Source organism: Sulfitobacter sediminivivens (genome assembly GCF_042611115.2).
In the GTDB taxonomy this organism is placed as follows: domain Bacteria; phylum Pseudomonadota; class Alphaproteobacteria; order Rhodobacterales; family Rhodobacteraceae; genus Sulfitobacter; species Sulfitobacter sediminivivens.
In genome coordinates this window covers 1-57671 of sequence record NZ_JBHGAR020000020.1, presented here as the reverse complement: position 1 = coordinate 57671, position 57671 = coordinate 1, and the positions used below count along the sequence as shown (strand labels likewise).

47 protein-coding genes and 2 pseudogenes (1 of these 49 running past the window's edge) are annotated in these 57671 nt (G+C 56.9%); 26 read left to right on the top strand and 23 right to left on the bottom strand.

Features of this window, described 5'->3' with window-relative positions:
- On the top strand, positions 1–597 hold the 3' portion of the coding sequence (locus tag ACEWL3_RS16950; RefSeq protein WP_386184631.1) for a FadR/GntR family transcriptional regulator. 93 nt of this gene lie to the left of the window's left edge; only the last 597 of its 690 coding nucleotides appear in the window; its start codon lies beyond the left edge, outside the window; it ends in the stop codon at positions 595–597.
- On the opposite strand, the gene hydA is transcribed toward ACEWL3_RS16950, so the two are convergent.
- Positions 594–1988, bottom strand: coding sequence for a dihydropyrimidinase (hydA, locus tag ACEWL3_RS16945; RefSeq protein ID WP_386184633.1), 1395 nt, complete (start codon positions 1986–1988; stop codon positions 594–596). The genes ACEWL3_RS16950 and hydA overlap by 4 nt on opposite strands.
- A 115-nt stretch (positions 1989–2103) precedes the next feature.
- On the opposite strand from hydA, the gene ACEWL3_RS16940 reads away from it, so the two are divergent.
- The 14 genes and pseudogenes from ACEWL3_RS16940 (at position 2104) to ACEWL3_RS16875 (ending at position 16031) form a co-directional block, all read left to right on the top strand.
- Positions 2104–2751: a GntR family transcriptional regulator gene (locus ACEWL3_RS16940; protein WP_386184635.1), complete on the top strand. Its 648-nt coding sequence runs from the start codon at positions 2104–2106 to the stop codon at positions 2749–2751.
- A gap of 104 nt (positions 2752–2855) precedes the next feature.
- Positions 2856–3257 carry a VOC family protein gene (locus tag ACEWL3_RS16935; RefSeq protein WP_386184638.1) on the top strand — a complete coding sequence of 134 codons (402 nt, stop codon included), beginning with the start codon at positions 2856–2858 and terminating at the stop codon, positions 3255–3257.
- 88 nt (positions 3258–3345) lie between these two features.
- Entirely contained in the window at positions 3346–4905 is a 1560-nt protein-coding gene (locus tag ACEWL3_RS16930) for an ABC transporter substrate-binding protein (protein WP_386184640.1), read from the top strand.
- A 79-nt stretch (positions 4906–4984) separates the two neighbouring features.
- Complete coding sequence (locus ACEWL3_RS16925) at positions 4985–5950, top strand: ABC transporter permease (protein ID WP_386184643.1); 966 nt, start codon at positions 4985–4987, stop codon at positions 5948–5950.
- A gap of 7 nt (positions 5951–5957) precedes the next feature.
- Entirely contained in the window at positions 5958–6830 is an 873-nt protein-coding gene (locus ACEWL3_RS16920) for an ABC transporter permease (protein WP_386184646.1), read from the top strand.
- Positions 6830–7822 carry an ABC transporter ATP-binding protein gene (locus ACEWL3_RS16915; RefSeq protein ID WP_386184648.1) on the top strand — a complete coding sequence of 331 codons (993 nt, stop codon included), beginning with the start codon at positions 6830–6832 and terminating at the stop codon, positions 7820–7822. Before ACEWL3_RS16920 ends, ACEWL3_RS16915 begins: the two co-directional genes overlap by 1 nt.
- Complete coding sequence (locus ACEWL3_RS16910) at positions 7819–8853, top strand: ABC transporter ATP-binding protein (RefSeq protein ID WP_386184650.1); 1035 nt, start codon at positions 7819–7821, stop codon at positions 8851–8853. Before ACEWL3_RS16915 ends, ACEWL3_RS16910 begins: the two co-directional genes overlap by 4 nt.
- Positions 8850–10283: an ABC transporter substrate-binding protein gene (locus ACEWL3_RS16905; protein WP_386184653.1), complete on the top strand. Its 1434-nt coding sequence runs from the start codon at positions 8850–8852 to the stop codon at positions 10281–10283. The genes ACEWL3_RS16910 and ACEWL3_RS16905 overlap by 4 nt, the downstream gene beginning before the upstream one ends.
- On the top strand, positions 10280–11725 hold the full coding sequence (locus tag ACEWL3_RS16900; RefSeq protein ID WP_386184655.1) for an amidohydrolase family protein: 1446 nt from the start codon (positions 10280–10282) through the stop codon (positions 11723–11725). The genes ACEWL3_RS16905 and ACEWL3_RS16900 overlap by 4 nt, the downstream gene beginning before the upstream one ends.
- Positions 11722–12393 (top strand): aspartate/glutamate racemase family protein, encoded by a 672-nt coding sequence (locus tag ACEWL3_RS16895; RefSeq protein WP_386184657.1) that lies wholly within the window; start codon positions 11722–11724, stop codon positions 12391–12393. The genes ACEWL3_RS16900 and ACEWL3_RS16895 overlap by 4 nt, the downstream gene beginning before the upstream one ends.
- A complete protein-coding gene (locus ACEWL3_RS16890; protein WP_386184659.1) occupies positions 12390–13313 on the top strand; it encodes a dihydrodipicolinate synthase family protein in 924 nt (307 codons plus the stop codon). Before ACEWL3_RS16895 ends, ACEWL3_RS16890 begins: the two co-directional genes overlap by 4 nt.
- On the top strand, positions 13313–14083 hold the full coding sequence (locus tag ACEWL3_RS16885; RefSeq protein ID WP_386184661.1) for an SDR family oxidoreductase: 771 nt from the start codon (positions 13313–13315) through the stop codon (positions 14081–14083). Before ACEWL3_RS16890 ends, ACEWL3_RS16885 begins: the two co-directional genes overlap by 1 nt.
- Before the next feature lie 11 nt (positions 14084–14094).
- Positions 14095–14937, top strand: coding sequence for a PhzF family phenazine biosynthesis protein (locus tag ACEWL3_RS16880; protein ID WP_386184663.1), 843 nt, complete (start codon positions 14095–14097; stop codon positions 14935–14937).
- Between the two features lie 498 nt (positions 14938–15435).
- Positions 15436–16031: pseudogene (locus ACEWL3_RS16875) on the top strand (IS30 family transposase).
- 54 nt (positions 16032–16085) lie between these two features.
- On the opposite strand, the gene xylB reads toward ACEWL3_RS16875, so the two are convergent.
- From xylB to ACEWL3_RS16860, 3 genes are read right to left on the bottom strand one after another with little or no spacing between them, the layout of a single operon-like run.
- Positions 16086–17537, bottom strand: coding sequence for a xylulokinase (gene xylB, locus ACEWL3_RS16870; RefSeq protein WP_386184665.1), 1452 nt, complete (start codon positions 17535–17537; stop codon positions 16086–16088).
- A 43-nt stretch (positions 17538–17580) separates the two neighbouring features.
- Complete coding sequence (locus tag ACEWL3_RS16865) at positions 17581–18507, bottom strand: amidohydrolase family protein (protein ID WP_386184667.1); 927 nt, start codon at positions 18505–18507, stop codon at positions 17581–17583.
- Positions 18504–19634, bottom strand: coding sequence for an aminotransferase class I/II-fold pyridoxal phosphate-dependent enzyme (locus tag ACEWL3_RS16860; protein WP_386184669.1), 1131 nt, complete (start codon positions 19632–19634; stop codon positions 18504–18506). The genes ACEWL3_RS16865 and ACEWL3_RS16860 overlap by 4 nt, the downstream gene beginning before the upstream one ends.
- A gap of 41 nt (positions 19635–19675) precedes the next feature.
- On the opposite strand from ACEWL3_RS16860, the gene ACEWL3_RS16855 reads away from it, so the two are divergent.
- Positions 19676–20434 carry an MBL fold metallo-hydrolase gene (locus ACEWL3_RS16855; protein WP_386184672.1) on the top strand — a complete coding sequence of 253 codons (759 nt, stop codon included), beginning with the start codon at positions 19676–19678 and terminating at the stop codon, positions 20432–20434.
- 6 nt (positions 20435–20440) lie between these two features.
- On the opposite strand, the gene ACEWL3_RS16850 is transcribed toward ACEWL3_RS16855, so the two are convergent.
- Genes ACEWL3_RS16850 through ACEWL3_RS16840 form a run of 3 tightly spaced genes read right to left on the bottom strand, consistent with a single transcriptional unit; the run spans position 20441 to position 21747 of the window.
- Entirely contained in the window at positions 20441–20740 is a 300-nt protein-coding gene (locus ACEWL3_RS16850) for a CcdB family protein (protein ID WP_386184675.1), read from the bottom strand.
- Positions 20733–20975: a type II toxin-antitoxin system CcdA family antitoxin gene (locus ACEWL3_RS16845; RefSeq protein WP_114880751.1), complete on the bottom strand. Its 243-nt coding sequence runs from the start codon at positions 20973–20975 to the stop codon at positions 20733–20735. The genes ACEWL3_RS16850 and ACEWL3_RS16845 overlap by 8 nt, the downstream gene beginning before the upstream one ends.
- A 49-nt stretch (positions 20976–21024) precedes the next feature.
- Entirely contained in the window at positions 21025–21747 is a 723-nt protein-coding gene (locus ACEWL3_RS16840; RefSeq protein WP_386184678.1) for an SDR family NAD(P)-dependent oxidoreductase, read from the bottom strand.
- A gap of 92 nt (positions 21748–21839) precedes the next feature.
- On the opposite strand from ACEWL3_RS16840, the gene ACEWL3_RS16835 reads away from it, so the two are divergent.
- A complete protein-coding gene (locus ACEWL3_RS16835) occupies positions 21840–23003 on the top strand; it encodes a pyridoxal phosphate-dependent aminotransferase (RefSeq protein WP_386184680.1) in 1164 nt (387 codons plus the stop codon).
- Here ACEWL3_RS16835 and ACEWL3_RS16830 read toward each other — a convergent pair.
- Together ACEWL3_RS16830 and ACEWL3_RS16825 are read right to left on the bottom strand one after the other, a co-directional pair.
- Complete coding sequence (locus ACEWL3_RS16830; protein WP_386184682.1) at positions 23000–24121, bottom strand: aminotransferase class V-fold PLP-dependent enzyme; 1122 nt, start codon at positions 24119–24121, stop codon at positions 23000–23002. The two genes, ACEWL3_RS16835 and ACEWL3_RS16830, sit on opposite strands and share 4 nt — an antisense overlap.
- 9 nt (positions 24122–24130) lie before the next feature.
- A complete protein-coding gene (locus ACEWL3_RS16825) occupies positions 24131–25111 on the bottom strand; it encodes a replication initiation protein (RefSeq protein ID WP_435001234.1) in 981 nt (326 codons plus the stop codon).
- Between the two features lie 640 nt (positions 25112–25751).
- Between ACEWL3_RS16825 and ACEWL3_RS16820 the strand changes: the two genes are divergently transcribed.
- Positions 25752–26954 (top strand): AAA family ATPase, encoded by a 1203-nt coding sequence (locus ACEWL3_RS16820; RefSeq protein WP_386184687.1) that lies wholly within the window; start codon positions 25752–25754, stop codon positions 26952–26954.
- Entirely contained in the window at positions 26951–27940 is a 990-nt protein-coding gene (locus ACEWL3_RS16815; RefSeq protein WP_386184690.1) for a ParB/RepB/Spo0J family partition protein, read from the top strand. Before ACEWL3_RS16820 ends, ACEWL3_RS16815 begins: the two co-directional genes overlap by 4 nt.
- A 183-nt stretch (positions 27941–28123) precedes the next feature.
- Here the strand turns inward: ACEWL3_RS16815 and ACEWL3_RS16810 are convergent, their stop codons facing one another.
- Genes ACEWL3_RS16810 through ACEWL3_RS16785 form a run of 6 tightly spaced genes read right to left on the bottom strand, consistent with a single transcriptional unit; the run spans position 28124 to position 34811 of the window.
- Positions 28124–28918 carry an ATP-binding cassette domain-containing protein gene (locus tag ACEWL3_RS16810; RefSeq protein ID WP_386184692.1) on the bottom strand — a complete coding sequence of 265 codons (795 nt, stop codon included), beginning with the start codon at positions 28916–28918 and terminating at the stop codon, positions 28124–28126.
- Positions 28915–29784: an ABC transporter ATP-binding protein gene (locus ACEWL3_RS16805; RefSeq protein WP_386184694.1), complete on the bottom strand. Its 870-nt coding sequence runs from the start codon at positions 29782–29784 to the stop codon at positions 28915–28917. Before ACEWL3_RS16805 ends, ACEWL3_RS16810 begins: the two co-directional genes overlap by 4 nt.
- A complete protein-coding gene (locus ACEWL3_RS16800; protein ID WP_114880154.1) occupies positions 29781–30632 on the bottom strand; it encodes an ABC transporter permease in 852 nt (283 codons plus the stop codon). The genes ACEWL3_RS16805 and ACEWL3_RS16800 overlap by 4 nt, the downstream gene beginning before the upstream one ends.
- Entirely contained in the window at positions 30625–31635 is a 1011-nt protein-coding gene (locus tag ACEWL3_RS16795) for an ABC transporter permease (RefSeq protein WP_386184697.1), read from the bottom strand. The genes ACEWL3_RS16800 and ACEWL3_RS16795 overlap by 8 nt, the downstream gene beginning before the upstream one ends.
- A gap of 60 nt (positions 31636–31695) precedes the next feature.
- Positions 31696–33222 carry an ABC transporter substrate-binding protein gene (locus tag ACEWL3_RS16790; RefSeq protein ID WP_386184699.1) on the bottom strand — a complete coding sequence of 509 codons (1527 nt, stop codon included), beginning with the start codon at positions 33220–33222 and terminating at the stop codon, positions 31696–31698.
- A gap of 20 nt (positions 33223–33242) precedes the next feature.
- Complete coding sequence (locus ACEWL3_RS16785; protein ID WP_386184701.1) at positions 33243–34811, bottom strand: phytoene desaturase family protein; 1569 nt, start codon at positions 34809–34811, stop codon at positions 33243–33245.
- Between the two features lie 111 nt (positions 34812–34922).
- On the opposite strand from ACEWL3_RS16785, the gene ACEWL3_RS16780 reads away from it, so the two are divergent.
- The 5 genes from ACEWL3_RS16780 to ACEWL3_RS16760 are packed head-to-tail and all read left to right on the top strand — an operon-like array spanning position 34923 to position 41483.
- A complete protein-coding gene (locus ACEWL3_RS16780) occupies positions 34923–35714 on the top strand; it encodes a cyclase family protein (protein WP_386184703.1) in 792 nt (263 codons plus the stop codon).
- A 6-nt stretch (positions 35715–35720) separates the two neighbouring features.
- Positions 35721–37310, top strand: coding sequence for a phytoene desaturase family protein (locus tag ACEWL3_RS16775; protein WP_386184705.1), 1590 nt, complete (start codon positions 35721–35723; stop codon positions 37308–37310).
- The gene (locus ACEWL3_RS16770; protein ID WP_386184708.1) at positions 37307–37789 is read left to right on the top strand and encodes a MarR family winged helix-turn-helix transcriptional regulator; all 483 of its coding nucleotides are present in this window, start codon (positions 37307–37309) and stop codon (positions 37787–37789) included. The genes ACEWL3_RS16775 and ACEWL3_RS16770 overlap by 4 nt, the downstream gene beginning before the upstream one ends.
- Before the next feature lie 11 nt (positions 37790–37800).
- Entirely contained in the window at positions 37801–39951 is a 2151-nt protein-coding gene (locus ACEWL3_RS16765) for a thiamine pyrophosphate-dependent enzyme (protein ID WP_386184710.1), read from the top strand.
- Complete coding sequence (locus ACEWL3_RS16760) at positions 39948–41483, top strand: indolepyruvate oxidoreductase subunit beta family protein (protein ID WP_386184712.1); 1536 nt, start codon at positions 39948–39950, stop codon at positions 41481–41483. The genes ACEWL3_RS16765 and ACEWL3_RS16760 overlap by 4 nt, the downstream gene beginning before the upstream one ends.
- 7 nt (positions 41484–41490) lie before the next feature.
- On the opposite strand, the gene ACEWL3_RS16755 is transcribed toward ACEWL3_RS16760, so the two are convergent.
- Genes ACEWL3_RS16755 through ACEWL3_RS16740 form a run of 4 tightly spaced genes read right to left on the bottom strand, consistent with a single transcriptional unit; the run spans position 41491 to position 45685 of the window.
- On the bottom strand, positions 41491–42336 hold the full coding sequence (locus ACEWL3_RS16755) for a fumarylacetoacetate hydrolase family protein (RefSeq protein WP_386184714.1): 846 nt from the start codon (positions 42334–42336) through the stop codon (positions 41491–41493).
- A gap of 21 nt (positions 42337–42357) precedes the next feature.
- Entirely contained in the window at positions 42358–44175 is a 1818-nt protein-coding gene (locus ACEWL3_RS16750; RefSeq protein WP_386184716.1) for an IlvD/Edd family dehydratase, read from the bottom strand.
- Entirely contained in the window at positions 44172–44918 is a 747-nt protein-coding gene (locus ACEWL3_RS16745) for an SDR family oxidoreductase (RefSeq protein ID WP_386184718.1), read from the bottom strand. The genes ACEWL3_RS16750 and ACEWL3_RS16745 overlap by 4 nt, the downstream gene beginning before the upstream one ends.
- The gene (locus ACEWL3_RS16740; protein ID WP_386184720.1) at positions 44915–45685 is read right to left on the bottom strand and encodes a GntR family transcriptional regulator; all 771 of its coding nucleotides are present in this window, start codon (positions 45683–45685) and stop codon (positions 44915–44917) included. The genes ACEWL3_RS16745 and ACEWL3_RS16740 overlap by 4 nt, the downstream gene beginning before the upstream one ends.
- A 170-nt stretch (positions 45686–45855) precedes the next feature.
- Here ACEWL3_RS16740 and ACEWL3_RS16735 point away from each other — a divergent pair, with 170 nt between their 5' ends.
- Complete coding sequence (locus ACEWL3_RS16735; RefSeq protein WP_435001226.1) at positions 45856–49092, top strand: Hint domain-containing protein; 3237 nt, start codon at positions 45856–45858, stop codon at positions 49090–49092.
- Positions 49093–49148: 56 nt separating this feature from the next.
- Here the strand turns inward: ACEWL3_RS16735 and ACEWL3_RS16730 are convergent.
- Positions 49149–49812: pseudogene (locus tag ACEWL3_RS16730) on the bottom strand (IS6 family transposase).
- Positions 49813–49992: 180 nt separating this feature from the next.
- Here ACEWL3_RS16730 and ACEWL3_RS16725 point away from each other — a divergent pair.
- A complete protein-coding gene (locus ACEWL3_RS16725; protein WP_435001242.1) occupies positions 49993–52752 on the top strand; it encodes a cation-translocating P-type ATPase in 2760 nt (919 codons plus the stop codon).
- A 6-nt stretch (positions 52753–52758) separates the two neighbouring features.
- Here the strand turns inward: ACEWL3_RS16725 and ACEWL3_RS16720 are convergent, their stop codons facing one another.
- From ACEWL3_RS16720 to ACEWL3_RS16710, 3 genes are all read right to left on the bottom strand, one after another.
- On the bottom strand, positions 52759–54459 hold the full coding sequence (locus tag ACEWL3_RS16720; RefSeq protein ID WP_386184619.1) for a PHA/PHB synthase family protein: 1701 nt from the start codon (positions 54457–54459) through the stop codon (positions 52759–52761).
- A 221-nt stretch (positions 54460–54680) separates the two neighbouring features.
- Positions 54681–55871 carry a serine hydrolase domain-containing protein gene (locus ACEWL3_RS16715; protein WP_386184621.1) on the bottom strand — a complete coding sequence of 397 codons (1191 nt, stop codon included), beginning with the start codon at positions 55869–55871 and terminating at the stop codon, positions 54681–54683.
- 600 nt (positions 55872–56471) lie between these two features.
- On the bottom strand, positions 56472–57671 hold a 1200-nt coding region (locus ACEWL3_RS16710; RefSeq protein ID WP_435001223.1), incomplete at its 5' end, for a cysteine desulfurase-like protein.

The window sequence follows — 57671 nt, the reverse complement described above, 5'->3', positions numbered from 1 at the left end:
TCACAACGGGTCCTGTCAGAGCAATTGGGCGTCTCGCGGCCCTCGCTGCGCGAGGCATTGATGACACTGGAAACGCTGGGTCTGGTCCGCACCTATCCAGGGCGAGGCACCGTTGTTGCCGATCCATCGGACCAACCCACTGCGAATGGAAGCCATTGGCGGTATTCGGACGACTACGGCATGACCGACGTTTTTGAAGTGCGCCTGTTGTTGGAAGGCCAACTGGCCCGCCATGCAGCGGAAAACTCGACGCTTGAAGATATTTCGCTGCTCAATGCAGTAACGGACAAGATGGAAGCGGCATGGGAACGCGGTGATCTTATAGCAAATGTCGATGAGGATCTTGTATTCCATCAACATATCGCAGGCAAAAGCCGGAATTCGCTTTTGTTGCGGACCTATACTTCGCTCAGCGCGATGGTGACGGAAACGCAGAGGCAGCCAATACCCTTCACGGCGCTAGACCGCATGGCCTGCTCAATCGCCGAACACCGTGCCATCATCGCCGCGGTGCATGGCCGCGATGCAGAGGCTGCGCAGGCTGCGATGATTGCGCATATCCGGAACACGGCGGCCTGTGCGGGCATTTCCATTTAGGTCGGGGCATCCATCTTAAGCCATTTGCCAGTTCCTGGCTGGGCGCGGAGTGAACTGTTCTGAATGATCGTTCGGCCTCGCGACAGAACCGTGACAGGTGCGCCCTTGATTGTCGTGCCTTCAAACGGGTTGTATCCAACGTTATCCTTTAGGTCATCGGGGCCATATGTGCGGGTTAGTTCAGGGTCCCAGATGGCGATGTCCGCATCAAAGCCTTCCGAAATTTGGCCTTTGGTAGGCAATCCGAATGCTTTAGCCGGGGAAGTTGCGGTCAAGGTCACAAATGCCTCAAGATCCATGCGTCCTTCGCTGACCATCGTATTGAACATCAGGGGCAGCCGTGTCTCCAACCCCGGCATGCCATTTGCGATCCGGTTGAAAGGAACGTCCGTGCCATGGGCAAACTTTCCGCTGGCATCCATGCGATACGGTGCGTGATCGGAGGTCACCAGCCCGATCGTGCCATCGGCAATCGCGTCCCACAGCGCCTGTTGATCGTCGGTTGTACGCTGCGGCGGCGAACACATAAAGCGCGCGGGGTTATCCCGCTCGAGGATATCCACAGTCATGAACAGATAATGCGGGCAGGTTTCGGCCTGTACCATTGTGCCGCGCGCCTGCGCCTTTCTTACGATGTCGGCCCCTTCGCGGGTCGAGACGTGAAAGATCATGATACGAGCCCCGGTGAATTCGGCAAATCGGCACATTCGGTCGATAGCTTCGATCTCTGCTTCACGGGGATGAGATGCGGCATGGTACTTAGGCGCGGTTTTGCCTGCCGCCAACAACTTTTCCGTCATGTTGCGGATCAGCCCGTCGTTTTCGGCATGGAAGCACACCAGCGCCCCATCGCGTTTTGCCACGTCGAGTATGTCCAGGATGGATTTGTCGTCCTGACGCACCTTGTCGTAAGTTGTGAAAATCTTGATCGAACGGTGGCCTTGGGCAATCAGTTCGGGAATGTCGTCGCTAAGGTTTCCATCACTGGTATCTGCGACGATCATGTGAAAGGCGTGGTCGATTAGAGCCCCCTTTGTCGCAAGTGCCGTGTAGTCGGCCACGACCTTTCGCATCTTGTGTCCGGGATGTTGCGCCGCAAAGGAAACGACGGTGGTTGTGCCTCCGAAGGCGGCGGACCGTGTTGCAGATTCAAAGGTGTCTGCATTCATTAGGCCCGCACCGGATATCTGCTCAATATGACAATGCGTGTCTACCCCACCAGGTAGGACAAGCAGGCCACTCGCGTCAATTTCGGTTGAAGTATCGCCAGACAGGTTCTGGCCTAATGCGGTTATCTTGCCTTCAGTGATCCCGATGTCCGTTTTTTCGGTGCCACGCGCTGTCACGGCAGTGCCGCCGCGAATGATGGTATCAAACTCTGAGATTCTCATGGCAATTCCGACCTTATGAAGATAGTATTTAAATACCGAGTGTATACCATTTCGGGAAAATTGAAAGATTGCGTGTAGCAAAGACATCATGGGCCTACCGCCACAGGGAGACGACATGACCGAGATGACGCAAACGTTGGGCAGTTCAACCTTTCAGCGTATGAAAGCCATGATTCTGGATGGCACACTTGAACCCGGCACCTTGTTACGAGAGAAGAGTTTCGCAGACCGCCTTGGGGTGTCGCGCACGCCTGTCCGCGAGGCCATCGGTCAATTAATCAGCGAAGGGCTTGCCACGCGATCAACTGGTGGGACACCTATGGTCAGTAGCATATCCCTGAGCGAGATTATGGAAATACTGCACGTTCGTAGCCTGTTGGAGTGTGAAGCAGCACGAAAAGCGGCTATTTCAAATGCCTCGACTGACGATCTGGCAAAGCTCAGAACCCAATTTGCGGGCTTTTTGACGGGCGCGCGGCCCAGTGCTGCGGTTCATTCCGCGCTTGATACGCAACTACACATGGCCATTGCACGGATGGCAGGATCCAAACTGCTGGCGGAATTGATCGAGGGATTGAAGATCAAGACATTGATGTATGATCAGGGATCCATTCCTGATCGTTTCGAGCCTGGCTGCCAAGAGCACCTGGCAATCATCGATGCGGTGATGGACAAATCGCCTGATCGTGCGCTGGCTGCGATGAAGCTGCATCTGGGCAAAGTGCGCGAATCCATTATCTCGCATATTCATCACCCTTTCTAAGCGCGAAAACGTCGGGCCGGACTGTAAAATTTTCTGGGGGCTGTTGACTTGGCAGTCACTGTGTATACCATCTGCATACCAAATCAGAGCTGGATGGAAACCCTATGACAATCCAAAGCGCGCAGCGGCCAACTGACGGGATCGTTCTCGTTATAACCTTTCAGTATTACCGCGACCTACCCAGGGCGATGCGGTTCTATGAAGATATTCTCGGTTTCGCCCTCGCCATTGATCAGGGCTGGTCGAAAATCTATCGAATCGATGGTCAGGCCCATGTCGGTCTCGTTGATGAGACGCGCGGCATGCAGAACTGGTCCGAAAATAAGACCTGCCAAGTCTGTCTCCGCGTGCCGGATGTAGATGCATGGCATGCTTGGGCAGCCTCAAAAGACGTTGGTGGGCTAACCAAGCCGCGCGAGAGCGAAGAACTGGGCATCCGCGCCTTCGTGATGAACGACCCTGAAGGCTACCAGATCGAAGTGCAGACGGCGAAGCCCGGTCACTGAAGTAACTTCTGCACGACCACACATAACCAAAAGAGCAGACACACATCCAGAACACCAATCGCAAAGCAACCAACAAAGAGGATTAACCATGAAATACCTGTCCCACTCTGCGCTCCGCGCGGGTACCCTTGGCGTGGCTCTTATTGCCACGACGGCGGCAACTGCCTTTGCCCAAGACAAATCCGTGATGATCGGTCTGACTTCGGACCCAAGCCACTTGTACCCGCTCGCGGGAGAGGAGCTTTCGTCGAACATCATGTATTATCACCTATACGATCCATTAGTGAAGCGGACTGCCGAACTGAATTTCGTTCCGGGTCTGGCGGCAAGCTGGGAAAACGTCGATGACACGACTTGGCGTTTCAAGCTGCGTGAGGGCGTGACGTTCCACAACGGCAACCCATTCACGGCATCCGATGTTGTCTATACCGTCAAAAAAGCCAAGGAATCGATCCGGCCTGATCTGGCAGCCAACATCGCAACAGTCACTGCTGTTGATGACTTGACGGTCGAAATCACCACGCCCAAGCCTTATGCGGTGCTGCCCAATGATTTGGCTGAGCTGCTGATCCTCGATGAGGAATACACGACCGAGACTGGCGATGAGCAGATGGACCTCAAGCCGATGGGAACTGGCCCTTTCATGCTTGAGGAGTGGATCAAGGAAGAGAAGCTGGTTCTGAAAGCGTTTGACGCCTATTGGGCGGGCGCGCCAAAGATCAAGACAGTAACTTTCCGGCCGATCACCAACCCCGCAACGCGGACCGCGGCCCTACTGACTGGTGAGGTCGACGTCATCCAAGACCTTGCCGTGCGCGATGTCGAGCGGGTGAAATCCGAGGATGGCTTTCAAGTGATCACACGGCCAAGTCTGCTGAACGTGGTCCTTGCAATGGATACCCGCGCCGTCTCGCCGACGATCGAAGGTGATAACCCGATGACTGACCAGCGTGTGCGGGAGGCAATTGCCCGTGCCATCGACACAGATGCGATCAACAAGATTGTGATGAATGGCCTAGCGACACCCAGTGATCAATTCGTGCCCGCATCACACATTGGTTATGTCGATGGCATGAGCTTCCGTGAGATGTATCCGGTAGACATCGGAAAGGCCAAAGCACTGATGGCAGATGCGGGGCATGCCGACGGGTTCACCATGACGCTGGATGCCACTAACAATCGTTATGTCAACGACGCGCAGATTGCGCAGGCATTGGCGTCGATGCTGGCCAAGATCAACATTGATCTCAAGCTGAACATCATGCCCAAGTCGAATTTCTGGGGTTATATCCGTGTCCCGACTGAAAACTCCAGTTTCATCCTGAGTGGCTGGGATGTTCCTGCGGGAGATGCCGGGTCAATGTACGGTGCGCTGTTTTATACACGTGACAAGAAAGAAGGCTACGGTCAGGTCAACCGAGGTTCCTATTCTAACCCGGAAGTGGATGCACTGGTCGACAAGGCCGATGCCACGCCCAGCATTGAAGAGCGTGACCAGTATCTGCAAGAGGCGACCAAGGTGCTGATGGCGGATATCCCGATGATCCCGGTGCATTACGAGCAAGATATCTATGCCGTGCGTAAGGGCGTGACCCTTGAGCCGCGCGTGGACAAGTTTCTTTCTGCCTATGACATGGACGTTGAGTAACACATCAATTCCAAGACCCCGGCACGTTTTCTGCCGGGGTCGTCGTTTCTAACATTTCTTGAAAGATTGATCCTCACCCATGCTCGGATATCTGCTCAAACGCCTGATCCAAATGACGCTGGTGCTTTGGGTCGTTTCGGTCATCGTCTTCATGATGATGAGCTTTACCGGCGATCCGGTGTTCATGGTCGTGCCGATCGACGCAACCGATGCCGAAATCGCGCAGGCCCGCCGTCTGCTGGGCCTAGATCAGTCAATTCTGGTGCAGTACTGGAAATTCCTGACCAGCCTGCTGCAGGGGGATTTTGGCCGTTCCTACGTCTTTCGCCAACCCGCGATGACACTGATCCTCGAACGGATGCCCGCCACCGTCGAGATGGTTCTGGTGGCCATGGCGATGGCGATTGTCGTTGCCATTCCCCTGGGTGTCTATGCTGGGGCGAACCCCGACGGGCGCATCAGTCGCACGATCATGGCTGGGTCGCTGTTGGGCATTTCGCTGCCGGGTTTCTGGGTCGGCATGGTGCTGATCTATGTCTTCGCCGTGAGTTGGGGCGTCTTTCCGTCCTCGGGGCGTGGCGACACCGCCGAGCTGTTTGGCCTCCGCATAAGCCTGCTCACTTGGGACGGCTGGCATCACATCATCTTGCCCGCCGTGACCCTGTCGCTTGGGACAATGGCCATCCTTTTGCGCATGACCCGCGCGGGGATGATGGAGGTGGGACGGCAGGACTACATGAAGTTTGCCCGCGCCAAAGGTGCCACGCGCCGGGATGTACTCTATAAGCACGGATTGAAGAATGCGCTGATCCCCGTAGTGACGATCTTTGGATTGCAACTGGGTGACCTGATCGCTTTTGCCACCATCACCGAAACGATTTTCAGCTGGCCCGGCATGGGCAAGCTCTTGATCGATTCAATCTATCGCGCCGACCGGCCCGTCATCGTTGTCTATTTGATGTTGGTGGCGCTGATCTTTGTGGTGATCAATTTCCTTGTCGACATCGTCTATACGTTGATCGACCCGCGCATTACGTTGAAGTGAGGGGCATATGACCACTTTCCTAAGCTCTGAGTTCTTCCACAACTACAAACGTAGCGCATCAGCGATAATCGGCAGCACGTTGATGTTGGTCTTTGCCTTTGGCGTCATCGCAGGGCCGTTTTTGGTGGCGCAGAACCCCTATGACATTGCCGCCCTCGATCTGATGGACAGCTACAAACCACCGATGTGGCTGGAGGGCGGTGATTCGCACTTTCCGCTGGGCACGGACGGACAGGGCAGGGACGTCTGGGCCTCGATCCTGTATGGTGCACGAATTTCGGTTTTTATCGGGCTGGTGGCTATGATCGCATCCTGCACCATCGGCTCGCTGCTGGGGCTGATTGCGGGGTTCTATGGCGGCATCGTTGACAGCGTGATCATGCGGATTGCTGATATCCAACTGTCGTTTCCATCTATCCTGATTGCGTTGTTCTTGATGTCGGCGGTGGGCACAGGCGTGGACAAAGTACTTATCGCGCTGACGGCAGTTGGCTGGGTGGTCTATGCCCGGACAGTGCGCGGATCGACATTGTCTGAAATCGAAAAGGAATATGTGCAAGCGGCGCGCGTGGCGGGTTTGCCCAACAGCAAGATCATTCGCAAACATGTACTGCCCAATGTGCTAACACCGCTGATCGTGATTGCAACCATACAGGTGGGGACATTCGTCCTGATCGAGGCGTCGCTGTCGTTTCTGGGGGTTGGCGTGCCGATCACGCAACCGTCACTGGGTTTGCTGATCAAGAACGGGTTTGACGTGCTGTTTTCCGGTCTGTGGTGGACCTCCGTTTTTCCCGGCTTTGCAATCATGATGCTGGTGTTCGGCATCAACCTCTTTGGCGATTTCCTGCGTGACGAACTCAATCCGAGGCTGAAATAATGGCAGATGCAGCAAAACCGCTCTTGGCCGTTCGTGACCTGCGGACATATTTCCATACTTTTTCGGGGATCGTCAAAGCGGTAAACGGTGTAAGTTTCGAGATCGGCAAAGGCGAGGTGATGGGGCTGGTTGGCGAAAGCGGTGGTGGAAAATCCGTGGTTGGCTTTTCCATCCTTGGCCTGATCGACAGCCCTGGCAAGATAGAAAGCGGGGAGATCCTGCTGGATGGTGAAGACCTTGTGAAAGTAGGCGAAGCGCGCCTGCGCAACATTCGCGGGCGTGACATCTCAATGGTGTTTCAGGATCCGATGACGTCGCTCAACCCGCTGCACACGGTCGGGCGGCAAATGGATGAAGTACTGCGCCTGCATACCGATCTGGACATGAAAGCCCGAAAACTGGCTTGCATCGAAATGCTCGAAAGTGTCGGGATCAGCCGTGCGTCTGAGCGGTTGCGCGCTTATCCGCATCAGTTTTCCGGAGGTATGCGCCAGCGCGTCGTAATTGCCATCGCATTGCTGGCGCGCCCGCGGTTGATCATTGCAGACGAACCGACAACTGCGCTGGATGTCACGATCCAAAGCCAGATCCTGAAGCTGATGCGTGCCCAAATTACCCAAAAAGGTGCGTCGATGATCCTAATTACTCATGACCTCGCGGTGGTGTCGGAAATGGCGGACCACATCACCGTGCTCTATTGCGGCAACGTGGTGGAGCGGGGCAAGACACGTGATTTGATTGAGGCACCATCGCATCCTTATACACGCGGATTGATTGACAGTATTCCCGATACCTCCAACCGGCACGACCGGCTGAACCAGATACCCGGCTCTGTTCCGGACATTCGCAACCTGCCCAAGGGCTGCAATTTCCGCGACCGATGCCCTCGCGCTCAGGCGCTTTGCGCCGAACAGGAGCCGGCATTGTCCCCCCAGCATGCAACGCTTTGGTCAGCCTGCCATTTTCCTTTGAAGCCGGGAGAAAGCGCATGACGGATACGACATCACCCATGCTGGAAGTTCGCGATTTGTCGATGCATTTTTCCATTGGCGGCGGTGTTCTTGACCGGCTCAAACTCGACCGGAACGGCCTGCGGCTGGAGCGGCCTATCGTGCATGCAGTCAATGGCGTCAGTTTCAAGATCAACAGGGGCGAGATCATGGCGCTGGTTGGGGAAAGCGGTTGTGGAAAATCCACCGTCGCCAAGACGATTGCACGGATCTACGAGCCTACGACTGGCGAGGTTCTGGTAGAAGGTGAGAACATCGCCAATCTCGGATTCTCGGACCTTTTGCCTGTGCGGGCAAAGATGCAGATGATCTTTCAGGACCCTTATGCGTCGCTGAACCCTCGGCAAAAGGTCCGCGATATCGTAGCGGAACCGCTGCTCGAGCAGACCAAAAGCGCGCAAGAACGGCGCGATGTGCCCGCACGCATTGAAGCGCTGCTGGCCCGCGTCGGGCTGAATGCGGAACACGCCGGGCGTTATCCGCATCAGTTTTCCGGTGGCCAGCGTCAGCGCATCGGAATCGCCCGCGCATTGTCGGTAACACCGGGATTGATCATCGCGGATGAACCGGTCTCGGCGCTGGATGTGTCGATTCAGGCGCAGATTCTTAACCTGATGAAGGATCTGCGCGACGAATTTGGTCTGGCCTATCTTTTCATCAGCCATGATCTGTCCGTGGTTCACCATATTGCTGATTGGGTTGGTGTGATGTACCTCGGATTCATGGTTGAAAATGCGCCGCGCGACGTATTGTTTGCAAAACCGCGCCATCCCTACACCCGCGCATTGCTATCCGCCGCCCCCAGCATCAAGGCCAACCGCGATATCCAAGAAATCGTTCTGACGGGCGAGGTCCCCTCAGCGTTGGATTTGCCTTCAGGATGCCCGTTCCGAACCAGATGTCCCTTCGCATGGGATCGCTGCGCTGCGGAACGGCCTGCGTTGCAAGATGTGGGGGATCGTCAAACTGTGGCGTGTCACCTGATTGACGAACCTGGAAGGGACAGGCCATGACGATTATTGCTCAGGCGCGTGTCGGGTTGCATGACCCGCATGATTGCACGGATTCTAGTGACGAACTGCCGATCCTGCATGCAGTTTACGATACTTTGGTACGACGCGTCGGTCAGGATTTCGTGCCGCATCTGGCCCAGAGTTGGACAGTGACCAGTGATGCACGGAGTTGGACCTTTCATCTTCACGATGGTGTGCAGTTTCATGACGGCACTCCCTGTGATGCGCAGGCGGTAGCGGATTGCCTTGAAAGGATGGCGCGGCAGGACAGGGGGTATACGCTGGGAGCGCCCGCTGTCTGGCGACAGTTTCTGGGCGGTGCAGATATTCAGGTCGCGGACTCGGTCACGTTGGTTGTCACGCTATCTGAACCCATGGCCGATTTACTAGACGTGCTGGAGCAGGGTTTCATCGTGGCACCCTCGGCCCTTGCCGCGTTTGACGCCAAGAAATACAGCACACAGATTGGGTCAGGGCCTTACCGGATCGAGACCATTGCCGAGGATAGGATCACAGCAACACGAGTCGATAGGCATTTTGCGGGCGTACCGGCGAACCGCACGATCACTTGGCAACGCGTTCCAGACCCGGAAGAGCGGCTGGCGTTATTGAAGAGCAGTGCCGTGCAGATCGCAAATGGGCTGGATTTCGAGGCATCCCATGTACTGGGCGACCAGCGCCACGAATACCTGTCGCCGGTTGCTATTATCTATCTGCTGAATGCGGCCAAGGGCCCGCTTGCCGATGCCCGCGTGCGCCGGGCACTGAGTGTTGCGGTGGACCGCGATGCTATTGTGCGCGACTTGATGGCAGGGGCCGCGCGACCTTTGCGCGGTTTCGTCAGCCCTAACCATTTTGGAGCAGGGCAGGGAGAAGGGGCTCAGATGGACCGCGATCTGGCCGGAGCGCTGTTACAAGAGGCGGGATTTGGTGGAGGTCTTACGCTTGATGTCGACTGTCCGACACGTCTGCCGGATGAAGCCGAGCGGTTGACCGCGGCATTGGCCGCGCAATTGGCCGAAGTCGGCATTGCCCTGAAGGTACACATCCACCCCGAACGCGAAGAATATGCCCATATGATTCGGCGCAAGGAAATCCGCGACCTTTGTGTTTTTGATTCCAGCCCGATGAGTACCTATCGCATTCTGTATGAAAAGATCGATTCCCGTGTCGCTGGGTCGTGGTGGCAAGGCTACTCCAACTCCGAAATTGAATCATTGATCGACAAGGGGCGCGCGACAACAGACAGGCATGCGCGGGCAGAGATCTGGCGCAACACCTATCGTTTGTTGCAAGACGATCCGGCATGGCTCACGCTTTATAACCCGGTGCGCGTTATCGGCTTGCAGGGGGAACATCCGGCGTTCGAGATGCCCGTTGATGGGGTCATTGATGTGGCGCGGTTGCCAGCATTGGAGACCGTGGCATGAAAGCTGATACGCTTCTGACCGGCGCGTGCGTCGTCACCATGGACCCGGACCGTCGGGTAATCGAAAACGGTGCTATCGCCGTTGCCGACGGCAAGATCGTCGCAATAGGCAGTGCGGAGGCGTTGCGCGCAAAAGTTACAGCTGGCACTAAACTGGACTGTGACGGCCACATCATTCTGCCTGGCCTGATCGACGTACACGCCCATGCCGGACATGGGTTGATCAAATCCATGGGTATGCATGGCGGCAATCGTTGGGAGGAAATCTGCGGCGAGGTTTATACGCAGGCGTCACCCCCAGAATTCTGGTATGCCGAGGCGCGATTGGCCGCGTTAGAGCGGTTGCGGTTCGGTGTCACCACAGGCGTTTCCCTGTTGGGGGGGGGCGATACGATCATGCGCACCGACGACCCGTCCTATGCTGCCGCTCATTGTCGTGGGGTGAGCCAGGTTGGTACCCGCAGCATGGTCGCGGTCGGCCCAACTCGCGCTCCGCATCCGCGCACCTATGCGGACTGGCAGGAAGGAGGCAAGCGCCTCTATCCAATTTCGTTCGAGGAGCAATTCGAAACTTGTCAAAGGGTGGTCGATGACTGGCACGACACCCAGAATGGCCGTATCCAGATTGCGATGCTTTACCCGGTCTTGCGTGATGAACACGAGCGCGATATGTCATCGGATGATTATGCTACAGCCTGTGATCAGGTCCGCAGTGTTCGCAAATATGCTCGGGAAAAGGGGCTGGTCTTTACGCAAGATGGTCATTGGCGCGGCTCGATCCGCCGGGCGGAGAAGCTCGGGCTGCTGGGGCCGGATGCACTGTTGTCCCATTGCATTGACCTGCACGACGATGAAATCGCATTGGTTGCCCAAACCAACACCAGGATCGCACACAACCCGTCGGCCAATGCCTCCATCGTCGGCCGTTGCCCGGCGACCGAGATGATGGCGGCGGGGGCCTGTGTGGCACTTGGGTCGGACGCGACGGCACCAGACCGTTCTGCCGACATGTTCCGGCACATGCAGCAGGCGATGCACTATCATCGGACCCACTTCAGGGATGCAGACGTGCTGCCCATCGGCAGGGTGCTTGAGATGTGTACCATCGGTGGGGCGCAGGCTCTTGGCATGGCGGACGTTATCGGGTCCATCGAGGTTGGCAAACAAGCGGACCTAATCACCGTCGATCTGCGTCGTCCGCATCTTTATCCACCCAATATGGCATTGCACCGATTGGTGTGTTTTGCCAACGGCAACGATGTGAGCAACGTGATGGTCGGCGGTGAGGTTGTGCTGCGCGCAAAGGAAGCGACGCGAGTTGACGAGGACGACATCCTGCGGGACGCAGCGGATCAGACGCAAATCATGATCGAGCGCATCGGTGCGTCTGGCGATCTGGAATTACCCGAAAATTTCTGGGGCAAACAAGGACGCCAAAAATGACCATTTATGTGGTTAACCCAAACAGCAGCCAGCATGTGACAGACGGCATCAACCGCGCTGTCGATCCCATGCGTGCCGCCAGCCTGGTGCCAATCGAGGCACGTACATTGGCCGAAGGCCCACCCGGCATCGAAACCCAAGCCAATGTCGATGGTGTCGTGGTCCCCTTGCTCGCCCATTGTGCCGCATTGGAAGAGAGCGCAAGTGCCTTTGTCATCGCGTGCTACTCCGATCCGGGCCTAGCCGCGCTGCGCGAACAATCTACGCGTCCGGTGTTGGGTATCGCCGAGGCGTCAATCCTGACGGCGATGACATTGGGGCAGCGTTTCGGCATCATTTCCATCCTGTCCAAAAGCATCCCGCGTCACATGCGTTATGTCGGCGCGATGGGTGTGTTGGACCGCCTTGCAGCCGATCAGCCATTGGAACTTGGCGTGCTTGAACTGGCCGATGAGGCCCGTACGTTTGATCGGCTCAAGACTGTCGGTACCAACTTGCGCGATGGTGCTATGGCTGACGTCGTTATTTTGGGCTGCGCGGGCATGACGGCGTTTCGAAGCGATCTTGAAAACCACCTTGGCATTCCTGTGGTCGAACCCTGTCAGGCCGCCACGGCGATGGCCATTGGCCGGGTGGCCCTGCAAACGACACGTAAGGACAAAAAATGAACAGACTGACAACAAAAGCCGCCGGCGTATTTGTCATTGCGGTGACGCCGTTTCACCCTGACGGGGGTATCGACTACGAGAGCTGCGACCGGATGGTCGATTTTTATCTTGATGCCGGGGCAACAGGCTTAACGGTGCTTGGGATGATGGGTGAAGCGCCCAAACTGACAGTCGAAGAATCGCGCGATGTCGTTGCACGCATCATGACCCGCGTGGATGGGCGGGTGCCTGTAGTGGTTGGCGTATCCGCACCCGGTTTTGCGCAGATCGGCGGGTTGACGGAAATGGTTATGGATTTGGGGGCAGCGGGCGTGATGATCGCACCGCCGGGTAGCCTGCGCACTGACGAGCAGATCGTGACGTACTATAAACAGGTGGCGGAGCTGATTGGCGATGTGCCGTTTGTGTTGCAGGATTTCCCGTTGGTAACAGGTGTGCAGATGGCCCCGGGCGTTATTGCGCGTATCGTCAACGACCTGCCGACCTGTGTCTGTCTCAAACACGAAGATTGGCCGGGGTTGGAAAAAATAACTACGCTGCGCCGCGACGGTGTTCTGAACCGTCCACTTTCGATCCTATGCGGTAATGGCGGGCTGTTCCTGCCCGAAGAAATGGCCCGCGGCGCGGATGGGGCGATGACCGGTTTTGCTTATCCTGAAATGATGGTGGTCGTGGTGGAACATTACGCCAACGGTGAAATGGACCGGGCACGGGAACTCTTCGATGCCTATCTGCCGCTGGCACGCTTTGAACAGCAGCCGGGCATGGGGCTGGCGATCCGAAAATACACATTGGCCAAACGCGGAGTGATCGCGCATGAAGCGCTGCGCAGCCCCGGGGCGGCCCTCTCTGACAAAAGCCGCGCCGAGGTCGATCTATTGATCGCGCGACAGGAAAAACGATTACAGGAGTTGAACTGATGGATCTTGAAATCACCGGAAAACGCGCGCTTGTGCTAGGCGCCAGTCGTGGCCTTGGCATGGCCATCGCCAAGTCACTGGCGGCCGAAGGAGTAACCGTCTTCGCCGCCGCGCGCAGCCGCGACAAGATTGCCGACTGGTCGAAGGGCATCGAGAATGTTCATCCCGTCGAACTGGATCTGGGCGACATTGTTTCCGTCGATGGAACTGTCGACATGTTGCTGAAAGACGGCGGCGTCGATATTGTCGTCAACAACGGGGGCGGCCCGCCTCCCGGCACTGCAGAGGCAGCGCAGCGCAGCGCATGGATCACACATTTTGAATCCATGGCCGCAAACTTGTTTCACCTCAACACACGCCTGTTGCCGATGATGAAAAAGTGCGGCTGGGGGCGGATCATTTCGATTACGTCTTCGGGGGTCGAACAGCCCATTCCGAACCTCGCGATGTCCAACGGTATCCGCGCGGCGGTGGTCGGGTGGTCAAAGTCACTGGCCAACGAAGTTGCGAGTGATGGCATTACCGTGAACGTCGTAATGCCAGGCCGTATTCATACAACCCGCGTGGACGAACTGGATGCGGCAGCAGCCAAACGCACGCAAACGGATGTCAAAGACGTTGCGGCTAAATCCCTTGCGGCGATCCCTGTTGGACGCTATGGCAAACCCGAAGAATTCGCTGACGTAGTCACTTTTCTTGCATCAGAGCGGGCGGCTTATGTCACCGGATCACGTATCCGAATTGACGGTGGCTCGATTAAATCCATTTGAGTGCCCGATCCATGTCAAAACCGCGCCAATTTATCCAATGTGATGTTTTCACTTCGCAACCGACCAAAGGCAACGCGCTTGCGGTTGTTTTGGACGGTGAGGGCCTGACCGAGGATCAGATGCAGGCGTTCGCCGCCTGGACAAATCTGGCTGAAACCACGTTCCTGTTTCCGCCAACCATGTCGGACGCAGATTATAAGGTTCGAATATTCACCCCGTCGCAGGAAATGCCTTTTGCCGGGCATCCCACGTTGGGCAGTTGCATGTCATGGTTGCGATCGGGTGGCGTGCCCAAATCAGCAGGCATCGTTCGGCAGGAATGTGCAGTTGGGATCATTGAAATCGACGTAATCACTGACGTTCCAGCTTTTGTCGCGCCTCCGACGAAGATCCTGCAGATGGCAGATGATGAACGCAGCCGCATCACCAATCAGCTACAAATTCCCGAAGAGCTTATCTGTGCCGCGGTGCAACTCGACAACGGGCCCGTGTGGCAGGTTCTTGAACTTAGTAGCGCTCAGGACGTACTGAACGTGGATTCTGCTAAGGTAAGGTGGCCCGAATTTCAGGCCATCGGCTTGATTGGCAGGCAGCCTGATGGCGCAGAGACGGATTTTGAAGTTCGGATGCTGGCACCATCAAGTGGGATGAGTGAAGACCCCATAACAGGGTCGCTGAATGCGGCTCTTGCGTGTTGGTTGCAAACGGAAGGGCGTTTGCAACCCAAAACCGTCATTTCACAGGGGACCAATGTTAATCGTTCAGGGCGCGTCTTTGTGAGGTCAGACGACACCGGGAAAATACTGATCGGCGGAGAAGTGCAGTTCCTGATTGAAGGCACAGTCGAACTTTAGGTCGCGTACTCAATCGTCAGAATAGAACATGCCGCCCCGCGCGATATTGTGGCGGCATGTCACTCATGCTGTAGACCCAGAATGTCTACGCGCCTTTTGCCAGTCTGCAACGGGGGGGTTCGTACTTTTCACACAATCCTACGGCACTTTTGAGCATTGCCGCGTTGGGCTAGGCAAGCGTATAGCGATCAAGGCGCACGTTGTCTTCGGGTCCTGTGCTCGTATGTCCGCCCTTTGCCATCGTCCATTCACTGACAACGCAACGGTTGCACCAACCAAGATCAAAAAGCGCCCGAAAGACGAAGTGCGCGCCGATGCGGAGCGCCTTTTGGCAATGGTTGGGCTTGCCGACAAATTCTATTCGTTTCCAAATGCAACCCGGTGAAGCACACATTTTAACATAAGATTGATTATGGGCGCTATGGCCATCAGAAGGGTGTATTCACAAACGAAGTACAAATTCTGTGTTAAGACAGAACCTTGCATGGAGGATGTTGAATGGGAAGCCACTACTCTCACCTGAGGCTGGAAGAACGCCGCAAGCTGGTCAACTGGCTTGAGGCCAAAATGCCAATTGCTGAGATTGCAGATCGCCTCAAGGCTGGATGGTCTCTCGAACAGATTGCAGGCCGCATGCGGTTAGAGCGCCATCCGATCATTATGAGCCACGAGACGATCTATCGTATTGCCTATTCCAAAGATGGCCGCGCCGAACAGTTCTATCGCCACCTTCCCGAACATCGCAAACGCCGTGGGCCACGTGGATACCGAAGTCGTCAGAGTGGTCACATCTTTGATACACAAAGCCTATCATACAAGCCTGACCGCATCACAGAGCGAACCGAGTTTGGTCATTGGGAGTGCGATCTGATGATGGTCCGCAAGCGCCCTACCAGAAGGGCACCGTAAAGAATACGAACAACAGGCTGCGGAAATACCTGCCTCGTTCAACGGAACCGACTGCGCTGACAAATCGATATTTGAGGTCGATTTGCCACCGCCTCAATGCAACGCCGCGCAAATGCCTGAGCTACCGGACATCGGCTGAGATATTCCAAAGCGAACTGATGGAGTTGCGGAAGCGATTGGAATAAAACGACATGTCAGGAACTGAACTTCAGCGCGAGTTCACGGACGAACCGGCCGGTTTATTGTAACTGCCTGAGCACCGGATAACTGGCGTGAAACCGTTGGTACGCCGCCTCATATTGCGCCGATACATCCTGCCGCGGCTGGATTGTTTTTTGAACCAGTGGCGGCGTCATGATCTTTTTCGGATCGGCCCCTGTGACCCCACAGATCGCCAACCTTGCAGCCCCTAATGCGGCACCGAATTCGCCCTGTGCCGGCAGATCAACAGGCAGATCCAGAATCGTCGCCAGCAACTCGACCCAATAGGCCGACCGCGCACCACCGCCGATGGCCAGCACGCGGTCCAGCCTGGCACCCGTCGATTTCAACGCCTCCAGGCTGTCGCGCAAGGCAAAGCTGACCCCTTCCATCACACTGCGCACAAGCGCTGCACGGTCCGTGCCAATGTCGAGGCCCAGAAACGCGCCACGAATGGAGCTGTCGTTATGCGGGGTCCGTTCGCCGGACAAATAGGGCAGAAACCGCACCTGCTGTGGTTCGCCAATGTGATCATCCAGCGTACCTGCCAGATCCCCTGCCGGTGTTTCCAGAATGCCCGACAACCAGTTCAGGCTGTCCGTGGCCGCCAGGATGACCCCCATCTGATACCAGGTACCGGGAATAGCATGGCAAAACGTATGGACAGCAGAGGCGGGCATCGGCGAAAAACTTTCGCGGGCGGCCAACAGCACACCCGAGGTCCCGAGCGAGACGAACCCCTGCCCTTCGTGCAGCGCGCCGACACCACAGGCCGCCGCCGCGTTGTCGCCCCCACCGCCGACAACCAGCACGCCTTTCGGCAACCCCAGCTGAGCGGCGCGGCTGTCATCAACCGTACCTGCGACCTGACTGCCCTCGACCAAGTCTGGCATCTGGTCGCGGCGCATGCCGGATGCGGTCAACAACACGTCGGACCAGGCACGTGCGCCCACATCCAGCCATGAGGTGCCAGCAGCATCGGACATTTCTGAGACCGCCCGCCCGGTTAACCAGAACGACAGGTAATCCTTGGGCAACAGTACCTTTGCGATCGAAGCGAACACCTGTGGTTCATGTGTCGCCACCCACATGCATTTGGGGGCCGTAAAGCCGGGAAATACAATATTGCCAGACAATGCGCGCACCTGCGGGGTGGCATCAAGATGCGCGGCTTCTGCATGACTGCGGGTGTCATTCCACAAGATACACGGTCGCAGCACCGCGCCTTTTTCATCAATCAGCGTCGCACCGTGCATATGCCCTGAAATGCCGATGCCCCGCAGCTTCGACACTGCACCTGCATGATCTGCGCGCAACGCGGCAAGGGTTGCGGCAAGCGCATCCAACCAGTGTTGCGGATCCTGTTCGCTCCATCCCGGATGCGGGTGGCTCACGCTATAATGTGCCTCTGCCGCGCCGATGGTGGTGCCGGTTTCGTCGACCAGCAGCGCCCGCAGGCCAGATGTACCAAGGTCCAATCCTAGAAACACATGCGTCCCCTCTTTCAAATTACGGTTGATGTTAGCGCTAATATCAGGTGCCGCCAAACCGATAAAAACGATGCGCGTTGCGGTACATCACTTTTTCCAGAACACTCGGATCATCATCCACCTGCCCGATTACAAAATCGAGCAGATCAGGATAGGTCAGATGCAGGCTGTCGACTGGAAAGTTGCTGCCAAACATCACCCGATCCGGGCCAAACATCCTCAGTGTGTCTTGGGTCAACCGCACCGCTCTTCCTGCCAGTTCGCTGCGAAAATACATCGCATAGCCGGACAGTTTCACACAGACATGGGGCAAGTGCGCCAGCGCGCGCATCCCGCTCGACCATCTGGTCAGCCCCGCATCGCTCAGGTCATGGGGCGACCCTATATGGTCGATTACAACGGGAACATCAGGATGCTGGGCCAGAAAATCTGCGGCCTCAGGCATCTGTTCTGGATAGAGCTGCAGATCAAAGCTGAGCCCGTGATCAGCCAGCAGTGCATATTGCCCCCGCCAGGTCAGATCCGCCAGCAGGTTGGTCGCTGCAAAGCTGATGTCAGGCCTGTCCAGCAGGTGGGCAATAATCTGGCGAATGCCACGCAGATTGGCATGGGCCAGATGCCCGGAAAGCTGACCAGCAAAATCTCCCGAGGCCAAATCTGCAAAACCGACGATCATGATGGGATGCCCAGACGCGTCGCTGATGCCTTGGATAAACGCGGTCTCTTTAACCGGGTTGGGCAGTTTCGGATCGCATTGCACATGCACCGACCCGGCGAGGGTGCGTGGGTCCGGCTCCGCCAGAAATTCATTGATCAGGTAATCACGCTGAATCGGTGTCGGGTCACCAAATGGCTTCGGCGCGCCAAGATCACGCAACCAGACATAGCCAACTTGCCCCGGATCGCTTTGCGGTGCCCAAAGATGGTGATGGGCGTCTATGATCGGAAAAGCATCCGCTGCGGTGTTCATGATTGCCCCCAGTCCGCCAACGCCTGCGACACCCTGTCCAACCCTTTGGCAAGGTTCACTGATGCGCCTCCACCCACGCCCAGGCGAATGTGCCCCGGCTGATCATAGGCACTGCCGGGCAGCAAGAACGTGCGGTAGGGGTCGGCCAGCAGAACCCTTGCAAAATCATCACTGTCAATGCCATCTGGCAACCGCGCCAACCCGATTAGCCCGGCACGCGGACTGACCCAACTCAACCGCTCTTGGTCCGCAACCCACCTGTCCATCTGAACCAAGTTCGCCGCCCCCTCGCGCCGCGCCTGTTCCATCGCGGGGCCATATCGTTCGGGCCGCAAGGCAACCTCGGCGATCACCTCGCCCAAGATGTTCATGATCTCTGAGGCGTTTTCGCGCAGAACCACTGCATCCATCACCATCTGCGCATCAGGACAGATCAACCAACCGGTGCGCAGTCCTTGCAGGCCGAGGGCCTTGCTGACTGACCCGGTCGTGATGCCGCGCGCGTACATGCCCGCCACCGAGGCGCTGCGCGGCCCGTCCCATTCAAGGCCCGCATAGACCTCATCTATTAAAAGCCACGCACCGACACTGTCGGCAATCCGCACCAGTTCGGCAATGTCATCAGCACTTAACAAATCACCGGTTGGATTGTTGGGGTTTGAGATAAAGATCATTCTGGTCTGCGCCGATACGCTGGCCACCACCCGGTCCAGCGGCAAACGCCATGCGTCCGCTTCCTGCCGCTCAACCTTGACCACATGCGCGCCGATGGCCTTGGCCAAGACCTCGGCTTGCGGCCAGCCGGGCGTTTCGATCACAATCTCATCGCCGGGCTGCACCAATTGCATGATTGCCAGATAATTCGCCTCTGCCGCACCCGCAGTGATCAAGACATCAGCAGGGGTACACATGCCGGTTAAACCGGCCTGTACCAACACATGATCGCGCAGTTCCGGCAGCCCGCGAAAATCCCGGTTGTTCCAGTCAAGCGACAGATTGGGGTCCAGATCATTCAGGTAATCGCCCAACACAGGCGAGCCAGAGAGCGAAAAACCGACAATGGCCTCGGGTGCGGCATTGATGGTTTCAAGCAGATACTCAAACAGCCTGTGTATCTTGACTTTCATCGCGGTCCCCCGGCTAACTTCCCCTGAAAGGGGCTGCGCCCATGAGAAACCAAGTGACGCTAAAGGGCAAACCGAAACGCCTTGCCGTGCTGGATTACGGGCTTTTTGAGGTCCACGCGGGGCCGCGCACGATTGGCATTTGCGGAACGTTGATCGAAACGGGCGCAGGCGAAGTTGTGCTGATCGACACCGGGTTTCCGCAAAAATATGCATTGGATGCCGATGCCGCGACACGCGAGGACGAGCTGGGCAGTTTTGGGCGCGTCCTGTCTGTTACGCCCGACAACATGCCGGGGCCGCAGCTGGCCAAGCTTGGGCTGCGCAAGTCTGATGTGACGTTGATGATCCAAAGCCATACGCACATCGACCACGTCGGGGATATGGCAGGCTACCCCCAAGCACCAATTTTGATGTCAGCCCATGAACGCGCCCTGCCCCGCCCGCTTTACTGGTCGGGCAAGCAGGCACTGGAATGGCCCGACCGCGACTATCATCTGATCGACAAAGACACCCCGCTTGGCCCTGATTTCGAGGTCCTGCATTGCCCCGGTCATGCGCCGGGCCAATTGGCGTTTATGGTGCGTCTGCCACATACCGGTTGGGTTCTGCTGACCTCAGACGCGATCAGCCGTGCATCCGAAATCGACGAGAAATTTGCCGGCTCTTGGGATGTGGATCAGGCAATCTATCACGCAGATCGGTTGATGGCATTGGCCAGAGAACGGGATGCTCTGGTGATCTATGGGCACAGCCCCGAACAATGGCCCGACCTGAAAAAGGCACCTGACTGGTTTACGTGAACGGGCCTAATACCCCTGAAACAGGAAATCCAGAGCGCGGGTGATCTGATCGCCGTGCTCTGCGAAATTTCTGATCGGCGGGCGCAACGCGGCCCTAGGCACCGCACCCATGAGATGCGTTGCCATCACGAACATTTTGCCATCCATATCGAACGCGGGATGAAGTGACCGTACCGCGTTTGGCACAGCGGTTTCCGGCAGCACGGGCACCATCATTCGGGTGGATTGCACATCCAGCAGATCGGTTTGCACGTCCAGCAGATATTCGCCTTCGACCTGCGTCGGATGCAGATCGTATTTAGACATTGAACATGCGGTATTTTTCCAACGGCAGACCGTTCACCTCGGCCCATTCATTCCAGGCCTCCAGCGACGCCGCATTTTCACGCTTCCACGCTTCGCCCTTGGCCTTGCGCACCGCGTCATTCACACCTTCTTCGGCGGCACGGCTGATGTTCACGCCAAGTGCCTTGGCATCTTTCAACAGCTCGGAATCGAGCGATACATTTGTTGCCTTACGCAATGACGTCTGCTTATTCATGTCATCCTCAATCCATGCGCATTCAGTATGCGCATTAAATACAACATCGTCAACGCACATCGCGCCCTTGGTTCAGGATGATCACATTCCCGCTGGATATATCACCGGCAGGGGATACCAGAAACCCAACCCAATCGGCAATTTCGCTGGGTTGCATCGCCCGACCATGCGGCATCTGCGCCACCGCTTTGGCAAGGGTTTCTGCGCTCAGCACATCAAACAAAGGTGTTTCGGTCATGGCCGGCGCAATGGAATTCACCGCAATCTTGTCTTTGGCATAGCGCCGCGCGAGGTCTTTTGTGAGCGTGTCCAGCGCCGCCTTGGATGCCCGGTAATGCGGCGGGTCAAAGACATCAAAATTATAGGCCCCATTGGACGAAATGTTGACGATCTTGCGCACGCCTTCACGCCCCATCATCAACTTGACCCCCGCCTGACAACAATGAAACGCCCCTGAAAAATTCAGCTGCATTTGTTGTTCAAACTCTTCGGCGGGGATGTTGGGAAATTCAGACATGAAACAGATGCCGGCATTGTTCACCAAGACATCAACGCCACCATGCGCCGCGCCAATGTCTTCAAATGCCCTGGTGATGGCGGCGACATCCATCAGGTCTGTCACGATCCCTTCGAACCCATCTGCTGCCATGTCGGACAATCCGGCAGCATCGACATCCAGCCCAACAACATGCAGACCATCGGCCATCAACCGCGCCACAATCGCGCGTCCCATGCCCCCGGCGGCCCCTGTCACCACTGCAACCTTATCCATATTATCCCCCGATGCCTGTGGCCATTTGTCTGCGCCCGCGCTATTTCGATTTATATGTAAACGCACATATCTCGCCAAGCAAGGAGTGCTTCATGCCGATCCGCCCTGCCCGCCGCATCACTGAAACATCACCGAAAGATTTTGGGATGTTTGCCAAAGCGTCCCGGATGCCAGGCGATCTCATTCACCTCGAACTTGGTATGCCCGCCGAAGATACGCCGCAACACATCAAAGATGCGACCATCGCGGCCCTTCAGGACGGGGCGGTGCATTACTCTGATCTGCAGGGCCTGCCCGATTTGCGACGCGCCATTGCCGACAAATTGCGCCGCAAGAATAACATCGACATCACGCCAGACGAAATCATCGTGACCAACGGGCTGACCCAGGCGTCGTTTGCCGCTTTCATGGCCTTTCTTGATGAGGGCGACGAATGTCTGCTCTTGGCACCCTATTACCCCCAGCACGTTGGCAAGGCCGAGCTTGCCGGTGCCCGCGTCACCATCGCGCCATTGGATGCGGCCAACGGGTTTTCGATCAACTCCGCCTTGATAGAGCCACATATCACCCCCGCGACCCGTGCCATTGCCCTGATCAACCCGTGCAACCCCACCGGCCGCGTCTATTCCCGCGACGAACTGCAACAGCTTGCCGATCTTGCGCAAAAACACGACCTGCTGGTGTTGGCCGACGAGGTTTACGAAGAGATCACCTATGACGGGGCCCAACACATCTCAATCGCTTCACTGCCGGGCATGAAAGAACGCACCATCACGATGTGCGCCTTTACCAAATCCCACGCGATGGACGGCTGGCGGCTGGGCTATATCGCCGCTGACGCCGCCCTGATTGGCCCTTGCATGAAGATCACCACAAACGAAGTCACCCATGTGAACACCTTTATCCAACACGGGGCGCTTGCGGCATTGACCGGTGATCCGGCCGTCCTGAGCGGCATGGTTGCTCGGGATCAAACGCGGCGTGATATGGTGGTGACGCGTCTGAACCAGATGCCCGGCGTAAGCTGCGCCCCGGTTGAGGGGACAATCTATGCCTTTCCCAACATTACCGCCACCGGGCTCAGCGCGCAGGACTGTGCAGATCAACTGCTTGCCGAAACCGGCGTGGTGGTCGAGGCCGGCAGTTTCTATGGCCCAGCCGGAGAAGGCCATCTGCGGGTGTGTTTCGGCTGTGCCGAGCTTGACGTATTGACCGAGGCGATGGACCGCATGCAGCGGTTTTTCAACGCCCGCTAAGTCACTGCATGCAGCGCCGCACACAAATGTTCCACATGGCGCATTTCGGTCTCGGCACCGGGCGACAGACGCAGGATCTGACCCCGGCAATCTGCCAGCACGCCGTGTTTTGCCAGCTGGGCAATGACCGCACTTGTGTCTGTGGCGTCCGGCATTTTCAACATCACGGACCCGCCCCGCTCTGCTTCGGCGCGTGGGGTGGCAAGGGTTAGGCCCGCCCTGCCCGCCTCTTCGATGATCATCGCCGTCATTTCGCGATTGCGGGCCAGCAAATCGGTTTGTGCCGCATGCCACCGCAACGCCGGAACAGACCCCAGACAGGCCAGCACGGACGGGGTGCCGTGTTCAAGTCGACGGGCATCGGGCGCATAGTCAAATGCATCCAAATCCCACGAAAACGGATTGTCCTGACTGAACCATCCCCTCAATTCCGGCTTTACCTCTTTGAGCAAATCGGCACGCATCTGAATGATGCCTGCCCCGGGTGTCCCGCAAAGCCATTTGAGCGAGGATGCCACCACGAAATCAACCGGATATTGCGCCAGTGAAAAAGGAATGATGCCAATTCCCTGGGTCAGGTCCACACCGACCAGTGACCCCATTTTCGTCCCATGGGCCGTTAGTGCCGCCAGATCGCAGCGGTGCGATGATGTGGACGTCACCCACGTCAGCAATGCCAGCCCAACATCCGGACCCCATGCCGCGATCATGTCTTCATCCCGCACCCAAAATTCGCCTTCGCGGATTGGGACGGTGTGCAGCGTGAACCCCATCCGCGCCGCCAACCCATTCAGCAAGAAATGCAGCGACGGAAAACAATCCGCCGCGATCAGGACCCGACGGTCCCGCAACCGATTTTCTGGCAGGCCGCCGAGGATCGAAAACAATCCGGTTGTCACGTTTTCGGCGCTGGTGACCGTGCCGCCCGGCGCGTCCAGCAAGGCGCGCCACAGGTCGATAAAATCCATACGTTTGGCCAGAACTTTTGGCCATTGGACGTCATCCATCGCCCCCCAAATTTGAGAAAATTCGCCCAGAGCGGCAGACATATCTTCCGCCTTTCCGGGATACTGGCCAATCGAATGATACAGAAAATAGCCGGGGTCAGCCTGGGTCATATTAAGTCTCTAAATTGGGTTATTCTGCACATAGGTCTTAAAGAACGCGAGGTAGGCCTTGTCCGGGTCACGGGCGGGCGGCTTGCCACCGGCCCAGGCTCGCCATTCGCCTTCAACAAAATAAATGTCATAGCCCGGAAACCGAAGCTTCGCCGTCTCATAAGTTTCTGACCGCAACGCGGCACCCTTGGCATCCAACCAACCGGGGCGTGGCCGTATCGCATCCGCTTTGGCTGTCACCCGCTCCTTGCGTCCGACTCTTGAGAATTGCAATTCCCGCTCCACCTCAGCCTCGCCGCCCGCATCCTTTCGCCACCAGCGCAGCTCAACATGGGTAACGCGGCGCCCGGTCTTGATCGGCTCGACCTCGACAATGTAATCGCTCAGCGCGCTGACTTCTTCAACAGCGGGATCAATCGCGCGCAATTTCAGGTTAGACCACGAGGTCAGCTTGCCCTTTGGCACACCCAACACCCCGCGCATGTCATCAAGCGAGAATTTCTCGGCAGATCGCCAGCGCAGATTGCCGCGTTTCTGCACCATCTCATAAAGCGTCAGCGCATATTTGGACGACAGCGCGAACATCACCTCACGTTGCAGCCGTGCAAAAACAGTGCTGTCTTTGATGATCCGCCGCAACCGTTGGGGAATTTCATATTCAAGCAAACCATCCCGGCGCGTCGTCTCAACGTTGCCACCCAGAAGCTGAACCCGTTCAATGGCCGGTTCCCCGTCCCGCATCACCTGTACTTTGACAATCGACGCCATCAGCCGTTCAATCGACGACCCGACCCGGTCATTTGAATTATGTGACCCGCGCAGATCGGATTTTGAGATGACATGTGTCACGGGTTTTTCGATGGCATCCCATGCGTTTTCCAAAAGCTGATTGTAAATCCGCCGATCCGCAAGCGTCAGTGGCGTGACCTCAACCAAATCCACCAACTCCCCCGGCTTGACCAACGTCTGTGCGTTTGGCTTCGCGTCCACTGTCCTGTAGGCTTTGCCCATCTTGCCCCTGCCTTACGCCCACAACTTACTTTTGTTTTTTTTGAATGTAAGTTATCTAATTGAAGCTGCCCCGTCTACCACCCAATTTGTAAGGGTAAAACTCCCTGCCCTCGCCCGCGTGATTCGCAACCTGCTGGTAAACACCACTTATTTAGCACACAATCCGGTCTTTGGTGCAGCCACCCCAAAAGTAAGGATATGGCCCTCGCCCCATCTGTAAGGATCAGCGCCCCAAAAGGTAAGGCCTACCGCCCCCGGAAGTAAGTCAAACAACCCCATTACGTAAGCGTTAGGGTCATATACGGTATAAAAATAGGGGGCTTGTGAGCTACGAACATTGAACAATAAGAATCAAGAACCAAACAGAGGTGTTTTTTGGATTGGATTTGGATTTAGATACCCTCAGGTCCGGCGTAGATCCGCCTATCCCGCCTATCGCTTACATTTGGGGTGTTATTGGCGTTTCGACACCAATTAGATAATTGGATTCCCGCAATTCTGGCTAATCAACAACTAACATCCAATTTCCGACTTTTTTGGCTATTCTTTGGAAACTTCATACTTGAGCGTCATCGCGCATTCCTGCATGATTCGCGAAACATATAAAAAGAGGCACCCGATGCAGCAGCCTGTCTTACCCCCCGTAACCCTGACCGAACTGGGCAATCTCAGTGACCGTGCTGCCACGGTGATCGAACGGTTGCGCGAACGCATCTATGCGCCCGGCGTGTCGAAAACCCTCGATCTGCGCTTCAACGTGCGCCGTGCGGCTGAAATGGTTGGGCGCAGCGATAAATTGATCCGTGATGCCGAAGCGGATGGCCGCCTGCCTCAACCCGAAAAGGACGCCAGCACCGGTCGGCGCACAGGCTATTCGCTGGCCCAGGTCAATACGATGCGGGGCGTGTTTGGCACCCTGCCCCACCGTACGGCTGACGACCCGGCAATGGTTCTCGCCATTCAGAACTTCAAAGGCGGTGTTGGTAAGTCGACCATGGTCTGCCACCTTGCCCAGTATCTGGCGCTTAAAGGCTACAGGGTATGCGTGATCGACTGCGACAGTCAGGCCAGCACAACCTCAATGTTTGGGCTGAACCCGGATGTGGACGTGGATGAAGACGACGATACGCTCTACCCATTCTTTCGTCACGGTGGACCCGCCAGCCTGCATTATGCGCTACGCGCGACCTATTGGCCCGGCATTGCCCTCATACCCGCCAACCTTGGCCTTTATGACGCCGAATACGAATTTGCGGCGCGCATGGCCCGTGACAGCAGCTTTGTTTTGGACAAGCTGCGCAGTGGCATAGAGTCTATCAAGGACAATTTCGACGTTATTCTGCTTGATCCCCCCCCTGCCCTTGGCATGTTGTCGCTGTCGGTTTTGCGCGCGGCAAATGCGCTGGTGATCCCCGCCCCGCCCAATAACATCGACTTTGGCTCCACCGCGCATTTCCTCAAGATGATGGGTGCAACACTTGAGGAGCTGGCGCGTGCCGGGGGTGCGCGGGATTATTCATTTGTTAAAATCTTGGCCACCAAGATGAACGACGCCAAATCGGCGCACCAGGCGATCAAACGGATGATGGATGCGGTTTTCCCAATGGATATGATGCGGGCCGTATTGAAAGATTCTGCTGAAATCGACAATGCAGCGGCCAATCTCTCAACCGTTTATGAAATCACCGGGCCGGGCACCCGCACTGAAACCCACAAACGCTGTCGGGCCTATCTTGATGCCGTCAACAACGAGATCGAGGTTTTGATCCGCAAGACCTGGCCCAGCCAACACAGCGCATTGCGCAAGGAAGGTTTGTTATGACCACGAAACATGATGCAATTTTTGACGATGTGCTAAGCGGGCTTGATGCCCCTGCCAAACCCCATGATCGGGGCAGTGCACGGTTCCTCAAACGTTCAACGACCATCGGCGAACGGATGTCTGGTGAAGTGCAGGAAAAGACCTTGCATCTGGTGGACCCGGCCCGGTGCCGGATGTGGGAACGCCACAACCGGGACTACGCGCTGCTGACCGAGGAAAACTGTCGCGATCTGATTGACGGCATCAAGGCGCAGGGCCAACAGGAATTTCCAGCGATTGTGCGCCGGCTGGCAGGCGAAGACCATGAATTCGAGGTGATCTGCGGGGCGCGGCGGCATTTTGCGGTGTCATGGTTGCGGGCCAACAATTACCCGCAATTTCGATATCTGGTTGAGGTGCGTGACCTGACGGATGAGGAAGCTTTTCGTCTGGCCGACATCGAAAACCGCGACCGCGAAGACATCTCGGATTATGAACGCGCGGTCGATTACGCTGAGGCGATCCGCCTTTATTATGGGGGCGCGCAAAAGGCGATGGCCGAACGGTTGGAGGTCAGCCCGCCGTGGTTGTCGCGGTATCTGGTTCTGGCCAAAATGCCAGAGGCCGTGCTCAACGCTTTTGCCAGCAAGCGCGACATACGCGAACGCCATGCGCGGGATCTAAAACCCTTGCTGAGCAATCCAAAACAAGCCGAAGCTTTGCTGGCAGAGGCCGCATATCTGGCCAAAACCCAGGCCCGCGCGGCACAGGGGCAGGGCGGTTATGTGGATGCGACCGAGGTGTTCAAACGGCTCAAGGCGGCGGCGAACCCCAAGGTGGCCAAACCAAAGGTCAGCGGTGCGCAGCTTTTTGCCCGCTCAACAGGTGAGCGCGGGATATCGATCCGCAAGCGGGGCAAAACCTATCTGGCCGAGTTTGATGCGGACTTGAGCGAAGCATCCCTGCGCGCCGCCTTCGAGCGCTTTCTGAAACAGCGCAAGGCCTGAATTGCCCGTGGGCAATTCTTTAATTTAACTATGTATATCAATGGCTAAGCTGGTTTCCGTATTGGCGTATTGGCGGTGGGGCTGATTGATTGGGTAAAGCGCTGGCTATGCCCTTTGGGCCCAGCTTGAAAGCATTTAACCCACTGAAAAAATGGATATTTCCGATGAATTGCCCATGGGCAATCAATCCCACGGCTGATGGGGGTCGGGCAGGGGGATCGCTGCCAACAGTTCTTTGGTATACTCCGCCTGAGGCGCATCGAACAACGCAGCGGTTTGCGCCTGTTCCACGATGGTCCCATTTTGCAGAACGATGACCCGGTCACAAAGGCGCCGGATCACCGACAGGTCGTGGCTGATGAAGGCAAGCGTCAGGCCAAGCTCTTGGACCAGATCTTCGAGGACTTTGAGCACCTGCGCCTGCGACGAGACATCCAGCCCCGAGACGATTTCATCCGCGAGGATAAAATCAGGGCGCAATGCAATGGCACGGGCGATGCCCACCCGCTGCCGCTGTCCCCCCGACAATTCATGCGGATACCGCTGCGCAAAACTGCGGGGCAGTCCGACCAGATCAAGGGCGTCGTCCACCCGCCCGCGCGGTCCCTCAAAACCATGCAGCCGCAAAGGTCCGGCAATGATACCCCCGACACGACGACGCGGATTGAGCGAGGACATCGGGTCTTGAAACACCATCTGAAACCGTTTCCGCAGGTGCCGCAGGTCGTCTTCGGGCGCATGTGTAATATCGGTGCCGTCAAAGAGGATCTGGCCGGTGGTGGGTTCCAGCAGCCGCAGCATCGCCCGTCCAAGTGTCGATTTGCCGGACCCGGACCCGCCGACAATTCCCAGAACCGCGCCTTTCGGCACCTCAAAGGACAGCCCCTTGAGGATATTGATACGCGGGGCGGCCCCAATAAGGGGTTTGCGCGTCATGTCAGGCAACGACAGGTGCAGGTTGTTGATTTGATACATCATGTGCGGTGCCTGATGTCGTGCTCAGCAACGTCTTGTTCCACCCGGTCGATGACGTCCTGTGGGACGGGTGTCAGGCTGCGGGTGGGGTCGGTATAGGTGGGCGTCGCCGCCAGCAAAGCCGCTGAATAAGGGTGGATAGGTGACATGAAAAACCGATGCATGTGCGCGTCTTCGACAACCTTGCCTGCATAGAGGACCGAAAGCGTGTTACAGACTTTGGACACCACGCCAAGGTCATGGGTCACGAACAGAAGGGCGGTTCCATGGCGGCGCTGCATCTCCGCAATCAGGCGCAGGATCTGTTTTTGCACGGTCACATCAAGTGCGGTTGTGGGTTCGTCAGCGATGATCAGTTTCGGTTCTGCTGCAAAGGCAGAGGCGATGAGGATGCGCTGCCGCATCCCGCCGGACAACTCATGCGGATAATTGCGCATCACACGGTCCGGGTCGGGGATATGCACCTCGTCCAGAAGTTCCAGCGCACGGACCTGCGCGTCTGTTTTTGACCATCCCAAAATATCCACCAACCGGCGGGTGATTTGCGGGCCAATGCGGCGCGACGGGTTCAGCGCGGTCAGTGGGTCCTGCGGGATCAAGGCCGCCGTGGCACCGATGCGCTTGCGCCGCACCGTTGGCGGCAAGGTCAGCAGATCCACACCGTCGAGCCATATCTGCCCATTTGTAATTTCCAATGCGCGCGGCAGGGTGCCCAGTATGGTCTTGCCGATCATCGACTTGCCAGCACCGGATTCACCCACCAACCCATGCACCTGACCTGCAGCCACATTCAGCGACACATCCCGCAAAATCGGCCCGCCGCCGCGCAGGGCGACGCTTAAATTTCGGATGGACAGATAGGCATTCATCGCAGCACCGGATCAAAGCGGTCTTTCAACCCTTCTCCCAATTGCGAAAAGCTGAGCACTGTCAGGAACAGCGTGATCAGCGGAAACACCAGAACCCACCACGCCTGATGCACCGATGTGCGCCCTTCAGATATCATGCCGCCCCATGTCGGGCTGTCGGTTGAGATCGACAGGTTTACGAATGACAGGATTGCTTCGACAATGACCGCGATGCCCATTTCAAGGGTCAGCAAGGCGATGATGGTGGGCAGGACGTTGGGCAGAATCTCGGTGATCATTGTGCCGAACCGGGTGCGCCCGGCGACCCGCGCGGACTCCACATAATCCATCGCGGATTGCGACAGGGCCTCGGCGCGGATGACGCGGGCAAAACGCGTCCAGTCAATAATGACAATGGCGATGATGATTGAGGTCAGGCCGGTTCCCAGAACAGCGATCAACAGGATCGCAAAGAGCACGGGGGGAAAGGCCATCCAGATATCGACGAACCGGCTGATGATCCGATCCGGCCAGCCGCGATAAAAGCCCGCGATCAAGCCCAGTGTCGCCCCGATGATGCAGGTGAGTGTCCCCGCGACCACCGCCACGATCAGGGCCAAGCGCGCCCCATAGAGTATGCGGGACAGCACGTCGCGCCCCAACGAATCGGTGCCGAGCCAAAAACCCGGCTCTGTGCCGCGTTCCCAGAACGGGGGCAGGCGGCCCATGAACAAATCCTGGGCAAGGGGGTCTTGGGGTGCGATCAGCGGCGCGCAGAGTGCTGCCAGAACCAACAGGGTTAGCCAGCCACCCGAAAGCCAGAGGCGCAGACCAACGGGGCGGCGCACGTCGCCACGCGCATCATGCATGACGCAACCTCGGGTTCAGCACGGTATAAAGCATGTCGACGGCCAAATTCACCAGGGTAAAGATGAGCGCGAACAGAATGACGATGCCCTGAATGAGCGGCAAATCACGGTTGATCACCGCATCGATTGCCATGTTGCCCAGACCCTCATAGCTAAACAGCCGTTCGATAATCACAGTGCCGCCGATCAGAAAGGTGAACTGTACGCCCACAAGCGTCAGCGTGGGCAGGATCGCATTGGGCAGGGCCTCGTGGGTGATGACGCGCCCTTCGGCGTACCCTTTGGTGCGCGCAAGGGTGACATAATCGAGGTGCATGGTTTCCTTCAGGGATTGTTTCAAGAGCTGCGCGATGATCGCGGCCAATGGAATGGCAAGGGCAAGGGCAGGCATGAACATATGCCCGATCAGGTCGCCGATAACGTCAAAGCGCAGGCGGGCAAACGCCTCGAACAAAAAGAAATTCGTTGTGAAATCAATGTTTAAGCTTGGTGATATCCGACCTGAGATGTGAAAAATCGGCCAAAGCACCCCAAAAAGTAAGATTAAAACCAAACCCCACAGGAAATCCGGGATCGACAGGGCCATGCCAGCAGAAACATCTATCGCCCCTTCGGCTTTGGTGTCCCGGAACCGTGTACCAAAGAGCGCCATGGCACCCCCCATCAGCACCGCGATGGTCAGCGCCACGATGCTTAATTCCAACGTCGCGGGCAGGCGGTTCAGGACAAGTGTCGACACCGGCTGGCGCAGTGATATTGAGGTGCCGAAATCACCCTGAATGACACCGCCGATCCAGATGATGAACTGCTCGAAAATGGATTTATCAAAGCCGTATTGTGTCTCTAACCTTGCGATATCGGCTTCAGTGGCCCCGGGGGGCAGCATCATCGCAATGGGGTTGCCGGGAACCACACGGATCACGACAAAAACGATCACCGCCACGCCAAAAAGCGTGATGGCGGTGCTGATCAGCCGCATAAAGATCGCGCGCAAAAGGGGCATGGGAGTCCAGACAAAAAGGCAGGGCCAATTCAACGGCCCCGCCAGTTCAACAAAGCTGTGTCAGCTGCGGGTCATCAGGTGCGGCAACAGCGCACCAGAGCGGTGAGGCACAACCGCGACACCGGATACGTGCAGGATGGGTTGCACATATTGCAGCAAGGGGATGACCTCGGCTTCTTCGGCGATATGGCGGTCAACTTCTTTCCAGCCGGCAATGCGCTTGGCCTCATCCTTTTCACCCCAAAGTGGCAGGATCGCGTTGAACGTATCCTCACCATCCCAGACGGAATGCGGCGAAGGCCCGAACATCGCAAACCCGGTCGAGGTGGTCGGATCGCCGACCGAGTTGCCCCAGTTGTAAAACGCAGCGGGGGCCAGCGTATCGGCCGCGCGCAGCTCATAGTGTTTGGCGATCTCATAGACTTCGATCTCTGCCTCAATCCCGACCTTGCGCCACAGACCGACGATGGCCTGTATCATTTCGTAATCCTTGGGCTTGAACCCCTTGGTGGTCTGGATCGTGAATTTGACTGGGTTATCAGGGCCATAACCGGAAGCGGCCAGCAATTCGACGGATTTTTCAGGGTCATATCCAACTTTGATGGTATCGTCGAAAGCCACATAGTCTGGGGTCTGCAAAGTATCGATCGGGACGCCGTATCCTGACAGCAAGCGGTCAACGATCAGTTGCTTGTCGATGGCATGGGCCGCGGCCTTGCGCACATTGGGGTCGGTCATCACCTCAATATCATTGAGGAAAATCATACCGATATCTGAGATGGGTTCAGCCACCCCTTGAATGCCGTCCTTGGCCTTGAGACGGTCAAATTCTTCGTAAGGCACTTCCAATGTTACGTGGCTGTTGCCTGATTCCAGTTCGGCGACACGGCTGGCGGCATCGGTAACGAATTTGATCGTCACGGTTTTGAACGCAGGTGCACCGCCCCAGTAGTTTTCATTTGCTTTGAGCCTGACAAAGGCGTTGCGTTCGAATTTTTCGACCATATAGGGGCCGGTGCCAATCGGCGCGGCTTCAAACCCCTCTGCGCCGACTTCTTCGTAGTATTTCTTGGGCAGGACATAGCCGGTCAGAAAGGACATCCACTTAAAGAATGTCGGTTCATATTCCTTGACGTCTGCGGTCACACGGTTGCCGTCAGCTGTGATGTTTTCAACCTTGCCCCAGATGAATTGGATGGGGTTGCCGGTTTCCGCATTGGCCGCGCGGGTCAGGGACCAAGCAACATCCTCGGCGGTAAAGGGATCGCCGTTGTGCCAGGTCACGCCTTCGCGCACGTCCATCCAGATCTGGGTTTGATCGTCGTTCCAGCCGTGCCCGGTGATAAGACCCTCACCAAAGGTAAGGTCGGGGTTCTGCGGAATATAGAGGTCAAAAACCGACTGATAGAAGCCTTGTATCGTTGGGTTGACCGCTGAAGGGCCCACAGTCGGGTCCCAGCTTGGCAGGTTGACGTTATAGGCGATGACAAGCTCGTCAATCTCCTGGGCAACGCTGGGTAGGCCAAAGGTGGCCAGCGTTGCAGCGGCAACCGAGGTTTTCAGCAGGTTTCTTCTGGATAGTGACATGTGATTTCTCCCTTTTTTGTTCATTTTCCGGCTAGTTTTTTTGCAAGCAGGGTGCCGGGCCCTGCGCCTGTTCCGCCACCGGGCCATACGGCGGCCCCGGTATGGTAAAGATTGCGAATGGGGGTTGTCCCGTCTGCATACCCGCGTGCGGGACGGTTCATGAAATGCTGGTGCAAATGATGGCTGCCACAAACCTGATCGCCGCCGACAAGATTGGGATTATCAGTCTCTAACATGGGCGGTGTAACAATATGCTGGCCGAGGATTTTCTTACGCGTGCCGGGGACATACCGCTCAAGGATGTCCAGTGCGCGGTCTGCAAAGGGCGTTGCGGCGTTGGTCCAGCTTTTCGCCTTTATCTTGCCCGCCGCGTCGCCTTTGATGGTGCCGGGGGCCATGCGGACTTGCAACCAGAGGACATGTTTGCCGTCCGGTGCACGCGATGGATCAACGACGGTCGGCTGGCCGCAGACGATCATCGGTTCATCCGGTAACAGACCTGCCTTGGCTTGCGCATAGGTGCGCGCCATCTGATCCATCGACGGCGCGATATGGACATAGGCAAATTGTTTCAGCTCGGGCGCCTTCCAATCCGGTAAGGCCTCCATCGCAAGATGGATCATCATGGTGCCGGGGGCGTGTTGAAAGCCCTGCATCGCCGCCTCGTGCCGGGCGTCGCCGGTTCCGCCGGTCAGTTTCAGCAAAGCGGCTGGGGTGACATTGGCAATCACCGCCTTTTGCGCCCCGACAAAGCGGCCATCGGCCAGTGTGATCCCGGTGGCGCGGCCTCCGGCCTGTTCAATACCCGTAACGGGCGTGCCGCATTCAATGGATCCGCCGTGCGCCTCTAACATCTTTACCATTGCGTTGATTGCGGTGTCGGCACCGCCCTGGCCCAGGACCATGCCAAAGGCCTGTCCGGCCATCGCCTCCAGATACGGGAACAGCGCACCGCCCGCGATGTCTGGGGCGAAATCAAGGTGCATGCCCCATGCTGCGAGGGTCGCTTTGACGTGGTCGGATTCGAAGGTCTGGTCAAGCCATGCCCGTGGCGACATCATCAGGAACCGCGCAAGATCAAGCGTACCGCCGCCGCCCTTCTTGCGCCATGTTTTCCAGCCCAGCGACGAAAGGGCGCGCCTGTTCATCGGGCTGCCCAGCAGGCCAAAGATGGTTTCCGCCTCGGATGGAAAGTCAGTTGTTAGCTTTGTCCATGCCTTGGCATCCGCCTGAGAAAAGGCGCGCACACGTTCAGTTGTCAGTGCCACATCGTTCGATATGCCCAGCCAACGTCCGTCGGGAAAAACGCTGGCAAATGGATTGCCCGTCGGCGCAAAGGCCAGACCGTGGCCTGCCAGTTCTTTGCCGTGTTGCGTATGAAAAGCGGACCCGGCAAACAGCGACAGGTTCATCGCCGCCCAATCGTGCCGAAAGCCGGGCAGGGTATAAGCGCCCGTTTTGACCGCACCCCCGGGTTCGGGTGCTTGTTCATAGACCGCAACTTTCCAGCCGTGGCTGGCCAAATGACAGGCGCATGCAAGGCTGTTGTGCCCTGCACCGATGATAATTGCGTCTGGGTCAGTTGTCATTCGTGTCGCATCCCCCGACAAAGATAATTGCAAACGCATATAAATTTGTCTAGCATTGAATCATCAACTTTAGCGCGAGGCACATCGCGCAGTTTTCAGGGAGATATCGATATGAGCGCTGCGAACGTCGTAAGGAATTTGGGGGCGATGCTGGCCTCTGGTGGCATCGAAGTGGTGGATTGTTCCGGGGTGCTTGGCCCCAACACGCCGATTTTGCAGTTGCCACCGGACTTTGCCAAGAACACGCCAAAGGTCGAGATTCACAAGATTTCCGAATACGACAATGACGGGCCTTTTTTTGCGTGGAACTGGCTGGTGCTGGGCGAACATTCCGGCACCCATTTTGATGCGCCACACCATTGGATCACCGGCAAGGATTATCCCGACGGCTATACTGACAAGCTGGACGTGCAGCGCCTGATCGCGCCCGTGAATGTCATTGATTGCTCTGAGCAGACGCAGGAGGATACGGATTATCTGTTGACCGCCAAGGGCATCAAGGAATGGGAAGAGCAATACGGCGAAATCGGTGAAGGCGAATGGGTCGTCATGCGCACAGATTGGGACAGCCGGGTCGATGACGAAGCCGCGTTCTTGAATGCCGACGACACCGGACCACATTCGCCGGGGCCAACGCCCGACGCCATTGAATACCTGTTGTCGAAAAAGATCGTAGGCTGGGGAACCCAGTGCATTGGCACAGATGCGGGACAGGCGGGGAGCATGGACCCACCGTATCCTGCGCACAACCTGCTGCACCGCGACAACTGCTTTGGTCTGGCAAGCCTTGCCAATCTCGACAAGCTTCCTGCCAAGGGTGCGATCCTGATTGCCGCACCTCTCAAGATTGAAAACGGGACAGGCAGCCCGATCAGGGCGCTGGCGCTGGTTCCAAAAGGCTAAGGCCCGGTGGCGACGTTTGATCATCTGATAATCGGGTCGGGCATCAATGCGTTGGTGGCCGCCGCATTGTTGTCGCGCAAAGGCGACAGCGTGCTGGTGATTGAACGAGAGGACCGCATCGGCGGGTGCATGTACACCTCTGATGCGGTGACGTTGCCGGGATATCATCACGATGTGATGGCGGCGACGTTTGTACTGTTTCTGACCGGGCCCGCGCATGGTGCGTTGGGCGGTGATCTGGCGGCGCATGGGTTGGAGTTTTGCCATTCCGAACACCCTACAGCCGTGCTGCGCCCCGGTGGTTCGGCGCTGGTTTTATCGATGGACAGGGCTGCGAACGTCGCCACATTCAATCAAAGTGGGGCAGGGGACGGGGATCAGCACGCAGCGGATGTGGGCGGTGTCGAACAGGACGCTGATTTCCTATTCGCGCTCTTGGGTCAGCCGCTCTGGTCGGCAGGCACGGGTTGGCTGTTGGCAAAACAAGCGTGGAAAAAGGGGCTAAACGGCCTCAAGATATGGTTTGGTGAGGCGTTGGAACCTGCCCGCGCCTGGCTGGAAACTAGGTATCAGAGCGCAGATGTTCAGGCGCTTTGGGCACCGTGGGTGTTGCATGTCGGTTTGACACCCGAGGCCAGCTATGGCGGGCAGATGTCCCGCGTGATCGCCTTTGCGCTGGAGGCGGCAGGCGCACCGATTGTCAAAGGCGGGGCAGGGCAGGCGGCGGCAGCGTTCCGGGCACTGATCGAGGCGCATGGCGGCGTCATTCGTACCGGTGTTCAGGCGCGCAAGATCATAGTCGATGGCGGCAAGGTACATGGCGTCATCACCACGGATGATGAACAAATCTATGCCAAGAATGTGATCGCCAGCACGGCACCGGGGCAGCTCTATGAAGGTTTGCTGGGTGATCAATCGCCGCCGCAAACCGCCAAGAAATTTCGCCATGGGCGCGGCAATTTCCAACTGCATTATGCGCTGGACGGGCCGATCGAATGGTCCGCTGACGGGCTGGCGGATGTCGCACTGATCCATCTCGCTGATGGGGTCGATTCAGTCTCTAAATCCTGCAATGAAGCAGAGCGCGGCATGTTGCCTGAGGTACCGACGATCTGTGTGGGCCAGCCGCATGCGTTGGACCCAAGCCGGTGCCCGGAGGGTAAAGCGGTGCTTTGGCTGCAAATTCCTGACGCGCCGATGCAGATCAAAGGCGATGCCGCGGGCAAGATCAAAACCACGCCGGAATGGACCGAGAAGACCCGCGAGGCCTTTGCCGACCGGATTGAGGCGATCCTGAAAAACCACATTCGCAATTTTGACGAAATCAAGCTGAAACGCCGGGCCTATTCGCCCGCCGATCTTGCTGCGATGAACGTCAATCTGGTGGGCGGCGATCCCTATGGGGGGGCCTGTGCCCTGGACCAGTTTTTTGTCTGGCGGCCTGTCGCCGGGCAGGTGAACAACACCATACCCGTCAAGGGGCTGTACCATATTGGTGCCTCAACCCATCCCGGTCCGGGGCTTGGCGGCGGGTCCGGGTTCAACGTGGCCAATGCCCTTGGCGCGTCGAAAAAATCCAAAGGGGCAGGCGCATGAACGAATCCGCAGAGATCCCGACAGCGGCGGCAATACGATTGGCCGAAATGGGCCTTGAGAATTTTGCGCCCTACCTGATGAACCGGATCATGGGGCGCTATAATGCTGCATTGCAGACGGAAATGGCGGTGCTTGGGCTGACCACCCCGCAGATGCGGTCATTGGCGGTGTTGTCGACAATCGACGGTATCTTGATCCGTGAATTGGCCGTTTATGCTGTGGTACAACAATCGACGCTAAGCCGCGCGTTAGACGCGCTGGACCGGGATGGTCTGATTCGCCGCGAAACCGATGAAATTGACAGCCGGGCCACCCGCGTGTTCCTGACCGACAGCGGGCGCGAGACCTATGAACGGCTTTGGCCGCATATGTCGCTGGCCTATGAAGCGATGTTCAAAGGCATTGATGAAGCCCAGAAACGCGCCTTTGTTGGCACCTTGAAAACGATGCTGCGCAACATTCGCAAACACGACTTTTAGGAAGGGCAGGGATGGCAGAGCGTTCGTTCAAAGCCGAGGTTGAACACCTGCGCAAAGGGGCCGGTGACGTGTTCACCGGCGAAGGCATTCTGGCGATCACCAAAGCGCTGTTGGAAAACGGTGTCGGCTATGTCGGTGGGTATCAGGGCGCGCCGATTTCGCATCTGATGGACGTTCTGGCGGATGCGCAGGATCTGATGGGCGAATTGGGCGTGCGGTTTGAGGCGAATGCGTCAGAAGCAGCAGCAGCGGCGATGTTGGCCGCATCGGTGCATTACCCAATACGCGGCGCGGTCACTTTCAAAGGCCCGGTTGGGGTCAATGTGGCGTCAGATGCGTTGGCCAACCTGTCATCGTCAGGCGTGAATGGTGGCGCGCTGGTGATTGTCGGCGAGGATTACGGCGAAGGGTCCAGCATCATGCAGGAACGCAGCCATGCCTTTGCCATGAAATCGCAGTTCTGGATGCTGGACCCGCGTCCGAACCTGCCCAGCATCACCAAAGCGGTCAAAGACGGATTCGAGCTGAGCGAGGCGAGCAATACGCCGGTGATGTTGATGGTGCGGATCAGGTCGTGCCATGTGACGGGCAGTTTCATCTGCCGTGACAACGTGCCGCCGCCCCTGACCGTCAAACAGGCGATCGCCAATCCACAAAGCGACTTTAACCGCGTGGTGTTGCCGCCGATGAGCTATCTGCATGAGCAGGACAAGATCAAGAACCGCTGGCCTGCCGCAGAGAAATTCATCGTTGAAAAAAAGCTGAACGAGGTGTTTGGGCCGAAGAAAGCCAAGCTTGGCATTGTTGTGCAGGGGGGGATGTACAACGGCCTGATCCGCGCGCTGCAGCGGCTTGGACTGGCGGACATTTTCGGCAATACCGATGTGCCGCTCTATGTTTTGAACGTGACTTATCCCCTTGTCAGAGACGAATTTGATGCGTTCTGCGAGGGTAAGGATCATCTGTTGGTGGTGGAAGAAGGGCAACCGGACCACATTGAACAACACCTCGGCTCGTTCCTGTACAAAGCGGGTCGGCGGCTAAAGCTTTATGGTAAAGACGTGTTGCCGATGGCCGGGGAATACACAGGTCAGGTCATGTTGGATGGGGTGACGGGTTTCCTGAAAGCCGCCGCACCCGAGATGTTGCCGGGCAACGTGCGCGCGCCCAATGACGCGCCGCCCAATATCCCGGATCTGTCCAAAACGGTGCCCATTCGTCCGCCTGGGTTCTGCACCGGTTGTCCTGAGCGGCCGATTTTTGCGGCGATGAAACTGACCGAACAAGAGTTGGGCAAACATCAGATCACCGGCGATATCGGCTGCCATTTGTTTGCGTCGCTGCCACCTTTTGAGATCGGCGGTGCGACGATGGGATATGGCCTTGGCCCTGCGTCAAACGCGGCATTTGATAGCGGCGGCGAACGGCGGGCGATTTCGATCCTTGGGGATGGGGGATTTTGGCACAATGGGTTGAGTTCCTCAATCGGGAACATGGTGTTCAACAAATCCGATTCCGTGGCGGTGATAGTCGACAATTATTATTCCGCGGCCACGGGCGGGCAGGATGTTCTGTCTTCGCGTGCAGAAAATGCCACCAAGAGTACCGGTAATCCAATTTCTGCGGCACTCAAGGGTGTCGGGGTGGAATGGATCCGCCAGATTGATCACACCTATGATGTGGCCAAGGTCCGGGCGGTGCTGCGTGAGGCGCTGACGACGGATTTCAAAGGACCAAAGGTGATTGTTGCCTCGTCCGAATGTATGCTGAACAAGCAGCGGCGGGAAAAGCCGATCAGAACGGCGGCGATCAAAGAGGGGCGGCGCGTGGATGTACCGCGCTTTGGCGTGGATGCCGATGTCTGCACGGGCGATCACGCTTGTATCCGGTTGTCGGGGTGTCCGTCCTTGTCGCTCAAACGGCTGGACGATCCGCTGCGTGACGATCCGGTGGCGCATATTGATCAGACCTGTGTGGGCTGCGGAAATTGTGGTGAGGTGGCGGATGCTGCCGTGCTCTGCCCTTCGTTTTATCGCGCCGATGTGGTGTACAATCCCGGCGGAATTGAGACATGGCGGGCAGGGATGCGCGCCAGGGTCATTGGCTGGCTGCAAGCGCGCCGGGATGCCAGACGTTTGCGGCTGGAGGAGATGGTGCCGTGACCCTGGCGCTTTCCCAAAAAACACCGGATGCACGGGTGGGCCAGATCATCAAGCTGGCGGTGATGGCCGTTGGTGGGCAGGGCGGTGGCGTGCTGACCGGATGGATTGAAGCGCTGGCCCGTGCGCAGGGGTATGCGGTTCAGGCGACATCAGTGGCAGGGGTTGCGCAACGCACCGGTGCGACGATCTATTATCTTGAGATGACGCCGGTAAGCGATCAGCAACCGGTCTTTGCTTTGGCCCCGTCGGCGGGTGATGTGGATATCCTGATCGCGGCCGAGATGATGGAGGTCGGTCGCGCCGTAATGCGCGGGTTTGTCACGCCGGACCGGACCACGTTGATCGGGTCGACGCACCGGGCGCTGGCCGTGTCAGAAAAATCGGCACCGGGTGACGGAATTGCGGATGCAGAGGAGGTACGCGCAGCAGCCGAAATCGCCTCACAGAGACTGATCTTGGCGGATATGGACAGGCTCGCTGTTGATCAGGGGTCGGTGATTTCCGCGTCTTTGTTCGGGGCATTGGCCGGGTCGGGTGCCTTGCCTTTTGCACGCGCCGCGTTTGAGGATGCGATCCGCGCCGGGGGCAAAGGCATTGACGCGTCGCTCAGGGCGTTTGCGGTTGGGTTCGACGCGGCAGAGCGGGGGGTTGCCCCAGTCGATCAGGTCGCAAAATCAACCCTGCCTGCCCTCAAAGGGCCTGCGCGTCAGATGCAGGAATGGCAACAACTGCTGACGCGGGCAGACGCAATGCCGGGTCCGGTGCAGGCCATGGCAAAAGCAGGGCTGCACAAGGTGGTTGATTTTCAGGATTGCGCGTATGGGGCCGCGTATCTGGATCGCTTGGACAGCATCCTTGCGCGTGACAATGCAGCGCGGGATTGGGCGCTTGCTGCGACAGCGGCGAAATATATTGCCAATGCGATGGCCTATGACGACATCATCCGGGTGGCAGATCTGAAAACACGCGGGCCGCGGTTTGAGCGGATCAAAAAGGAAATGGGCGCGCAGGAGGATCAGCTGATCCAACTCACCGAATATTTTCATCCCCGTGCCGAGGAAATCGCCGGGATGTTGCCCGCAAAAATGGGCGCACGCGTTGAGGCAAACCCAAAGCGCATGGCCCAATTGGATCGGTGGTTTGGCAAGGGCAGGCGGTTGCGCACAGATACCTTGCCAGCGTTTATGATTCTGCATGTGGTGGGCGGCCTCAAGGGCTATCGGTTGCGCACGCGCCGTCATGCGGTGGAACTGGCGCATTTGGAGGCGTGGTTAAGCCGAAGCCTGGCATCGCTTGAGCGTGATTATGCGCTGAGTGTTGAGTTGCTGAAATGTCGGCGGTTGGTCAAAGGGTATTCGGACACCCATGCGCGCGGCCTATCAAAGTTTGACAGCGTGATGAATGCCGCTGACCTGTTGAAGGGCCGCAGTGACGCTGCCGATTGGGTGGACCGGTTGGTCAAAGCAGCGCTGCAAGACCCGGATGGCAAGGCACTGGCCGGCGCAATCGAGACGGTGCGCAGCTTTGCCTGAATCCTCTTCAGGCGTCTTGTCTGACCTTTTGCCGCTGCTGGCCCAGCCCCTCAATCGAAAGTTCCATCACGTCACCGACGTTCAGGAAAACCGGCTCCGGCTTCATACCGTTGCCAATACCCGGCGGAGTGCCCGTGCTGATCACGTCACCGGGATGTAGGGTCATCAGCCCGCTGAGGTGTTCGATGATTTCCGCAACGCTGAAAATCATCGTTGCGGTGTTTCCGGTCTGCATCCGTTTGCCGTTTACATCCAATGACATGGCCAGGTTTTGTGGGTCGGGGATTTCATCGCGGGTAACAAGCCAGGGGCCTGTAGGGCCAAAGGTGTCGCAGGATTTGCCCTTGGTCCATTGCCCGCTCAGATGGGCCTGAAAATGACGTTCGGTGACGTCATTGATCACACAATATCCCGCCACATAATCCAGCGCATTTACGGCGCTGACGTATTTTGCGGTGGCACCGATCACGACCCCCAATTCAACCTCCCAATCGGCCTGGGTTGCGCCACGCGGGATGACCACATCGTCATTGGGACCGACAATGGCGGAGTTCGCTTTGATGAACAGAATAGGATGTTTGGGAATTTCCATCCCCATTTCAGCGGCATGATCGGAATAGTTCAGTCCAATGCACAGGAATTTGCCGATGTTGCCAACACAAGCCCCGATGCGGGGATTGCCAGAGACCGCGGGCAATGTTGCAGGATCAATCGCGCGAAGGCGTTTTAGCGTGGCGTCATTCAATGTCGTGCCGGTGATGTCATCCAGATGTCCGGACAGATCTCGCAGAGTATCGCCGTCCATCAGTCCGGGCTTTTCCGCGCCCATTTCTCCAAAACGTACAAGTTTCATCCGGGCTTTCCTTTTTGCAGTTCAGTGATTGTCACGCGGCATGTGTTTGCGTGCAATGTCCTGGAATTGGTCGGCACCTTCAAGGGTCATCCCCTGATCAAACCGCCCGACCTTTTCGCGAAACAGCATCTGCCAGGGCGATTGGTTGTCTGGAACGCCATAGCCACCAGCGGCTGCCAGATCACGGGCGCGGGTCGCGAGTTCATCAAGCGGCACAAGCATGTCAGCGGTACAGGTGTTCAGATCAATACGCACCATGTCGCCGGTTTGCAAAAGCGCCAGCCCGCCGCCATCCGCCGCCTCAGGTGACGCATTCAGGATTGAAGGGCTGCCTGAGGTGCCGGATTGCCGTCCGTCCCCAACGCAGGGCAGCGCCTCGACCCCCTGTTTCAAGAGATACGCGGGTGGGCGCATGTTCACCACCTCGGCACCGCCGGGATATCCCTTTGGCCCCGCGCCCCGCATGAACAAAATGCACTTCGCGTCGATCTTTTCAGCAGGATCATCGATGCGGTGATGAAAATCTTCGGGGCCGTCAAACACAATTGCGCGCCCTTCAAAGGCGTTGGGGTCATCGGGGTTCGATAGATACGTTTGATGGAAGTTGGGCGAAATGACAGAGGTTTTCATGATCGCGCTGTCAAAGAGGTTGCCAGTGAGGTTGATGAACCCGGCCTGCGTTTTCAGCGGGTCGGAAACCGGTTTGATCACCTTGGTATCCTCGGATCGTTTATCGGCGCAATTGTCGCCCATGGTCTGGCCGTTTGCCGTCATGGCACCCGGATGCGGCAGCAATCCGGCGGCGATCAATTCGCCCACGACCGCAGGCACGCCGCCTGCGTGTTGGTAATCTTCGCCCAGATATTCGCCGGCAGGCTGCAGGTTCACCAGCAGCGGCACGTCATGGCCTATCTTTTGCCAGTCATCATTATCAAGCGGCACACCAAGGTGCCGGGCAATGCCATTGAGGTGGATCGGGGCATTGGTGGACCCGCCGATCGCAGAGTTGATCACGATGGCATTTTCAAACGCTTCCTGGGTCATGATGTCGGTGGGGCGCAGGTCCTCCCACACCATATCGACAATGCGTTTGCCGGTTTCATAGCTGATCTGCCCACGTTCACGGTAAGGGGCGGGAATTGCCGCAGAGCCGGGCAATTGCATGCCCAGGGCCTCGGCGAGCGAATTCATCGTGGTTGCGGTGCCCATGGTGTTGCAATAGCCAACCGAAGGCGCCGAGGATGCGACCAGTTCCATAAACCCGTCGTCGTCAATTTCGCCCGCAGCCAGCATTTCGCGGGCTTTCCAGACGATGGTGCCGGACCCGGTACGTTCGCCACGGAACCAACCGTTCAGCATCGGACCAACCGACAGGGCGATGGCGGGAATATTTACTGTTGCGGCGGCCATCAAGAGGGCCGGGGTCGTCTTGTCACAGCCGATGTTCAGCACGACACCATCGAGCGGATAGCCAAACAATGTCTCAACCAATGACAGATAGGCAAGGTTTCGGTCCAGCATCGCAGTGGGGCGTTTACCGGTTTCCTGAATGGGATGCACAGGCACCTCGATACAGGTGCCGCCCGCCGCGATAATGCCGTCACGCACGCGCTTGGTCAGTTCAAGGTGATGACGGTTGCAGGGGGACAGGTCGCTGCCGGTCTGGGCGATGCCAATGATCGGCTTGCCCGACTGCAGTTCGCCCCGCGTTAACCCATAGTTCAGATAACGCTCAAGATAGAGTGCGGTCATTTCGGGGTTATCGGGGTTCATGAACCATTTGCGCGAACGCAGGTCTTCGATCTGGATCCGTTTTCTGGATGTGCTCTTGTCGTTCATTGGCCTGACCAACCTCCGTCAATGATATGTGGGTGCCCAGTGGTAAAGGCGCTTTCGTCGCTGGCAAGATAAACGACCAGCGCTGCGATTTCTTCTGCTGAGGCGACGCGGCCCATCGGCTGACGTTCCACAAATTTTTTAAGGGCAGCGTCCTTGCTGCCCAACTCTTTGCTCAAGGCGTCAACCCGGTCGTGCCAGCTTGGTGAGTCAACCGTGCCGGGGCAGATGCAGTTGCACCTGATGCCTTTGTCGACGTAATCAACCGCCACCGATTTGGTCAGCCCGATCACCGCCGCTTTGGTGGTGCCATAGATGAACCTGTTGGGTGCACCAATGATGGATGATGCGGCGGATGACATGTTGATGATTGACCCTGTGCCACGGTGCAGCATGCCGGGCAATGCCGCCCGGATGGTGCGCAGCATGGAGCGCAGGTTCAGATCAAGGGCAAAGTCCCAATCGGCGTCCGTCGCATCAAGAACGGTGCCGTGATGCACAAATCCGGCGCAGTTAAAAAGCACATCCGGGTCTGCGCGGGCCATGCCTTGCGCCACGCTGTCATCACAGCAGACATCAAGGGCAAAGGTGTCGACCCCTTCCAGTGTGCTGAGCGCATCCATGTTGACATCCGTGGCGAAAACCTGTGCCCCTTCGGCGGCCATGGCCAACGCGCTTGCACGGCCAATGCCCTGCCCCGCAGCCGTCACCAAAACGCGTTTTCCGCTTAATCGTCCTGACGTCATGCCACTGTCGCCCCTTTCGCATGGCGGGCCAGATGGTCCGCGATTTTCCGCCGTGTTGCGGCGGCATTCCCTGACAAAGCAGCCTCCAATATCTGTTGATGATGGCGGATGTTGTCGGTGATGAATTCAAAGCTGAGGTCTGCAAGCATGACCTGTTGCCTGAACCGCGCATAGACCTGCGCATGCATGGATTTCAGCGTGTCAGAACCGCAGGCAGAGATCAGAGTTTCGTGAAATTCCCATTCCGCGCGGGTCCACAGATCAACCAGATCTGATGGGTCCTTGCTGGCGTGGATGCGGCTTTCGATATGGCTGAGCTGATGATGTGCTGCTGTCAGGCGCGCCTCCCAGGCGACCCCGCCAAGTTGCATGGACAGTATCGCCCCTTCAGCTTCAAGCAGAACACGCAGATGGGTGAGTTCCGCCAAAAGCGGGGCTGACCGGTCCGGCACCCGGAAGCCACGCTGTTCCTGAAAAGAGACAAGGCCAACCGTGGAAAGACGAAACAGAACCTCGCGCACTGTGCTGGCAGAACACCCAAGATCGACGCGCAGCTGTTCGGCGCGCAACTTTGTCCCATGGGCGTATCTGTTGGTGATCAGCCCATAGTGCAGCGTTTCATAGATGTCGTTGTCTTGGGACATGCGGTGATCATCCGGAAGGCGGTCACTGGGGTGATAGATCGAAAAGTTTGGAAATAATAGCAAAATCTCGAAATTCATGATTATTTCGAAATAATGCACGCCGCGTTTTGTGACTTTTGCCACAAATATTTCATGATTTATTCTAAAATCGGTCTGAAAGCAGCGCAAAGTAGTGCAGTGTTTCGGTTAACTTATCTGGTTTTGTAAATGGTCCATAGCGTTGAAATTTCGCACCGGATCTTAAGGGTCGGTGCCGGGGCTAAGGTCAAAAGCAGAATGGGCGCTGAGCAGTAATGGCAATTCTTGACAATGCAATTTGGCTAACCGGTCCGGGCGGCACTGCGGCCAATGGCAATACGGTTATTTCTGAAGGTGGCAACAGCACCACGATCATTGCTACATTTGTCGGATCGTGGGATGGCACCGCCGGTGGTACAGGCGCTTCGGAATTCGGGGCTTTTGGCGTCAGCACCGCAATCTCGGCCGACTACCAGTTTTCGCAACCTGTCGAAAACCTGACCTTCGATCTCCAGCATGTGAACTCTGGTGCGTCCAACGACGACATGTGGACGATCTATGCCTATGACGAGAACGGCACGCTGCTGGACCCGAACGCTGTTATCGCGGGCCTTTCCGGCATTCAGGACGAATTGGTCTATATCAACGGCGATGGTTCGGTCACGGTCGAGGCTGAGGGCGGAATCATCAACAATGTGACCGTGTCGCTTCCCGGACAGATATCTCAGATCCAAATGGTCTACGACAACGGGCCGGATGCGTCGGCTACTGGTGGTTCGGGGCTCGGCGATTTTTCATTCACCATCCCGGACACGCTCGACACTGACGGTGACGGGGTTCTGGATTCAAGCGACATCGACGATGACAATGATGGCATCCTCGACTCCGATGAAGGCTTTGGCACCTCGACGCCAAGCACGATCACCATCACCTTTGATGGCGACGAGTGGGCGACGACGGACAATACCCGCTGGGAACTGCGCGCGCCTGATGGCGCGCTGATCGCCAGTGACACGACGACGTCAGACGCGGTCGAGATTACCAACGTCAGCATCACCCAAATGGGTGATTACACATTTACTGTTCTGGATGATTATGGCGACGGTATCTCTGGCTCCAATGCGGCGAGCTATACGATCGCTGTCGACGGCACAGTGGTCATCAGCTCCGGCGCAAACCCGAATTTCGGCGCTTCGGTAACGGAAACATTCTCGGTTCAGCCCACGGTCACGACCCTCGACAGCGACGGAGACGGCATTGCCGATCACCTCGACCTTGACAGCGACAATGACGGCATCAGCGATAATGTCGAGGCTCAGACGACCGCAGGATACATTGCACCAACGGGCGTCGACAGTGACGGTGACGGGTTGGATAACGCTTATGAAGCGACCAGCGGGCTGACCCCGGTCGATACGGACGGAGATGGCACAGCAGATTTCATCGACAGCGACAGCGACAATGACGGCGTCAGCGATCTGGATGAAGCGGGGCACGGTGTCTCGCAGGCCGTCATTGATGCGGCTGCTGCCTCTGTCGCCGCCGGTGGCGCAGGTGACGCTGATGGGGACGGTATTCTTGACGTTGTCGATGACGTCGTCGGCTGGGATGTGAATGACGCGGATCTTGACGGGTCGGGCAATTTCACGCTGGCTGACACGGATGGTGACACTGCGGCCGATGGCTCTGGCGCGACGCCAATTATCAATGACCTCGATTTCCGCGATTCAACCTTGCCCGATTATGTCATCGAAGGCACGTCGGGCAGTGACCTGATCGACGCAACATACACCGGCGATCCGGACGGTGACAAAGTCGATGCCAGCGATAATGCGGCCGGCACCAATGACGACCTGATCTATGGCGGTAACGGCAGCGACACAATCCTTGGCGGCGCGGGAAACGATACGATCTTTGGCGGCAGTGATCCCACCACATCTACAGGGGGCACCAACACCACAGGCCTGAACTATTCGGTGTTTTACCTCGGAACCGCGCCCGAGGTCGATACAATCGACGGCAACACAACAACTGAGAATCCGAACCTGCTTGTAGGGAGCTATGGCAGCCCGGGGGACGAACTTTACACCCATATCCAAGACGCAACGGCCAACGACACCGATGGCAATTCGCGCATCAACATTGGGGATCTTGATACCCCTGAAACCATCACGATCAACGGCGTCGTACATGAAATAGATGTTGGCCTGGTCTATAATGCGACTGTCACATTCACCGACGGTACCAGCGGCCCGATTACAGCCGTTGTCATCCAAACCATAGACGGCAGCGTCTTTATGGTGCCAGAGATCAGCAACAACGCCGATCACATCTTGCTGACAAGCAAACCGATTGAATCGGTATCGCTGAACAGCGTTGCGACGAACTATACCAATATCACAGCGAATCGCATGGATGGCGATTATGCGCTGCCCGGCGATACCGACACGTCGGCCGATCTGATCGACGGCGGAGCAGGAGACGATTCCATCATCGCCGGTGACGGCGATGACACCGTGCTAGGTGGCGATGGCAATGACACGATTTTCGGCGATGCCGGCAGCGATACGCTGACTGGCGGAACTGGCGATGATGAGCTTCATCTTGGTGCTGGCGACGGTGTGGCCGACACGGTCGCGCTGAGCGATGGCGACGGCAGCGACACCGTGCATGATTTCGTGGCACCAACGGACAATGGTGACGGCACTTTCACCGGATATGACCAGTTCGATGTCTCTTCGCTGACTGACGCGACCGGCAACCCGGTCAGGGCCTGGGATGTGACGGTCACCGATACCAACGGCGATGGCACCGGCGACGCGATCCTGACCTTTCCGAACGGTGAAAGCGTCACTCTGATTGGGATCACGCCGGATCAGGTGGACAGCGGTGCTGAGCTGAACGCAGTTGGCATTCCCTGTTTCACGCCGGGCACTCTGATCGCTGCCGAAGCGGGTGAACTGCCTGTGGAAGACATCCGTCCGGGCGACATGGTGATGACCGTGGACAACGGGCTTCAACCGGTCCGCTGGGTGGGCAAGCGCACGCTCACGCAGATAGACCTTGCCCTCAATCCAAATCTAAGGCCGGTGGTGGTGCGCAAAGATGCATTTAGCAACAGGCGAATGATGCGCGTTTCGCCGCAGCATGGGTTGTTATTGGAGCATGCCGGCACCGAAAACCTTATCCGCGCAAAACATGCTGTGGAAACCTTTGGCGGGCAGTATGCCCGCATCGACAAGCGCTGCGAACATGTCACATATATCCACATCATGTTCGATCAGCATGAACTTATCTATGCAGAAGGTGCCCCCACAGAGTCCTTCTATCCCGGCCCGGTCGCCCTAAGGTCACTTGACCGCGCGGCGTGGCGCGAATTGGTTTTCCTGTTCCCCGAGCTTGCACATGTGGGAGCTGGTCGCGATTGCGACATGTCCGGATATGGCATGCCAACCCGGCCCTATCTAAAGCGGAAGGACCTGCGGGACTGTGCGGGAATTCTGCACGTCTAATGGGTCTGATGCATAAATTTGACTGATTTGTGTTATCTACTTAAGGCTTCCTTCTGTCAGGCAGACAAGCCAAATAGGCTTTCAACGAAACGGATTTCGCCTGCAATGCCAGCTGCCTTACCGTGGACATGGCCATGCTTGATAGTCCTGATTGCTTCGATACCGCGTAGCGTTGCTTTGGCTGAGGAAAGTGATTTGAAGCCGCGCATCGGGGTGATCCGCTTCTTTAGGGCGGCATGATCGCTCTCGATACGATTTTTTCCCCACTTTCGGTTGATATGCAGAATGCCTTCGCCGGGACGCTCAAAAGCGGTTCATCTCGCCGATTACACGCGCATAGCTGTGGGCCTTGGCAATGGTGATCGAGCGAGGCTGATACAATCGGGCATTCACGCAGGCTTGCTTAAGAAAAGGCCTTGCTGCCTTGACATCTCGCCGAGATGTGAGCGGGAAATCAACCAGCTGACCGCGTTGATCAACAGCGCGCCAAAGGTAGCGCCATTTACCACCAACCCTAATGTGTGTTTCATCGACATGCCAATTCAAGCCACGCCAGGATCGATGATTGAACGATCGTTTCGCGATCTGGGGACCAAAATTGGGGACCCAGCGATGGAGCGTGGACGCATCAACTTCGATGCCCCGCTCTGCCAAAAGATCTCGGACGTCCCGGCATGAAAGAGCAAAGCGGCAATACCAACGAACTGCACACAGGATCACATCTGGCGGGAATCCATGATGTTAGAACGGACTTTGCTGCATGAAGAGCCGCCTCGGGTTAAACGCGCCTCAAATATCCAACCGAAGACAGATTAATGCAACAAACCCCTATTGATACGTATCAATCGCGTTGTGGGGCATAATGGCATCAATACTCCGACAGATCCGATACGCGCACTGATGGGCGCTCTTTGCCTTCAAGGATATCAAATGCACCAAACTCGGGAGCGAACTAGCCGTCCAGTTGCGTTTGGAGATGCGCCGCACGCTGCCAGTCCGCAAGAGGTTGTGTCTACTCTCAATACCAGCCCTGACGACGGTTTGTCGGCGGCGGAAGTCGAGGCAAGACTAATGAAGTTTGGGCCCAATCGCCTTGCTGCCCGCCGCCCGGTCAGCTTGGCAAGATTGCTCTGGCACCAGTTTGAAAGCCCGGTGGTTCTGCTGTTGCTCGTCGCAGCGGCCGTCGCTTTCGCTTTTGGAGAGTGGAAAGAGGGCATAGCCATCGGTCTGGTCCTGCTTATTAACGGCGCGATCGGCTTCATCACGGAATTGCGAGCAGCCCGATCGATGGAGACTTTGCGGCAACTCGGCAACCTGACGACCCGCGTGCGCCGGAACGGTCGGACGTCCTTGTTGCCCGCAGAGCAACTGGTGCCTGGCGACGTTGTCATTCTGGAAGGCGGCGACATCGTGACGGCCGACCTCAGATTGGTCGAAAGCTCTAATCTATCCGCTGACGAATCCGCGCTGACTGGCGAGTCCGTAGCCGTCGATAAACACACCGAAGCGGTGCCCGCGGACGTTGCAATCGGCGACAGGCCGTGCATGGCCTTCAAGGGCACGGCCATCACCCGCGGAAGCGCCGTTGGTATCGTGGTGGCCACCGGGTTGAGTACGGAACTGGGCATGATCTCAAAGCTGGTGGAAGAAGCAGCACCCGAACATTCCCCACTCGAAAATCAGCTTCAAATGCTCAGCGGTCAACTGATCAAGTTCACCTTGGTGATTGTTGCAATCCTGGGTGCACTTGGTGTGCTTCAAGGCGGTGACGTATTGCTCATGATCGAGGCATCGATTGCGCTTGCGGTTGCTGCGATCCCCGAAGGATTGCCAGTCGTGGCAACCATGGCGCTGGCGCGCGGGATGTGGCGCATGGCCAAGCACAACGCCCTTATCGAACGGTTGTCGGCGGTAGAAACGCTTGGTGCGACGACCATCATTTTGACCGACAAAACCGGAACACTTACTGAAAACAGCATGCAACTTCAGGAGATCGACTGCGGAGATGTCATTTACGCGATCTCGGACACGACCCAACGGTTTCGGCGAAGTTCATCCGCCGAGGAAATTGAAAGCAAGACATGTCTGAACGAAATTCTGACTGCCGGTCTGCTTTGTAACAATGCCGAATTGAGCACAAAGGATGACAAACATGTAGGCGACCCGCTTGAGCAGGCTCTACTCACCGCTGGCAATGCAGAGGGGTTGGATAGATTGCAGTTGGTAAAACGTTTTCCGCGTGTCCGTGAAATAGCCTTTGATTCAACGACGAAGCTAATGGGGACCGTTCACATTGCGGACGACGAATACATCCTGTGGGTCAAAGGGGCTCCGGAGCAGGTGCTTGGTGCTTGCAGCACAAGCTTCGACTCGGGTGGGATGCAACCCGAGTTGACTGCGGCAAAACGCGCATTCTGGAAATCCCGTACAGATCAGATGGCAGAGCGTGGCATGCGCGTTCTGGCAGTCGCAATGCGCAGGCTGAACAAACCAGAGACTGCAGAGTATTCGGAGCTGACCTTCCTTGGACTTCTTGGCCTCTATGACCCACCGCGGGACGATGTGCGGGACTCTATCGCGCAATGTCGATCAGCTGGAATTCGGGTGGTTATGCTGACGGGCGATCATGTGGTGACTGCCAAGAACATAGCAATTGCCGTCGGCCTGACCGATGGCGAGCCAACAGTTATGGAAGGCCGGAATCTGCGACCAGTTCCGCATATGTCGACGACTGAGCTGGCAGAGATGCAGAAAGCTGACGTCTTTGCCCGTGTGAGCCCGGCCCAGAAGCTCGAATTGGTCGCGGCGTTCCAAAGAGACGGCCAGATTGTCGCCATGACTGGTGATGGGGTCAATGACGCGCCCGCGCTCAAACAGGCCGATATCGGTGTCGCTATGGGTCTGCGCGGCACGCAGGTTGCACGCGAAGCGGCAGCAATGGTTTTGCGTGATGATGCATTCAGCTCGATTGTTGCGGCCATCCGAGAAGGAAGGGTGATCTTCCGAAATATCCAGCGGTTTGTGACTTACCTGCTTTCCTGCAATCTGAGTGAGGTTCTGGTCGTCGGGTTGGCAATTCTGGTTGGTCTTCCTTTGCCGTTGATGCCATTGCAGATTTTGTTTCTCAATCTCGTGACGGATGTTTTTCCGGCATTCGCACTGGGTGCTGGCGAGGGGAGTGAAAGAATCCTTGAACGTCCGCCACGCGATCCGGCTAAACCCATTGTGACTGGTTCGATCTGGACCGCAATCGTTCTACAAAGCCTGGTCATTTCAGGTGCAACGCTTGGCGCGTTTATTCTGGCGCGAACATACCTCATTTTGACACCGGAAGAGGCCGTAACGGTCTCTTTTTTCACCCTGGCGTTCGCCCAACTTTGGCATGTATTCAATATGCGCGACCCGCGATCGGGAATGTTCCTTAACGAAATAACGCGAAACAGATTCGTATGGGTGGCTTTGTCAGTAAGCATCTGTTTGCTGCTATTGGCCCTCTTCTTACCCGTAGCCGCAGAGGCGCTGGATCTTGAAGGTCTTTCGACAGATACGTGGGTGCTGGTCGTCGGCATGAGCTTGGTTCCGCTGGTCCTCGGGCAGATTGCCAAGGCATTTTCCGGTTGGCGTCATCAAACAGGAAAGAAAAAGATAGCTTCAGTCTAACGAAGTCTATGTCTGATGAACATAAGTTCCGGGTGCCGCACAAAGCGGAGGGTATCCACTTAAAGGGTTACCGATCGAAGGTGGAGAGATCTGATCGCTGCTGTTGTTGCTCAGCCAGTTTGCATAGTCAGGCCACCAAGACCCCATGACGGTTGTTTGCCCGGCAAGCCAGTGGTCAGGCCCTTCATAAAATGCTCCAGCAGCCCGATGCCCGATCCTGAAATCACGACCTGCGTGGCCGGGTTCGCTCAGTATCCCGCCATTGTGCCCGCCCTTCGTCAGCACAAATGTCAGATCGCAATCCGTGAAAAGTTTGGTTTTGTAGACCGACCGCCAGGGCGCAATGTGATCGGTCTCAGTTGCAATCACAAACATCGGGACAGAGATGTCTTTTAGTGCAATGACCCGACCTTCGACCGCGAAACGCCCGGCTGTCAAACGGTTCTCCAGAAACAGACCGCGCAGGTACTCCGAGTGCATCCGTGCAGGCATGCGGGTCGTGTCGCCGTTCCAAACGCCGATATCTGTCGGCAAATCATCTTTGCCAAGGAAGTACCGGTTAACAGCGCGGGTGTAGATCAAGTCTTCCGCACGAATGGCAGAAAACGTCCGGGCCATTTGGGGACGGTCAAGGAACCCCTGATCCCACATCATATCTTCAACGAAAGCGACCTGACTTTCATCAACAAACAAAAGTAACTCGCCTGCTTCGGCAAAATCCACCTGAGCGGCCATCAATGTCACTGATGCAAGCCTGTCATCCCCGTCTCGCGCCATCGTGGCGGCTGTGATGGCCAACAGAGTACCTCCAAGGCAATACCCGTTGGCATGTATTTTCCGGTCTGGAGCAATTGCGTTGATGGCGTCCAATGCTGCCAGGACACCGCTTAATCGATAATCCTCAAGCGACAATTCCGCCTGATCTGCGGTCGGGTTGCACCAGGAGATCATGAAGACGGTAAACCCCTTTTGCACGAGGTAATTGATCATCGAATTGTGCAGTGAAAGATCAAGAATGTAGTATTTCATAATCCATGCTGGAATGAACAAGACGGGCTCTGCCTGCACCTTATCTGTTTGAGGTGCATATTGAATCAGTTCGAACAGTTCGTTTCGAAACACCACCTCTCCGGGCGTGCAGGCCAGATCGATGCCGATTTTGTATCCGTCGGGTGCGGGCTTGTGGGTCTGAGTGAGGGTTTGGATCATATCCTCAGCAAAATGAGAGGCTCCATCAACGAGGTTCTTGCCGCCAGTCCTTACTGTTTCAGCAAGGATTTCGGGGTTCATCCAAGGCAGGTTTGAGGGCGCAACGAGGTCCAGCAATTGGCGCATCTGAAAACGGGTGCGATCAGCATCCTGTTTGTGAAGACCACGCATGTTGTCCGTTGCCTGATCCCACCAGTCCTGCACCGCAAGGAAGCTTTGCTGCCAGATGTTAAATGGTGCTTTTTTCCAGGACAGATCAGCAAAGCGGTGATCATAGTCTTTCGGCGCAAAGGGGGCGGGGCTTTCCTTACCCAAAAGCGCGCTGGTTGAATATCGCAGCGTTTTGAGCATGTTGGATTGCGCCCGCTCGGCAAGTTCCAATTGACGCCCCGGGGAACGGCTCAGATGCAAGGCCCAGTCGCTCCAGGCTTCGCTTGCAGAATGGGGCGAAATACCCCCGGTCACCCGCGCAACCGCTGCCCGGATGGCACGATCCATGTTTTGATGCTTGTGCCTCGGTTTGGCATTGGTCATCGCAGGCATTCGCACGGGCACTTGTGCCTTATCGGTCTGGATGTGCTTTGATATGATTTTGTCCAAATGTAGGGATCCTTTATTGTAATGCGGGGATGGTAAGCCACCAGGTTATTTCCTAACGGTTTCACAGCTCGGCAAATTGACCTGTGTCAGACGGCAGGGTAGCGAGCCCCGGCAGCAGATCAGCCAACGACGGATGAAATCGCTCTTCTGAGGGCAATATCGCGCGGATCGGGTTCGACTCCCGAACCGATCCGGTTGGTCACATAGCCGTACCCCAGTCCGATCGCAGGATCGGCGTAGCCCAGCGATCCGCCCGCGCCGGGGGTCCCAAACGCCTCAGGGTGACCGAATGAAAAGCCCTCGAACGGTTTCATGAAGCCAAGTGAGTAGTGCGCTTCATCGCGCAGCACCTCGTCAAAGAACCCTTTCGACGGCGGAACTGCGGGCGCTCGTAGTGCAGCTAATGTGTCTGATCGCAACCCGAGGTCAGCACCATCCTTCGCGAACACACCGTATGCCTTGGCGATGGCACGGGCCGTGCCAACCCCGCCGCCTGAGGGAACCTCGAGCCCGCGGGCATATATTCGGGCCTCGTCCATCACTATTCCCGATCCGGGGTTGACGATGCAGGCCCGAAAGGCATCAGACCAGGGGTTCAACATGGCGCTGACCATAGAAACCGGATAGCCGAGGATCGACTTGATGAGTCCGTCTTGCCTGAGAACCGCGAGCCGGTCGTTCGGGATGTCTTCTGGAACGCAGATGTAGAAGTCGAGGTTGAGGGGTGTCGCGATTTCATCCTGAAAGAAATGACCCAGCGTGCGATGCGTTGGGTCGACACGTCGTAGCAACTCGCTTTCATAAAACCCCAAGGACAAAAAGTGATATGCATTTCGTGAGCCGGGTGGCCATTTTGGTGTTTCCTCGGCAAGAACTGCCGCAAGCTGATCCGGATCGGAGATAAGCGCTCGGTCGATCCTTGCGTGAAAGGCGTGCAGACCCGCCTGATGCGCCAGCAGTTGTCGTACAGTGATGGCAGCCTTGCCGTTTTGCGCAAATTCGGGCCAGTAGTCGGCAACGCGTGCGTCGTAATCCAGCCACCCACGTGAATGTGCGAGTGCCAGAGTCATGGCGGACATGCCCTTGGTCAGCGAGAAGACGATGACCATGGTATTCTCTTCCCAGCTTGCCCCGGTTGCCGCGTCGCGGACGCCTCCCCAGAGGTCGACGACCTTGTCGCCGTCCAAATAGACGCAACAGGCCCCACCCAATTCATTGCGGTCGGTGAAATTCTGCTCAAAAGCCAATCTGACAATATCAAACTCTGGGGCCGTAAAACCGCTGACTTTAGGTTCTATCGGAGTCGTCATACTCGCATCCCGCCAAGAATGTGGTTGCCGATTAACAAAAGGACATCATTGCAAGTCCGCGTACGATACTTGCAGCCCACATTTGCGCTTTTGCGTGAGATCATAATTTTGCAGGCCGGGTTTGATCCTTATCAATCCCTTCGCCCGCCAAAGCGTTTCAATGGCATTGCCAAGTTATTTGCGCATCTGTCATTGGCTAGGGGTGCGGCATGAAGTTTCCTTCTGAAATGCCCCGCCTCAAAGGAAATCCTTTGACCAGGTGTATACAGGCTCTCAGAGATGCCCTCGCGGCGACACAGCGCCGAGATGCTTTCCTCACCTCGTAATCTCCTCAGCCGAAAAGGTCTCACGTGTCTTGCGGCGGATGTTTTTGACCAGCTTGTCAGTTGCGTCTTTCGATGTTGCGGGCTTCTTCGTCATCTAGATCTCCTAATCGATAAGATGAACCAGAAATCCTCCGTTGTCTAAATCCTCAAATCTATCCCACAGGTGCTGACGTCAGACAGGTGTCCGAAGGGCAGGGCGCGATCGTAGTTCGCGTTGAATAGAAATCGGGCACCTAGGTTTGAGCCACCGCATATAACGACTTAATCAACGCGCTCAGCGTGCAATGTTGTTGCTGGTGATTTCTGTCATCGCCCCACAAAGGCGGTCAACCTGTTCAATCGTGTTGTAATGCACCATCGAGACGCGGATGACCCCATTGTCATCATTTTCGCCCAATTCCTCAACTAGACGACGAGTGTGAAAATCGCCAAAGCGGATCGCGATGCCAAACTTGTCCATCGATTCTGTAAACTCGCCTGAATCCTGTCCGTCAATTTTGAACGCAATCGTTGGTACCCGGTTTGACCCTTGGTTTTGAGTGGCACCAATCACACGGACATCGTTGCGCCCGTTCAAGTAGGAAAGAAATCGTTCGGTCAGCATATCCTCGTGCTTCGCAATTACGTCGAAGGCCGTCTCCAACTTTTTGCGTTTGGACCCTGTGCCGCCCATATGTTCGCCAAGCGACGCTAGATAGTCGACGATTCCGACTGCGCTGAATGCCAGCTCATAGTTGGGGTTTCCCGGCTCAAGTTTCCCGGGCACTTTATCTTTGCCATAAAAATAGTGGTACTGGCCGTCCAGTTCCTCCAACAGATCATATTTGCCATACATCACCGCCACATGCGGCCCATAGCATTTGTAAAGGCTGAACAAGTAGTAATCGACATCCCATGCCTGTACGTCAATCGCTCGGTGCGGGGCATAGGCCACGGCGTCAACACAGATCTTGGCACCACGTTCATGCACAAACCTTGCAAAGTCGGCAATGGGGTTCACCTGACCCAGAATGTTGGAAACGTGATGCACACAGACCAATTTGGTGCGCTTGGTCATCAGCGCGTCCAGATCGTCAAGCCACAGCGCATAGGATTCGCGATCGACGGGCCAGAACTTTATCACCACTCCGTATTCGCGTAGCCGGTCCCATGGACCAATGTTGGATTCGTGGTCGGCAATCGAAATGATGATCTCGTCGCCCGGTGAAAACTGACTGCGCATTGCGTTGGCGAGAATCTGCACCAGCGCTGTTGTGGAGTGACCAAAAACGATTTCTTCGGGGCGGGTGGCGTTGACCATGGTCTGAATGGCCTGTCGGCCCTGCATTAACGCATCAGCCGCCGCGAGTGAGACATCGTAGGTTCCGCCAATCTGCACATCGCGGTGAGTCAGGAATTCAGTGATCTTGTCGATGGCCCCCTGAACGGTCTGCGATCCGCCTGCATTGTCGAAAAACACCCAGTCGCTTTTCAA

Bases quoted from the DNA above. Each gene is read 5' to 3' on its own strand.
- ACEWL3_RS16890 (WP_386184659.1), top strand. From the start codon at position 12,390: ATGAACAGACTGACAACAAAAGCCGCCGGCGTATTTGTCATTGCGGTG.
- ACEWL3_RS16745 (WP_386184718.1), bottom strand. From the start codon at position 44,918: ATGACGTCAGGACGATTAAGCGGAAAACGCGTTTTGGTGACGGCTGCG.
- ACEWL3_RS16820 (WP_386184687.1), top strand. From the start codon at position 25,752: ATGCAGCAGCCTGTCTTACCCCCCGTAACCCTGACCGAACTGGGCAAT.
- ACEWL3_RS16885 (WP_386184661.1), top strand. From the start codon at position 13,313: ATGGATCTTGAAATCACCGGAAAACGCGCGCTTGTGCTAGGCGCCAGT.
- ACEWL3_RS16855 (WP_386184672.1), top strand. From the start codon at position 19,676: ATGAGAAACCAAGTGACGCTAAAGGGCAAACCGAAACGCCTTGCCGTG.
- ACEWL3_RS16735 (WP_435001226.1), top strand. From the start codon at position 45,856: ATGGCAATTCTTGACAATGCAATTTGGCTAACCGGTCCGGGCGGCACT.
- ACEWL3_RS16835 (WP_386184680.1), top strand. From the start codon at position 21,840: ATGCCGATCCGCCCTGCCCGCCGCATCACTGAAACATCACCGAAAGAT.
- ACEWL3_RS16865 (WP_386184667.1), bottom strand. From the start codon at position 18,507: ATGAACACCGCAGCGGATGCTTTTCCGATCATAGACGCCCATCACCAT.
- ACEWL3_RS16930 (WP_386184640.1), top strand. From the start codon at position 3,346: ATGAAATACCTGTCCCACTCTGCGCTCCGCGCGGGTACCCTTGGCGTG.
- ACEWL3_RS16800 (WP_114880154.1), bottom strand. From the start codon at position 30,632: ATGCATGATGCGCGTGGCGACGTGCGCCGCCCCGTTGGTCTGCGCCTC.
- ACEWL3_RS16935 (WP_386184638.1), top strand. From the start codon at position 2,856: ATGACAATCCAAAGCGCGCAGCGGCCAACTGACGGGATCGTTCTCGTT.
- ACEWL3_RS16790 (WP_386184699.1), bottom strand. From the start codon at position 33,222: ATGTCACTATCCAGAAGAAACCTGCTGAAAACCTCGGTTGCCGCTGCA.
- ACEWL3_RS16880 (WP_386184663.1), top strand. From the start codon at position 14,095: ATGTCAAAACCGCGCCAATTTATCCAATGTGATGTTTTCACTTCGCAA.
- ACEWL3_RS16785 (WP_386184701.1), bottom strand. From the start codon at position 34,811: ATGACAACTGACCCAGACGCAATTATCATCGGTGCAGGGCACAACAGC.
- ACEWL3_RS16940 (WP_386184635.1), top strand. From the start codon at position 2,104: ATGACCGAGATGACGCAAACGTTGGGCAGTTCAACCTTTCAGCGTATG.
- ACEWL3_RS16925 (WP_386184643.1), top strand. From the start codon at position 4,985: ATGCTCGGATATCTGCTCAAACGCCTGATCCAAATGACGCTGGTGCTT.
- ACEWL3_RS16915 (WP_386184648.1), top strand. From the start codon at position 6,830: ATGGCAGATGCAGCAAAACCGCTCTTGGCCGTTCGTGACCTGCGGACA.
- hydA (WP_386184633.1), bottom strand. From the start codon at position 1,988: ATGAGAATCTCAGAGTTTGATACCATCATTCGCGGCGGCACTGCCGTG.
- ACEWL3_RS16780 (WP_386184703.1), top strand. From the start codon at position 34,923: ATGAGCGCTGCGAACGTCGTAAGGAATTTGGGGGCGATGCTGGCCTCT.
- ACEWL3_RS16725 (WP_435001242.1), top strand. From the start codon at position 49,993: ATGGGCGCTCTTTGCCTTCAAGGATATCAAATGCACCAAACTCGGGAG.
- ACEWL3_RS16815 (WP_386184690.1), top strand. From the start codon at position 26,951: ATGACCACGAAACATGATGCAATTTTTGACGATGTGCTAAGCGGGCTT.
- ACEWL3_RS16715 (WP_386184621.1), bottom strand. From the start codon at position 55,871: ATGACGACTCCGATAGAACCTAAAGTCAGCGGTTTTACGGCCCCAGAG.
- ACEWL3_RS16845 (WP_114880751.1), bottom strand. From the start codon at position 20,975: ATGAATAAGCAGACGTCATTGCGTAAGGCAACAAATGTATCGCTCGAT.
- ACEWL3_RS16900 (WP_386184655.1), top strand. From the start codon at position 10,280: ATGAAAGCTGATACGCTTCTGACCGGCGCGTGCGTCGTCACCATGGAC.
- ACEWL3_RS16830 (WP_386184682.1), bottom strand. From the start codon at position 24,121: ATGACCCAGGCTGACCCCGGCTATTTTCTGTATCATTCGATTGGCCAG.
- ACEWL3_RS16770 (WP_386184708.1), top strand. From the start codon at position 37,307: ATGAACGAATCCGCAGAGATCCCGACAGCGGCGGCAATACGATTGGCC.
- ACEWL3_RS16765 (WP_386184710.1), top strand. From the start codon at position 37,801: ATGGCAGAGCGTTCGTTCAAAGCCGAGGTTGAACACCTGCGCAAAGGG.
- ACEWL3_RS16805 (WP_386184694.1), bottom strand. From the start codon at position 29,784: ATGAATGCCTATCTGTCCATCCGAAATTTAAGCGTCGCCCTGCGCGGC.
- ACEWL3_RS16750 (WP_386184716.1), bottom strand. From the start codon at position 44,175: ATGAACGACAAGAGCACATCCAGAAAACGGATCCAGATCGAAGACCTG.
- ACEWL3_RS16860 (WP_386184669.1), bottom strand. From the start codon at position 19,634: ATGAAAGTCAAGATACACAGGCTGTTTGAGTATCTGCTTGAAACCATC.
- ACEWL3_RS16720 (WP_386184619.1), bottom strand. From the start codon at position 54,459: ATGGATCGTGCCATCCGGGCAGCGGTTGCGCGGGTGACCGGGGGTATT.
- ACEWL3_RS16895 (WP_386184657.1), top strand. From the start codon at position 11,722: ATGACCATTTATGTGGTTAACCCAAACAGCAGCCAGCATGTGACAGAC.
- ACEWL3_RS16905 (WP_386184653.1), top strand. From the start codon at position 8,850: ATGACGATTATTGCTCAGGCGCGTGTCGGGTTGCATGACCCGCATGAT.
- ACEWL3_RS16850 (WP_386184675.1), bottom strand. From the start codon at position 20,740: ATGTCTAAATACGATCTGCATCCGACGCAGGTCGAAGGCGAATATCTG.
- ACEWL3_RS16810 (WP_386184692.1), bottom strand. From the start codon at position 28,918: ATGATGTATCAAATCAACAACCTGCACCTGTCGTTGCCTGACATGACG.
- ACEWL3_RS16795 (WP_386184697.1), bottom strand. From the start codon at position 31,635: ATGCCCCTTTTGCGCGCGATCTTTATGCGGCTGATCAGCACCGCCATC.
- ACEWL3_RS16840 (WP_386184678.1), bottom strand. From the start codon at position 21,747: ATGGATAAGGTTGCAGTGGTGACAGGGGCCGCCGGGGGCATGGGACGC.
- ACEWL3_RS16755 (WP_386184714.1), bottom strand. From the start codon at position 42,336: ATGAAACTTGTACGTTTTGGAGAAATGGGCGCGGAAAAGCCCGGACTG.
- ACEWL3_RS16910 (WP_386184650.1), top strand. From the start codon at position 7,819: ATGACGGATACGACATCACCCATGCTGGAAGTTCGCGATTTGTCGATG.
- ACEWL3_RS16920 (WP_386184646.1), top strand. From the start codon at position 5,958: ATGACCACTTTCCTAAGCTCTGAGTTCTTCCACAACTACAAACGTAGC.